General features: G+C 64.6%; 41 protein-coding genes, 1 pseudogene and 1 riboswitch (1 of these 43 running past the window's edge). Of the genes and pseudogenes, 20 read left to right on the forward strand and 22 right to left on the reverse strand.

The window, feature by feature from the left end; all coding sequences use genetic code 11:
- The 4 genes from A5752_RS17705 to A5752_RS17720 all read right to left on the reverse strand — a co-directional run.
- Positions 1-456: transglycosylase family protein (locus A5752_RS17705; RefSeq protein WP_197500662.1), on the reverse strand; the 456-nt coding region annotated here is incomplete at its 3' end.
- A gap of 9 nt (positions 457-465) precedes the next feature.
- A riboswitch (cyclic di-AMP (ydaO/yuaA leader) is annotated at positions 466-643 on the reverse strand.
- Between the two features lie 253 nt (positions 644-896).
- On the reverse strand, positions 897-1,163 hold the full coding sequence (locus tag A5752_RS17710) for a MoaD/ThiS family protein (protein ID WP_067088136.1): 267 nt from the start codon (positions 1,161-1,163) through the stop codon (positions 897-899).
- A gap of 13 nt (positions 1,164-1,176) precedes the next feature.
- Complete coding sequence (gene moaA / locus A5752_RS17715; protein ID WP_067088138.1) at positions 1,177-2,226, reverse strand: GTP 3',8-cyclase MoaA; 1,050 nt, start codon at positions 2,224-2,226, stop codon at positions 1,177-1,179.
- Positions 2,223-2,639, reverse strand: coding sequence for a YccF domain-containing protein (locus A5752_RS17720; RefSeq protein WP_067088140.1), 417 nt, complete (start codon positions 2,637-2,639; stop codon positions 2,223-2,225). Before A5752_RS17720 ends, moaA begins: the two co-directional genes overlap by 4 nt.
- 161 nt (positions 2,640-2,800) lie before the next feature.
- On the opposite strand from A5752_RS17720, the gene A5752_RS17725 reads away from it, so the two are divergent.
- The gene (locus A5752_RS17725; RefSeq protein ID WP_067088142.1) at positions 2,801-3,211 is read left to right on the forward strand and encodes a cold-shock protein; all 411 of its coding nucleotides are present in this window, start codon (positions 2,801-2,803) and stop codon (positions 3,209-3,211) included.
- Between the two features lie 60 nt (positions 3,212-3,271).
- On the opposite strand, the gene A5752_RS17730 is transcribed toward A5752_RS17725, so the two are convergent.
- Positions 3,272-4,144, reverse strand: a complete 873-nt coding sequence (locus A5752_RS17730; RefSeq protein WP_067088144.1) for an endonuclease domain-containing protein — start codon at positions 4,142-4,144, stop codon at positions 3,272-3,274.
- A gap of 124 nt (positions 4,145-4,268) precedes the next feature.
- On the opposite strand from A5752_RS17730, the gene A5752_RS17735 reads away from it, so the two are divergent.
- Positions 4,269-5,285: a glutathione S-transferase family protein gene (locus A5752_RS17735; protein ID WP_067088146.1), complete on the forward strand. Its 1,017-nt coding sequence runs from the start codon at positions 4,269-4,271 to the stop codon at positions 5,283-5,285.
- 4 nt (positions 5,286-5,289) lie between these two features.
- Here the strand turns inward: A5752_RS17735 and A5752_RS17740 are convergent, their stop codons facing one another.
- Both A5752_RS17740 and A5752_RS17745 read right to left on the reverse strand, forming a co-directional pair.
- Positions 5,290-5,769, reverse strand: coding sequence for a DUF2771 domain-containing protein (locus tag A5752_RS17740; protein WP_067088148.1), 480 nt, complete (start codon positions 5,767-5,769; stop codon positions 5,290-5,292).
- The gene (locus A5752_RS17745; protein WP_197500664.1) at positions 5,766-7,352 is read right to left on the reverse strand and encodes an MFS transporter; all 1,587 of its coding nucleotides are present in this window, start codon (positions 7,350-7,352) and stop codon (positions 5,766-5,768) included. Before A5752_RS17745 ends, A5752_RS17740 begins: the two co-directional genes overlap by 4 nt.
- Before the next feature lie 196 nt (positions 7,353-7,548).
- Between A5752_RS17745 and A5752_RS17750 the strand changes: the two genes are divergently transcribed.
- On the forward strand, positions 7,549-8,310 hold the full coding sequence (locus A5752_RS17750) for a DUF3027 domain-containing protein (RefSeq protein ID WP_067088152.1): 762 nt from the start codon (positions 7,549-7,551) through the stop codon (positions 8,308-8,310).
- Here A5752_RS17750 and A5752_RS17755 read toward each other — a convergent pair.
- Positions 8,307-8,759, reverse strand: a complete 453-nt coding sequence (locus tag A5752_RS17755; protein ID WP_067088154.1) for an SRPBCC family protein — start codon at positions 8,757-8,759, stop codon at positions 8,307-8,309. The genes A5752_RS17750 and A5752_RS17755 overlap by 4 nt on opposite strands.
- Positions 8,760-8,779: 20 nt before the next feature.
- The gene (locus A5752_RS17760) at positions 8,780-9,019 is read right to left on the reverse strand and encodes a DUF2530 domain-containing protein (RefSeq protein ID WP_067088156.1); all 240 of its coding nucleotides are present in this window, start codon (positions 9,017-9,019) and stop codon (positions 8,780-8,782) included.
- Between the two features lie 42 nt (positions 9,020-9,061).
- On the opposite strand from A5752_RS17760, the gene A5752_RS17765 reads away from it, so the two are divergent.
- The gene (locus A5752_RS17765) at positions 9,062-9,937 is read left to right on the forward strand and encodes a TrmH family RNA methyltransferase (RefSeq protein WP_231983447.1); all 876 of its coding nucleotides are present in this window, start codon (positions 9,062-9,064) and stop codon (positions 9,935-9,937) included.
- A 5-nt stretch (positions 9,938-9,942) separates the two neighbouring features.
- Complete coding sequence (locus A5752_RS17770) at positions 9,943-10,215, forward strand: DUF2537 domain-containing protein (protein WP_067088210.1); 273 nt, start codon at positions 9,943-9,945, stop codon at positions 10,213-10,215.
- A 113-nt stretch (positions 10,216-10,328) separates the two neighbouring features.
- On the opposite strand, the gene sepH is transcribed toward A5752_RS17770, so the two are convergent.
- Positions 10,329-11,144 carry a septation protein SepH gene (sepH, locus tag A5752_RS17775; RefSeq protein WP_067088158.1) on the reverse strand — a complete coding sequence of 272 codons (816 nt, stop codon included), beginning with the start codon at positions 11,142-11,144 and terminating at the stop codon, positions 10,329-10,331.
- A gap of 83 nt (positions 11,145-11,227) precedes the next feature.
- Positions 11,228-12,373 carry a phosphoserine transaminase gene (serC, locus tag A5752_RS17780; RefSeq protein ID WP_067088160.1) on the reverse strand — a complete coding sequence of 382 codons (1,146 nt, stop codon included), beginning with the start codon at positions 12,371-12,373 and terminating at the stop codon, positions 11,228-11,230.
- Positions 12,374-12,523: 150 nt separating this feature from the next.
- On the opposite strand from serC, the gene A5752_RS17785 reads away from it, so the two are divergent.
- The 3 genes from A5752_RS17785 (at position 12,524) to A5752_RS17795 (ending at position 15,888) form a co-directional block, all read left to right on the forward strand.
- Positions 12,524-13,012 (forward strand): CAP domain-containing protein, encoded by a 489-nt coding sequence (locus tag A5752_RS17785; RefSeq protein ID WP_082963948.1) that lies wholly within the window; start codon positions 12,524-12,526, stop codon positions 13,010-13,012.
- A 175-nt stretch (positions 13,013-13,187) separates the two neighbouring features.
- Positions 13,188-14,201, forward strand: coding sequence for an AurF N-oxygenase family protein (locus A5752_RS17790; protein WP_067088162.1), 1,014 nt, complete (start codon positions 13,188-13,190; stop codon positions 14,199-14,201).
- Between the two features lie 10 nt (positions 14,202-14,211).
- Positions 14,212-15,888, forward strand: coding sequence for an FAD-dependent oxidoreductase (locus tag A5752_RS17795; protein ID WP_067088164.1), 1,677 nt, complete (start codon positions 14,212-14,214; stop codon positions 15,886-15,888).
- Between the two features lie 2 nt (positions 15,889-15,890).
- On the opposite strand, the gene A5752_RS17800 is transcribed toward A5752_RS17795, so the two are convergent.
- From A5752_RS17800 to A5752_RS17810, 3 genes are all read right to left on the reverse strand, one after another.
- Positions 15,891-16,346 (reverse strand): VOC family protein, encoded by a 456-nt coding sequence (locus A5752_RS17800; RefSeq protein WP_067088166.1) that lies wholly within the window; start codon positions 16,344-16,346, stop codon positions 15,891-15,893.
- 117 nt (positions 16,347-16,463) lie between these two features.
- On the reverse strand, positions 16,464-17,066 hold the full coding sequence (locus A5752_RS17805) for a maleylpyruvate isomerase family mycothiol-dependent enzyme (protein WP_156613968.1): 603 nt from the start codon (positions 17,064-17,066) through the stop codon (positions 16,464-16,466).
- Complete coding sequence (locus A5752_RS17810) at positions 17,063-18,181, reverse strand: citrate synthase 2 (protein ID WP_067088168.1); 1,119 nt, start codon at positions 18,179-18,181, stop codon at positions 17,063-17,065. The genes A5752_RS17805 and A5752_RS17810 overlap by 4 nt, the downstream gene beginning before the upstream one ends.
- Before the next feature lie 116 nt (positions 18,182-18,297).
- Here A5752_RS17810 and pdxH point away from each other — a divergent pair, with 116 nt between their 5' ends.
- The 5 genes from pdxH to A5752_RS17835 all read left to right on the forward strand — a co-directional run bounded on the left by pdxH (position 18,298) and on the right by A5752_RS17835 (position 23,092).
- Positions 18,298-18,927: a pyridoxamine 5'-phosphate oxidase gene (gene pdxH / locus A5752_RS17815; protein WP_082963949.1), complete on the forward strand. Its 630-nt coding sequence runs from the start codon at positions 18,298-18,300 to the stop codon at positions 18,925-18,927.
- A gap of 112 nt (positions 18,928-19,039) precedes the next feature.
- Complete coding sequence (locus tag A5752_RS17820) at positions 19,040-19,690, forward strand: TetR family transcriptional regulator (protein WP_067088172.1); 651 nt, start codon at positions 19,040-19,042, stop codon at positions 19,688-19,690.
- Positions 19,691-19,786: 96 nt separating this feature from the next.
- Entirely contained in the window at positions 19,787-21,094 is a 1,308-nt protein-coding gene (locus A5752_RS17825; RefSeq protein ID WP_082963950.1) for a citrate synthase, read from the forward strand.
- 131 nt (positions 21,095-21,225) lie between these two features.
- Positions 21,226-22,683: an MFS transporter gene (locus A5752_RS17830; protein ID WP_067088174.1), complete on the forward strand. Its 1,458-nt coding sequence runs from the start codon at positions 21,226-21,228 to the stop codon at positions 22,681-22,683.
- Entirely contained in the window at positions 22,673-23,092 is a 420-nt protein-coding gene (locus A5752_RS17835) for a MarR family winged helix-turn-helix transcriptional regulator (protein WP_067088176.1), read from the forward strand. Before A5752_RS17830 ends, A5752_RS17835 begins: the two co-directional genes overlap by 11 nt.
- Here the strand turns inward: A5752_RS17835 and A5752_RS17840 are convergent.
- Positions 23,089-24,615 (reverse strand): annotated as a pseudogene (locus A5752_RS17840) (phytoene desaturase family protein); the annotation flags it as partial. The gene A5752_RS17835 and the pseudogene A5752_RS17840 overlap by 4 nt on opposite strands.
- Before the next feature lie 98 nt (positions 24,616-24,713).
- Positions 24,714-24,962: a DUF2630 family protein gene (locus A5752_RS17845; RefSeq protein ID WP_067088181.1), complete on the reverse strand. Its 249-nt coding sequence runs from the start codon at positions 24,960-24,962 to the stop codon at positions 24,714-24,716.
- 30 nt (positions 24,963-24,992) lie between these two features.
- Between A5752_RS17845 and A5752_RS17850 the strand changes: the two genes are divergently transcribed.
- Positions 24,993-25,367, forward strand: coding sequence for an FKBP-type peptidyl-prolyl cis-trans isomerase (locus A5752_RS17850; RefSeq protein WP_067088183.1), 375 nt, complete (start codon positions 24,993-24,995; stop codon positions 25,365-25,367).
- A 1-nt stretch (position 25,368) separates the two neighbouring features.
- Here A5752_RS17850 and A5752_RS17855 read toward each other — a convergent pair whose 3' ends face one another.
- The 6 genes from A5752_RS17855 to A5752_RS17880 all read right to left on the reverse strand — a co-directional run bounded on the left by A5752_RS17855 (position 25,369) and on the right by A5752_RS17880 (position 30,981).
- A complete protein-coding gene (locus A5752_RS17855; protein ID WP_067088184.1) occupies positions 25,369-26,712 on the reverse strand; it encodes a HAMP domain-containing sensor histidine kinase in 1,344 nt (447 codons plus the stop codon).
- A gap of 4 nt (positions 26,713-26,716) precedes the next feature.
- Positions 26,717-27,430, reverse strand: coding sequence for a two-component system response regulator PrrA (gene prrA / locus A5752_RS17860; RefSeq protein WP_067088186.1), 714 nt, complete (start codon positions 27,428-27,430; stop codon positions 26,717-26,719).
- Between the two features lie 202 nt (positions 27,431-27,632).
- Positions 27,633-28,424 (reverse strand): hypothetical protein, encoded by a 792-nt coding sequence (locus A5752_RS17865; protein WP_067088188.1) that lies wholly within the window; start codon positions 28,422-28,424, stop codon positions 27,633-27,635.
- Positions 28,425-28,537: 113 nt separating this feature from the next.
- Positions 28,538-29,023, reverse strand: a complete 486-nt coding sequence (locus tag A5752_RS17870) for a DUF6197 family protein (protein WP_067088190.1) — start codon at positions 29,021-29,023, stop codon at positions 28,538-28,540.
- A gap of 21 nt (positions 29,024-29,044) precedes the next feature.
- Positions 29,045-29,689 (reverse strand): response regulator transcription factor, encoded by a 645-nt coding sequence (locus tag A5752_RS17875; RefSeq protein WP_067088192.1) that lies wholly within the window; start codon positions 29,687-29,689, stop codon positions 29,045-29,047.
- Positions 29,677-30,981: a sensor histidine kinase gene (locus tag A5752_RS17880; RefSeq protein WP_067088194.1), complete on the reverse strand. Its 1,305-nt coding sequence runs from the start codon at positions 30,979-30,981 to the stop codon at positions 29,677-29,679. The genes A5752_RS17875 and A5752_RS17880 overlap by 13 nt, the downstream gene beginning before the upstream one ends.
- 859 nt (positions 30,982-31,840) lie before the next feature.
- On the opposite strand from A5752_RS17880, the gene A5752_RS17885 reads away from it, so the two are divergent.
- From A5752_RS17885 to A5752_RS27785, 6 genes are all read left to right on the forward strand, one after another.
- Complete coding sequence (locus A5752_RS17885) at positions 31,841-32,230, forward strand: MmpS family transport accessory protein (protein WP_231983450.1); 390 nt, start codon at positions 31,841-31,843, stop codon at positions 32,228-32,230.
- Positions 32,227-35,106, forward strand: a complete 2,880-nt coding sequence (locus A5752_RS17890) for an MMPL/RND family transporter (protein ID WP_067088196.1) — start codon at positions 32,227-32,229, stop codon at positions 35,104-35,106. Before A5752_RS17885 ends, A5752_RS17890 begins: the two co-directional genes overlap by 4 nt.
- 96 nt (positions 35,107-35,202) lie before the next feature.
- Positions 35,203-38,100, forward strand: a complete 2,898-nt coding sequence (locus A5752_RS17895; RefSeq protein WP_067088197.1) for an MMPL/RND family transporter — start codon at positions 35,203-35,205, stop codon at positions 38,098-38,100.
- Between the two features lie 145 nt (positions 38,101-38,245).
- Positions 38,246-38,470 carry an MbtH family protein gene (locus A5752_RS17900; protein ID WP_067088199.1) on the forward strand — a complete coding sequence of 75 codons (225 nt, stop codon included), beginning with the start codon at positions 38,246-38,248 and terminating at the stop codon, positions 38,468-38,470.
- 932 nt (positions 38,471-39,402) lie between these two features.
- On the forward strand, positions 39,403-39,633 hold the full coding sequence (locus tag A5752_RS17905; RefSeq protein ID WP_067088220.1) for an MbtH family protein: 231 nt from the start codon (positions 39,403-39,405) through the stop codon (positions 39,631-39,633).
- A gap of 41 nt (positions 39,634-39,674) precedes the next feature.
- Positions 39,675-57,671, forward strand: partial view of an amino acid adenylation domain-containing protein gene (locus tag A5752_RS27785; RefSeq protein ID WP_502686747.1) — the 5' portion only. The gene runs 1,530 nt beyond the window's last position; only the first 17,997 of its 19,527 coding nucleotides appear in the window; it begins with the start codon at positions 39,675-39,677; the stop codon falls past the right edge of the window.

Raw genomic sequence — 57,671 nt, forward strand, 5'->3', positions numbered from 1 at the left:
GATGTGTATAAGCGACGGATCGAACGGCGGGGGCGGCGGAGGCAGCAGGTTGTTCACCGCGTCGATCGCGTCGTCGACGACGTTGCGCGGCGTCGCACCGGACAGGCCGCGACCGCACGTGGGCCACGCGCCCTTGCCCTGGCTGGCGAGCACGCGTTCGGCGACCGCGATCTGCTCTTCCTTGGAGGCCAGGTGCGCGGCGGGTGCGTACTCACCGCCGCCGTGACCGGACCAGGTGCTCGGCGAGAACTGCAGCCCGCCCTGATAGCCGTTGCCGGTGTTGATCGACCAGTTGCCGCCGGACTCGCAGCTGGCGACCTGATCCCATTCGCTATCCGAGGCGGCGTTGGCCTGGCTGGCCAGAGCGATGCTTCCGGTTCCGAGCACAGCGCCCGTGAAGGCGACTTTCGCAACGTTGACAGCCGACGAAGTCGGCTTGCGGTGCCGTCCACTCATAGGTGCGTTCGGTCCTCTCTTCGGCGCCCGCGAGGTCAGCTGTCGGGTTCGGGCTGGAGAGGTATGCCCGGCCGTGTCGCACAACGCGATTCGGCTTCACCCCAAGGAACCGTCGGTTCCTGGTCCGTCTTTGACTCGGCGGACCGGTGGGTCCCCCGCCTCCATCCAAGTTGTTCGTTGGTATCCCGTGCGCCAACGGATGGAGCTCGGCGCGGTTGGGCACGGCGGGCCAATCGGTTTGGGGTCGACCGGCTTGGGACTGAACCGTATCGGCTCGTTTTGGCCGCGTCATCTTTTGCCGATTACGGCGTTTTCCGCCTCGGCAAATCTTAAAAATCCTCTAAATGCCCAGCAGTTTCGGGCGTTTCCGCAGGACTATCGCGGGCTCCACCGCGTCGTAGCCAGGTTGTGATCATTCCGTTATGTGACGGAAATCACCGTTATCCGCCAGCGAATGGGGGAAGAACATCGATCGTTTGAGCGTCGCGCAACGCGACCGACTCATCGCGCACTGCGACGCCGTCGCACAGAAAACTGCAGCGTTTCAAGACTTTCGCGAGATTCTCGTCGCGTTCGGCCAGGCCGGCGACGAGCACCGCGAGCGTCGTTCCGGGCCGAAGCCGAATCGTCTCCTCATCGTTACCGGCGGCGGCCCGTGCAGCCGCGAAGTAGCGGACGTTCACCGCGAATGTCGTTGCCGTCGTCATTGCTTCCTTCGACTCATCCGCCGATCGCGCTCATCGGGCGGTCGGGTTGCACGAAGTCCGGATCGTTGATGCCGTGGCCCGCGGCCTTGGCCCACATCGCCGCGCGCCACGCGGCCTCGACGGCGGCGTCGTCGGCACCGTCGCGCATCAGGCGGCGCAGGTCGGTCTCCTGCCGGGCGAACAGACAGTTGCGGACCTGACCGTCGGCGGTCAGCCGGGTGCGGTCGCAAGCGGAGCAGAACGCGTGCGAGACCGAGGCGATGATGCCGACCTTGCCCACCCCGCCGTCCACCCGCCACAACTCGGCGGGCGCCGATCCGCGCGGCGCGGAATCGGGGGTGAGGTCGAAGTGCTGCTGAAGCGCGGCCAGCACGTCGTCCGCGGCGATCGCCTTGCCCCGCTGCCACGCGTGGCCGGCGTCCAACGGCATCTGCTCGATGATGCGCAGCTGATAGCCGTGGTCGAGGCAGTACCGCAGCAGCGCCACCGCGTCGTCGAGCCCGGTGACCGGGTCGAGCACGGCGTTGACCTTCACCGGATCGAGCCCCGCGGCCTTGGCCGCCCGCAGACCGGCCAGCACATCGGCGAGTCGGTCCCTGCGGGTGATCGCGGCGAACCGCGCGGAGTCCACGGTGTCCAGCGATACGTTGATCCGGTTCAGCCCGGCGCTCTTGAGCCGCTCGGCCCGCTTGTCGAGGCCGATGCCGTTGGTTGTCAACGTGATCTCCGGGCGCGGTCGCAGCGCGGCCGTGGCGGCGACGACGTCCTCGAGGTGCCGGGCGACCAGCGGCTCGCCCCCGGTGAAGCGCACGCTTCGGATGCCCAGCTTCTCCACGGCGATGCGCAGCAGGCGGGTCAGCTCCTCGGGCCGCAGCAGCTGTTCCGACGGCAGCCAGTCCAGTCCCTCGGCGGGCATGCAGTAGGTGCAGCGCAGATTGCAGCGGTCGGTCAGCGACACCCGCAGATCGGTGGCGACCCGGCCGAAGGTGTCGATCAGCGGCCCGCCGGCGGGGGCGGGCGAGGGCGGTGCGGCCGAGGGCACACCGAGGTCGATGACGGTCATGCGGCGGCTCGCCGAGGATCGGCGGCGGGCTGGCCCAGGCTGTCGACGGGGACGATGTCCTTGCCGAGCGGCATCAGCGACACCGGGATGAGCTTGAGGTTGGCCAGCGCGAGGGGGATGCCGACGATCGTGATCGCCATCGCCACGGCGGTGATGACGTGGCCGATCGCCAGCCAGACGCCGAACAGGATGACCCAGATGACGTTGCCGATCAGCGCTCCGGGACGGGGTCCCGGTTTGTCGACGATCGTTTGGCCGAACGGCCACAGCGCGTACACCGCGATGCGCAGGGCGGCGAACCCGAACGGGATGGTGATGATCAGCACGAAGCAGATCAGCGCCGCGAGCAGGTAGCCCAGCGCCAGCCATAAACCGCCGAAGACCAACCAGATGATGTTGAGTATCAATCGCATATGGGCGCTTCTTCTCCTCCAGCGGTGGCTTTCAGCCTACCGATAAGGGGGTGCTGGCGAGGTAGAGGTCAGAGTAGGATCGGGCAACACGCGTCCCGGCGCAATCGGGGCGCTTTCCTTATGTTCGCTATGTAGGTACACAAGACGAGCGGGTGAGACCAGTGCCGACCGGCAAGGTTAAGTGGTACGACGCCGAAAAGGGCTTCGGGTTTTTGTCGCAGGAGGACGGCGAGGACGTCTACGTCCGATCCTCGGCGCTGCCATCCGGTGTCGAGACCCTCAAGGCCGGTCAGCGCGTCGAGTTCGGGATCGCCGCGGGCAGGCGCGGTCCCCAGGCGTTGACGTTGAAGGTCATCGATCCGCCGCCTAGCCTCACGCGGATGCGCCGCGAGGCGGCCGCCGCCGAGCGCAAGCACTCGCCCGACGAGCTGCACGGGATGATCGAGGACATGATCACGCTGCTGGAGAGCACCGTGCAGCCCGAGCTGCGTAAGGGCCGCTATCCCGACCGCAAGGTCGCTCGCCGGGTGTCCGAAGTGGTGCGTGCGGTCGCCCGCGAGCTCGAGCACTAGGTTTTATCGGCTCGAAACTGAGCTTGTGTTCGAGTATTCGGGCCTGGAACGCGCATAAGTTCAGATTCGGCGGCTCGGCCCGGGCCAGCCCGCGTCGCGCAGAGCGGAGGTTGTGCGCTCGATGATTGTGTTCGGTCGATAGCGCAGCATCTCGGCGCTCACGCGGATGATCCGCCAGCCGAGCGCTTCCAACCTCGCCTGTCTATCGATGTCGGCTGCGCGAATCCGCGGGTTCGTCCAGTGCTGTTCCCCGTCGTACTCGACGCCCACCTTCCACTCAGGCCATCCCATGTCGATGCGACCGACGTGCACGCCGCAAGCGTCATAGACGTTGATCTGCGTGCGCGAAGGTCGTAGACCGGCGTCCGTCAGCACGAGCCGGGTGCGTGTTTCCTGCGGCGATTCGGCGCCTGGGTCGGCGAGTATCAGGACTTCGCGCAGTTGTCTCAGACCCCGTGCGCCGCGGTGACGTTCGATCAGGGCGTTGACGTCGGACAGCTGCAGCGCGGTGGCACGAAGCAACGCATCCACGCGAATGACGGCGAGGGTCCGCCCATATCGGCGGCCGACGTCGAACGCCGTCCGCGCCGGGGTCGTCACCGGTAGTCCACGCACGGTGCAGATTTCCTCGGGCGCCAGCGTGTCGTTGTGCAGGACGATTCCTCTTGTCTTGTGCTGGCTGCGCTGGTTGAGTTCGGCCGGAAGTCGGGTGTCGATCCACTTCGCTCCGTGCACCGCCGCAGCCGAGACAGCGACGACCGTCGCCGTGCGTCTCGACCACAGCCACGCAGCACGCGCGTTGTCCATTGGCGTGAGCACCTGACCGCGCGGGACGTACACATTGCGAAAGACAGCCTCGTATCGGGTGGACAGTTGATAGCGGTTGACCCTGCCCGCTGCCAGCGCCTCGCTACCCAAGAACGGCCAGTCCACAGTGGTATGACGGCGGTGTCGCCCAGCCGGTTCCACTGGGCGACTCACTCGAAACTGAGCTTGTGCGCGGAAACCTGGCGCCAGAACGCGCATAAGTTCAGATTCGGGGGGAAGAATCGACGTCATGGCATATGTCGCCGACAAGTCCGACTCGGGTGGCGAGTTCAACCGCGACACCAAGTACATCGGCACTCGTATCACCGCCGATGGCCGCGACGGCTACCCCGTCGAACCCGGCCGCTACCGGCTGGTCGTCGCGCGCGCCTGCCCGTGGGCCAACCGCGCGATCATCGTTCGACGGCTGCTGGGCCTCGAGGACGTGTTGTCCATCGGCTTCTGCGGTCCGACCCACGACGAGGACAGCTGGACGTTCGACCTCGATCCGGGCGGCGTCGACCCGGTGCTGAAGATCCCGCGGCTCAAGGACGCCTACCTCAAACGGTTCCCCGACTACGACAAGGGCATCACGGTCCCGGCCATCGTCGACGTGCCGACCGGTGAGGTCGTCACCAACGACTTCCCCCAGATCACGCTCGACTTCTCCACCGAGTGGACCCAGTACCACCGCGACGGCGCGCCGGACCTGTACCCGGAGCCGCTGCGCGACGAGATCGACGAGGTGGCGCAACGCATCTACACCGAGATCAACAACGGTGTGTACCGGTGCGGGTTCGCCGGCTCCCAGGAGGCCTACGAGAAGGCCTACGACCGGCTGTTCTTCGCGCTCGACTTGCTCTCCGAGCGCCTGGACGGCCAGCGATACCTGGTGGGCGACACCATCACCGAGGCCGACGTCCGGCTGTTCACCACGCTTGCGCGGTTCGACCCCGTCTATCACGGGCACTTCAAGTGCAACCGCCAGAAACTCGCCGAGCTACCCGTGTTGTGGGCTTACGCCCGAGACCTGTTCCAGACGCCGGGCTTCGGCGACACCATCGACTTCGTCCAGATCAAGCAGCACTACTACATCGTGCACACCGACATCAACCCGACGCAGGTCGTTCCGAAGGGGCCCGACCTGTCCAACTGGTTGACACCCCACGGCCGGGAAGCGTTGGGCGGCAGACCCTTCGGCGATGGAAGCCCGCCGGGCCCGCCGCGCGACGGCGAACGCGTACCGCACGGGCACGGAGCAGGCTGACCCGTCAGGACCACACCGTGCGCACCGACCACTCGGCGTGCGGCGCAGGCACCTCTTCCTCGTCGATGCGGACCAGCGTGGGCAGCCATATGACGAACCCGGTGAGCTTGCCGCGGTGCGGGTCGACGGTCGGGATCGTCACCGCCAAGCGGGTGTTGGGCCGGAATTCCTCGATCACGTCGGAGTCCTCGTATTGGCGCAACAGCACCCACGGCGCCCGACCGATCGCCGGCGGCACCGACACCTGCACTGTGTGACGTTCGTTGACCGGCAGCTCGCCCTGATCCTCGAACACCTCGCACTTGGTCGGGTTTTTCACGTCGCAGTACCGATAGGGGCCGACACGCACGAGGTGGCCACTCGAATATGCACTGATCTCAGGGTATTTCGGGGCGGGTTCGGCGCTGAGCCGCCAGATGAGCACGCCGGTGCCCACGCTCGCGAGAATCACCACCGCGACCAGCGCGGCGATCATGCGCTTCACTCGTGCGCCACCGCCGCGGCGTCGGAAAGCCCGCCCTCTTGTTCGGCCAGCACGGGTCGGTTTCCGCCGAGGCCGGGAATCAGCGAGTCACCGCGGTAGCTCACGACGGTTTGCGCGAGGCCGAGGATCAGCACTGAGGTGATCGCCGTGAAGCCGACCCACAGTTCGGTGTATACGAGCACGCCGACCGCGCCGCCCGCGACCCAGGCAAGCTGCAGCACCGACTCCGAACGGCCGAACGCCGACGCCCGCGACTCCTCGGGCAGATCGTCCTGCAGCGACGCGTCCAGCGAGGCCTTGCCGATCGCACTGGCCCCCGAGGTCACCAGTGTCGCGATCGCCGCCACCAGAAGGTTGCCGGTCAACGCGGCGGCCAGCGCGACGAGGGTGACGACGACCGTGCAGCGCACGACCACCTTCGCCGGATAGCCGAGCTTGAGTCGCGCGCTGGTGAAGTTGCCCGCGAAGTTGCCGATGGCCGCGGCCGCGCCGATCACCCCGAGGATGCGCAACTGCTCCCACCCGCTGGCGTCATGCGACTTGGCGACGAACGCCGGATACAGGAACAGAAAGCCGACCATCACCTTGATGGTGCAGTTGCCCCACAGCGCGGCGATGGTGTTGCGCCCCAACGGCTGGCGCGCCGACTTCGGCGGCGACAACGGTTCGGCGCCGCGCCGCAGTTCGCCCGTGCGACCGTGATAGCTCAGCGTCGCCGGCACCTCGCCCTCGGTGACCTCCACCCATCTCGGGATCCGCATCGACAGTGCGGCACCGGCCACCGACACCGCGACGATCACGTAGAGCGCGCCCGGCATCTCGAACAGCTTGAACAGGTACTCCGCCCCGGCGGCAACCGCGCCGCCGACCATCGTGCCGCCGAGTAGTCCGAACGTGGTCAGCCGCGAGTTCACCCGAACCAAGTCAATGGTCGGCGGCAGCACACGCGGCGTCACCGCGCTGCGCAGCACGCTGAATGACTTGGACAGCACCATCATTCCCAGTGCGCACGGGTAGAGCACCCACGACGGGAAGCTTCCGGTGGCGCCGTCGTAGTTGGCGATCAACACCACGGCGAGCGCGGTGCGCAACGCGAAGGACGTGGCCAGCGCGACCCGGCGGCCGTGCTGCAGGCGGTCGAGCGCCGGCCCGATCAGCGGCGCGATGACGGCGAACGGCGCGATGGTGATCAACAGGTACAGCGCGACCTTGCCCTTGCTCTCCCCGGAGGCCGCCGCGAAGAACAGGGTGTTGGCCAGCGCCACCGCCATCGCGGCGTCCACGGCGAAGTTCGCGACCACCGGCCACGTCAGCGCCGTCAGACCGGACTTGTCGGCGCCGTCGGCGGTCGCGGCCCGGTGCACCAGGCCGTACATCTTGGAGCCCATCTCGCGGCTGCGCTGCGCGGCCACCCTTGTGACGGTGATCTTTTCGCCCGCGGCGCTGCCCATCCGGTGCGGAGGGGGCGTGGCGCCGAATTCGCGGGTGGGCTCGTCGAGCGGCGGCAGCCAGCGGTTGGCGCTCGGGGTCGGGCCGTTGCGGCGGGGGCGACGGTAACTCGGGTCGCTCGGATAGTTCGCCATTCCCGGGTGCTCGTCGCTCCACCGGTCGTCGGCGGGCGGTCGCGGCGGGTAGTAGCGGGGGTCGCGCCGACCCGTGAAGTCTCGGGGGTCACGACGCGGTCCGGTCACGATGTCGATTCTCCACCATCGAAGCGGTGGCGGGCGTGCAGCCAACCGGTGTGGCTGCCGGTTAGCCGGTCAGGCAGTATTGAGGGCGATGGACAGCGTGACCGAATCCGCCGAACGGCCGGATCTGGAGGCGGTGCTTCTCGGCGCCGTCGACGACGCCCGCGCGGCGATCGTCGAGTTCAGCGGCGAGAACACCGTCGGTGAATACCTCGGTGCGAGCTTCGAGGACCCGACCGCGGCTACGCACCGCTTCCTCGCCGACCTGCCTGGCTACCGCGGCTGGCAGTGGGCTGTCGTCGTCGCGGCATGGCCCGGCGCCGACCACGCAACCATCAGCGAGGTGGTGCTGGTGCCGGGGCCGACGGCGTTGCTGGCGCCGAAGTGGGTGCCGTGGGAAGAACGTGTCCGCCCCGGCGATCTGGGCCCGGGAGACCTCCTCGCGCCGCCAGCCGACGACCCGCGGCTGGTTCCCGGATACATGGCGACCGGCGATCCGCAGATCGATGACGTCGCGCTCGAGGTCGGTCTGGGCCGACGCCAGGTGCTCAGCCAGTGGGGTCGCCTGGACGCCGCGCAACGTTGGCACGACGGCGACTACGGACCGGGTTCGGCGATGGCGCGTTCGACGCGGCGGGTATGCCGAGACTGCGGCTTCTACCTTCCGCTGTCCGGAGCGCTCGGGACGATGTTCGGCGTCTGCGCCAACGAGTTCTCCGCCGACGGTCACGTCGTCGACGCCGAATACGGTTGCGGTGCACACTCGGACACCCCGCAACCCGCCGGTGGCGGATCACCGTTGTATGACCCGTACGACGACGGCGTGCTCGATCTGGCCGAGCCCGCCGATTAGCTCTCGGCCGCGGCCTTGATCCTCGCGAGCGACTCGTTCATGCCTTCGACGAGTTCGCGTTCGAAACTGGGCACCCCGCCCATGACCGCGTTGACCGCCATATTCGAAACCGGCTTCACGCCGTTCTCCGCGTGACGGGTCTCCACCAGTCGGGTGCCGGTCTCCGTGGGTTCGAGCTCGTAGCTCCACACCGTGCCGTTCTCGTTGACCCGGAACGCAAGCTTCTTCTCCGGAACCAGCTCGGTGATCTGACTCGTGGTGGGCCAGAACAGGAACTTGCGTCGATTCAAGTTGATCGTCTTCGCCCCCGGCCGTAGCGGGCCGAACGTCTTCATGAGTCGGCACTGCGGGCTCCATCGCGGCATGTTCTTGAGGTCGGAGATCAGCTCCCACACCTTCGACACCGGGGCGTTGATCGTCGTCTCGGCTTGCAACAGCGGCGCTGCCATTGCGTCCTCCTGTCTCTTGTTTACGTGAGTCCGCTCTGAGCCCCGCGCGATCCGCGACGCACGGCGCGACGTTGCCACAACCAGATGCCCGTGCCAAGGGCGCCGACACCCAGCCCGGCCAGCGTGTACGGCCGCCACTCGTGTAAACCGGTCACCGTGAAAGCCAGGATCGCAGCGACAACCCACCCGGCCGCGATCGCGACGACGACCGGCCCGGGCCTGAGCAGGACGGCGGGCAGCGGAGGTGGTTGCGGGGTCATTGCTATGAAAGGTAGCCCACGGCGCGGCGGTGCCGGTCGGGCGTGACCGTGGCAGCCACCGTGATCGACGTCGCCGATCCGTCCGATCCGCGTCTCGACGACTTCCGCGACCTCAACAGCGTCGACCGCCGACCCGATCTGCCCACCGGCAAGGGGCTGGTGATCGCCGAGGGCGTGCTGGTGGTGCAGCGGATGCTGGCGTCGCGGTTCGTCCCCCGCGCGATGATGGGCACCGACCGCCGCCTACAGGAGCTCGCGGCCGACCTCGGCGGTGTCTCGGCTCCCTACTACCGCGTGGCTGCCGATGTGATGGCGGACGTGGTGGGCTTTCACCTCAACCGCGGCGTGCTGGCTTCGGCGTCGCGGCCGCGGGAGTTGACGGTCGCGGAGGTGTTGGACGGCGCCCGCACCGTCGCGGTGCTCGAAGGCGTAAACGACCACGAGAACCTCGGCTCGATCTTTCGAAATGCCGCCGGCCTCGGTGTGGACGCGGTCGTCTTCGGCACCGGCTGCGCCGACCCGCTGTACCGGCGTGCGGTCCGGGTGTCGATGGGCCACGCGCTGCTCGTGCCGTACGCGTGGGCGCAGTCGTGGCCCGCGGATTTGGAGTTGTTGCGCGACAACGGCTTTCGCATGTTAGCCATGACGCCGGGCCCCACCGCGCGTTCCCTGGCCGACGCGATGTCGGACGTCGTCGACGACAAGGTGGCGATCCTGGTCGGGGCGGAAGGACCGGGGCTGACCGAGCGGACGATGCGCGCGGCGGATCTTCGGGTGCGGATACCGATGTCGCGGGGAACCGACTCGCTCAACGTCGCGACCGCTGCCGCACTGGCGTTCTATGAGCGGGTTAGATTGGGGACCGGCGAGCTGGGGCCACACCCGAAGGGTAGGGGAGAGCGGAGCGAATCGGAGTGACGGAGATGACCGACGACTCGACGCCCTGGGCGATGGGGTTGACGGTGGCGGCGTTCGTCGCGGCGGTGATCGCGGCCGCGATCGTGGTGCTCAGCCTCGGCCTGCTGCGGCTGCATCCGCTGCTGGCGATCGGGCTCAACCTGGTCGCGGTCGGCGGCCTGGCCCCGACGGTGTGGGGCTGGCGCAATCGGCCGGTGTGGCGGTGGTTCGTGCTGGGCTCCGGCGTCGGCGTGGCCGCCGCGTGGCTGGTCGTGCTCGCCGTCGCGCTCAGCAGCTGACCTGAGCCGAACTCGGAGGTCGCCCGGTCCTGCCGACCAGACGCAAAACTGCCCAATTTCGCGCGTTTTCGGGCAGTTTTGCGACTGCTCGCGGGAAGAAGTGCGGGAGGACCTCAGCGCTGGCCGCTGGAGCGCACGCCCAGCAGGACGTCCTCCCAGGCCGGAACGGCGGGCTTGGCCTTACCCCTGCGGGCCTTGGCCGGCTTCGGCGCGACGGGCTCCGGGGCTTCTTCGGGCTGGGGCTCGGGTGGAGTCGCCTGCACCGGCGGGTCGATCGGAAGCGTCGGCTCCTCGACCTCGACCTGCGGCTCGGGCAGCGCAGCCACGGGGCGCAGCGGTCGACTGAAGTTCGGGTCGATCAGTTCGGACGCCGCATCGTCGAAGGCGGTGACCGTCCCACCATGGGCGCCGGGAGAAAAGCGGAAATGCGCCGCGAGGTCCGACCTACCTGCTTTCCATGCCAGCCGCACCGTCCAGCGGCCGTCCTCGTTGCGCCACGCGTCCCAGGTCGGCGCGTCCGGGTCGAGTCCGCGCGCGATCAGCGCCGTCGTGACCGTCTCCAGCAGGGTCAGGACCGACGGCCCGTCGGCGAGCACCGGATGCGCGGCGGTTGCCAGCTCGGCGGCGCGGGCACGCTCGAGCAATACCGGATGTGCGAACCGCTCGACACGGGACACGTCGACGCCCGAAGCCTCCGCGACCTGTTCTACGGATGCACCGGCCCTGATTCGGGACTGAATCTCCTTGGGTCGCAGCACGGTTTGAACCTCGGCCTCGTCTCGTGGCTGACTCGAACCCACCTGGTCACCACGGACGGCGGCCCGCAGCCGATCGTCGCGCAGCAACGTGAACTTCTCGCCGGAGCCGTCGGCCTCGCAGATGATTCGTTTGCCGTCCACATCGAGTCCGACGACTTTGAGTTCCCGCATGGCGACCTCCTCCGGGCTAACGCGAAGCCCGATCAACCGGACACTACTGCGTTATCCGCCCGTTACCTGGTATGACACGCGGGCTAAAGACGCGACACCACCCAGTCGATGCATGCAGTCAGCGCGCTGACGTCCTCCGGATCGACGGCCGGGAACATGCCCACCCGCAGCTGGTTGCGGCCGAGCTTGCGGTAGGGCTCGGTGTCGACGATGCCGTTGGCCCGCAGCGTCTTGGCCACCGCGGCCGCGTCGACGTCCTCGTTGAAGTCCACTGTGCCCACCACCTGCGAGCGCAACGCCGGGTCGGTGACGAACGGCGTGGCGAACTGCGCCGCGTCGGCCCAGCCGTAAAGCCGCTGCGACGAATCCGCCGTGCGCTTGACCGCCCAGTCCAGGCCACCGTTGCCCAGCAGCCAGTCCAGCTGCTCGGCGAACAGGATCAAGGTGCCGATCGCCGGGGTGTTGTACGTCTGATTCTTGAGGCTGTTCTCGATCGCGATCGGCAGCGACAAGAACTCTGGCACCCAGCGACCCGCGGCCGCGATCGCCTCGACGCGGGCGAGCGCGGCCGGCGACATGATTGCCACCCACAGCCCGCCGTCGCCGGCGAAGTTCTTCTGCGGAGCGAAGTAGTAGACGTCGGATTCGGTGATGTCGACCGGCAGCCCGCCCGCCGCGGACGTTGCGTCGATCGCGATCAACGCATCGCCCGAACCGTCTGGACGCTGCACGGGGACCGCGACCCCCGTTGAAGTCTCGTTGTGCGCCCAGCCGATCAGGTCGACCGACGTATCCGACGTCGGCTCCGGTGCGCTGCCCGGATCCGCCTTGACGACGACGGGGTCGCCCACGAACGGGTTCTTGGCCACCGCTGAGGCGAACTTCGCGCTGAACTCGCCGTAGGTCAGGTGCAGCGAACGCTTCTCGATCAGGCCGAACGCCGCCGCATCCCAGAACGCGGTGGTGCCGCCGTTGCCGAGAATCACCTCGTACCCGTCGGGCACCGAGAACAGCTCACGCAGTCCGTCGCGTACCCGGCCGACCAGATTCTTCACCGGCGCCTGGCGATGCGAGGTTCCGAACAGGTCACCCGCCGCGGCGAGCGCGGCCAGCTGTTCGGGGCGGACCTTCGAGGGTCCGCAGCCGAAACGGCCGTCGCGCGGTTTGAGGTCGGCGGGGATCGCGAGGGCCGATGAGCCGCTCGGGCGAAGAGCATCTGGCTGCGACATGCGATCAACAGTAATGACCGGTCCTGTGCGGTCCGCGCGGGGATGGGCGGCAGAGATATGTCACAAAAGTGGGTAAACGACCTACATAGAGACCTCGTTGTGTCCATACTGTGACCTGTCGGGGACTGAAGCTCGAGCCCAGGGGGGCACGTGAACAGTCGTAGAAAAAGCTCGGTCCTGTTTTCCATCTGCACGGGTGCTCTGGCGGTCTGCGCACCGCTGGTCGCGGGCCCGGCCCAGGCCGATGGCGCCGACGACGGCGCACTTTTGAACGAGATCAATGCCGCACGCGCGGGGAACGGCTGCGGCCCGGTTGCGGGAAACCCGCAGCTGAGCTCCGCCGCGGCCCGGCAGGCTAACGACATGCTCGCCAACAACGTTCGCAGCCACACCGGTTCGGACGGGTCATCCGTTGGCCAGCGCATCACCGCCGCCGGCTACACGCAGTTCTCCAACGCCGGCGAAATCATCTTCTGGAGCACGGGGGTCGGGGCGGTGCCCGCCGAAGCGGTCAATTGGTGGATGAACAGCCCCGGGCACCGCGCGATTATCACCGACTGCAGCATGACCGAAGTCGGTGTCGCCGTGGTGCGCAACGGCCCCAGGGCCGCCGCCGTGGGTGAGTTCGGCAGCAGATAGCGCCCGGCGCTCACCTCTCCTCGCGGGCACTCACAGCTGTGACCGCGATCACATCTCGATGTCTTTGACCCCGTGTGACACATCGCGCTCGGGGGTATGTTCAGTAGGCGATACCTCCGGTACCGTTGTTGGACATCAGAGGCGCAGATGTAAACCTCATAGGGGAGGTCCGAGAATGGCGCGAACCCGATTGGTCAGGCGATGGCGTCGCAACATGGAAGTCACCGAGGACGCCGAATACGTCGACACGCTCACCACGCTGTCCGAAGGGTCGGTGCGGCGGAACTTCAATCCGTACACCGATATCGACTGGGACTCCCCGGAGTTCGCGGTCACTGAGAACGACCCGCGCTGGGTGCTGCCCGCGACCGACCCGCTCGGTGGACATCCCTGGTATCAGGCGCAACCGCTCGAACGACAGATCGAGATCGGAATGTGGCGGCAGGCCAACGTCGCGAAGGTCGGTCTGCAGTTCGAGATCATCCTCATCCGCGGGCTGACGAACTACGCGTTCTGGGTGCCCAACGGGTCACCCGAGTACCGGTACTGCCTGCACGAGTCGGTCGAAGAGTGCAACCACACGATGATGTTCCAGGAGATGGTCAACCGCATCGGCGCCGACGTGCCTGGCATGCCCCGCATGCTGCGGTGGCTGTCGCCGTTCATCCCGCTCGTGGCCGGACCGCTGCCGATCCCGTTCTTCTTCGGCGTGCTCGCCGGCGAGGAGCCGATCGACCACACACAGAAGAACGTGTTGCGCGAGGGCAAGGAACTGCACCCGATCATGGAGCGGGTGATGGCCATCCACGTCGCGGAGGAGGCCCGTCACATCTCGTTCGCGCACGAGTATCTGCGCAAGCGCCTGCCGCGGCTCAACCGCCGTCAGCGGTTCTGGCTGTCGTTGAACGTGCCGATCATCATGCGGGTGTTGTGCCAGGCGATCATCGTGCCGCCGAAGGCTTTCTGGCGTGAGTTCGACATCCCGCGCTCGGTGCGCAAGGAGCTGTTCTTCCGCGCGCCGAAGTCCCGCCAGTTCCTGCGCGACATGTTCGGCGATGTTCGGATGCTGTGCCATGAAACCGGATTGATGAACCCGTTCGCGAGGTTGATGTGGCGGCTCTGCAAGATCGACGGCAAGCCGAGCCGTTACCGCAGCGAACCGGCCCGTCAGCACGTGATCGCCGCCTAGGACGCACGACGTGCCCCACGTGATCACCCAGTCGTGTTGCAGCGACGGGTCCTGTGTCTACGCGTGCCCGGTCAACTGCATTCACCCGACACCCGACGAGCCCGGTTTCGCGACCGCCGAGATGCTCTACATCGATCCCGTGGCGTGCGTCGACTGCGGAGCCTGCGTGTCGGCGTGCCCGGTCGGGGCGATATCGCACGATTCGAAGTTGACGCCGGAGCAACTTCCGTTCGTCGAGTTGAACGCGGCGTTCTATCCCGAACCGGACGGCAAGCTGCCGCCGACGTCGAAGTTGGCGCCGGTCATCGAGGCGCCGGTGGTTTATCCGCGCGCCGGCGGACCGCTGACCGTCGCGATCGTCGGTTCCGGGCCCGCCGCGATGTACGCCGCCGACGAATTGCTCACCCAGAAGGGCGTGTGCGTCAACGTTTTCGAGCGGCTGCCCACGCCGTACGGGTTGGTGCGCGCGGGTGTCGCGCCCGACCATCAGAGCACCAAGCGGGTGACCAAACTGTTCGACAAGGTAGCGGCGCAGCCGGGGTTCACCGTCTACCTCAACGTCGAGGTGGGCACGGACGTCACACACGACGAGCTGCTCGAACATCACCATGCCGTGCTCTACGCGGTGGGGGCGCCCAACGATCGGCGGCTCGACATCGCAGGGATGGGGCTGCCGGGCACGGGCACCGCCACCGAGTTCGTGGCCTGGTACAACGGCCACCCCGAATTCGACTCGCTGCCAGTCGATCTGGCTCATGAGCGGGTGGTCATCGTCGGCAACGGTAACGTCGCCCTCGACGTCGCACGGATCCTCACCACACGTCCGGATGTGCTTGCGCGAACCGACATCTCCGATCACGCGCTCGCCGTGCTTCGCGAATCCAAGGTGACCGAGGTCGTGATCGCGGCTCGGCGCGGGCCGAAGGACTCGGCATTCACGCTGCCCGAGCTGTTGGGGTTGACGTCGACGTGCGACGTGGTGTTGTCGCCCGCCGACCACGAGTTGGTGGACCGGGACCTGGCCGCTGCCGAAGATCCGTTGACGCGCAACAAGTTGGAAGTCCTGAGCAAGGTCGGGGATACCTCGGCGCCGGCGACACGGCCGCGGATCCGCCTGGCGTACCGGATGACGCCAAAGCGGGTGGTCGGCGAGGGCCGGACTGACGCGATCGAGTTCACCGTCACCGGAACCGACGAGGTCTGTCGGCTCGACGCGGGGCTGGTGCTGACCTCGATCGGCTACCGCGGCAGACCGATTCGCGGCCTGCCCTTCGACGAGTCTGTGGCGGTCGTTCCCAACGACGGCGGACGCGTCGTCGACCCCCGCTCGGGTGAGCCGGTTCCCGGCAGCTACGTCGCCGGGTGGATCAAACGCGGACCGACGGGATTCATCGGCACCAACAAGTCGTGCGCGGCACAGAGCGTGCACAACCTGGTCGCCGACTACAACGACGGCAGGCTGCGCGACCCGCTATACAAGCCGGGCGCACTCGACAAGCTTGTCCGCAGCCGACGTCCAGACATGGTCGACTCGGCCGGGTGGAAGGCGATCGACGCCGCCGAGATCGCCCGCGGCGGCGACGAGCGCCCGCGCGTGAAGTTCACCTCGGTCGCCGACATGCTGACAGCTGCGAAAGCGGACGCGCCGCGGTTCGGCCGGCGCCTACTCGCCGGCCTGCGCCGCTGACGTCACTGGGGCTGCTGCACCGCCTTCTCGATCTCCTCGGGGCTGACCTCGCGCATCGGCTGCCCCATCGACCACATGTGTCCGAACGGGTCGCGTAGCACGCCGTAGCGGTCGCCCCAGAACATGTCATCGAGCGGCATCACGACGGTCGCACCGGCGTCGACCGCCTTCTGAAACTTGGCATCGACATCGCTGACGGTCAGGTGAATAGTCACAGGCGAACCGCCGAACGCCTCCGGCGTCTCCGACCTGCCGTCGTTCATCTCCGGAAAATCGTCGTTGAGCATCACCAGCGAACCATTGATGCGCAGCGCCGCGTGGAACAACTTCTTCCCGTCCGGTCCGGGCACCCGGCCGAGTTCCTCGGCGTCGAACGCCTTGACGTAGAAATCGATGGCCGCAGCGCCGTCGCTGACCGTGAGCATGGGGGACACTTCTGGCTTTACCTCGATGGCCATGTGCAGGGCTCCTTTCGATTCGGGTTTGCGCCCGCGGAGGGGGTCACCAGTACCGACCTGCGCCGAGCGCCGAATTCATCGGTACGTGGCCCATGCAACCACCGACCACCGACAGGATCAGACGATCGAAAAGGACGGCGGCAGCCCGTCGCGTCCGGTCAGCGCCATCAGCACCGTCTCACCGTGCGCCTGGGCCGCGATCCGAGCCGCCAACACCAACGCCTCCTCGAGCACCGATGGCGGCAGCGTGAACGAAATCCCAATTGCGCGTGCGATATCCAGGCTGTGCACGGCCAGCTCGAACGTCCGCGTCGGCAGGTAGTCCCGCAGCCGGATACCCAGCCCGCCGATCACCTGGATCAGCGGATCGTCCACCGTCTCCACGCGCGCCAAGGCCTGTGTGACGAGGTCGGCGACCGTCGCTGCCGGATCGTCACCCAGGTCGCGGCCAGCCTGCCTGCCCCGCTCGGCGACGGCAGCGGGATCCATGCCCAGTGCGGTGGGGTTCACCCGTGCGTAGTACTCCTGCGGGGAGGTGATGTCCGCGCGGTCGGCGGTGGTCTCGAGGTAGGTGAGCACCGTGATGAGTGACCGTGACGTGTGCCCGACCAGCGAACGCAGATCCCAGTCGCCCAGCCCCGGCTTCGACCACGCGTCGGCGGGAATCCGGCCGACGAGGTCCGCGAAACTGTGTGCCGCCGCGGCGAACGTCGGGGTCACGACCGGACGATCTGGTCCCAGCCCGCGACCGACTCCGGGCTGCGCGGCGCCGGACCGACGTAGATCGCCGACGGACGCACCAGCTTGCCGAGCCGCTTCTGCTCGAGGATGTGCGCACACCAGCCCGCGGTGCGGCCGCAGGTGAACATCGCGGGCATCATCTTGGTCGGCACCTGCGCGAAGTCCAGGATCACCGCCGCCCAGAACTCGACGTTGGTCTCGATGGCGCGGTCCGGCCGCCGCTCGCGCAGCTCGGTCAGGGCGGCCTGTTCGAGCGCGGCGGCCACCTCATAGCGCGGGGCCTCGAGCCGCTTGGCCGTCGCGCGCAGCACCCGGGCCCGCGGATCCTCGGCACGGTAGACCCGATGCCCGAAGCCCATCAGCTTCTCCTTGCGGTCCAGGATGCCTTTGACCACCGCGCGGGCGTCGCCGGTCTTCTCGGCCTCCTCGATCATCGGGATCACGCGGGCTGGGGCGCCGCCGTGCAGCGGCCCGCTCATCGCGCCGATCGCGCCGGACAGGGCGGCAGCGACGTCGGCCCCGGTCGACGCGATCACGCGGGCGGTGAACGTCGAGGCGTTCATGCCGTGTTCGGCTGCGCTGACCCAGTAGGCGTCGATGGCCTCCACATGGCGGGGATCGGGATCGCCCTGCCAGCGGGTCATGAATCGCTCGGTCACCGTTGAGCATTCGTCGATGGTGCGCTGGGGTACCGCGGGTTGGTAGATACCGCGTGCCGATTGCGCGACGTAGGACAACGCCATCACCGAAGCCCGGGCGAGGTGGTCGCGGGCGGTGGCGTCGTCGATGTCGAGTAGCGGGGGATAACCCCAGATCGGCGCCAGCATCGCGAGCCCCGCCTGGACGTCCACGCGCACATCGCCGCTGTGAATGGGCAGCGGGAAGGGCTCGGCGGGCGGCAGTCCGTTGCCGAACTTGCCGTCGACCAGCAGCGCCCACACGTCACCGAAGGTCACCCGCTGGTTGACCAAGTCTTCGATGTCGACGCCGCGGTACCGCAGCGCGCCGCCGTCCTTATCGGGTTCGGCGATCTCGGAGGTGAAGGCGACGACGCCCTCGAGGCCGGGTACGAAATCTTCAGGCACCGTGCTCATGGCCAGATTCTTGCACCCGCGCAACCGCGGTCATCTCGCGGTTGCTGACACCGCGGTGCGCGGTCTGGGCGTAGCGTTGTCGCGTGGCGGAGGTAGGCCCAGAACGCTTGGCGAGGATGCGGGTGGAATACGGTTCGGCGGAAAAAGACGGCAGTCCCGATCTCGATGTGGATTGGCTGGCCGACGGCTGGGTTACGTTGCTGCGCAAATGGTTAGCCGACGCCGAGCGCGCCGGTGTCGCTGAGCCCAACGCGATGGTGGTGGGCACGGTGGACGGTAACGGACGGCCCGTGACCCGATCGGTGTTGTGCAAGAGCGTCGACGACGCCGGCATCACGTTCTATACCAACTACGACTCCGACAAAGGCGAGCAGTTGGCGGCGACGCCGTACGCGTCGGCCACGTTTCCGTGGTACCCGATCGGGCGCCAGGTCCACGTGCGCGGACCGGTCCTAAAGGTGTCCGCGGAGGAGACGGCCGAGTACTGGTCCAAGCGCCCGCGGGGGTCGCAGCTCGGCGCGTGGGCGTCGTACCAGTCGAAGCCGATCGCGTCCCGCGCCGCGCTGCTGGACCAACTGACGGAGGTGACGCAGCGATTCGCTGACCACGAAACCGTTCCCGTGCCGCCGAATTGGGGCGGCTATCTGATCGCGGCCGAGGTCGTGGAGTTCTGGCAGGGCCGGGAGAACCGGGTGCACAACAGGATTCGCATTCAGGATGGGCGGGTCGAGCGGCTGCAGCCGTAGGAGCCGGTGTTAGCTGCGGCGAGGCAACGGTCCAAAATGCAGACGTCGATCATGTATTCGACGTCAACGGATTCTTAGCTCTCTCATAGATTCGGCGATTAGTATCGCCTTCGTGCCTGACGGAAGGGGGGCGCAGACTCTCGGGCTGCGCGAGCGCAAGAAGCTGCGCACGCGAGCGACTCTCATCGACGCCGCCGTGGAGCTGTGCAACAGCCAGGGGTTCGACAACACCACGGTGGACCAGATCGCCGCGGTGGCCGACGTCTCGTCCCGCACCTTCAGCCGGTACTTCCCGACCAAAGAGGCGATTGCGCTGGCGTTGGTCGACGAGATTCTCGACCGAACCGCCGTGGAGCTCGCCCGCCAGGGCGACGAGGTCAACCACTACGAGGCGCTGCTGCGAGCCAACGTCGCGATGGCCGAGTCGGCCAAGCGGGCGGGGCCCGGCGGGCTGACTGCCGAGCGGCTGCTGTGCATCACCCGGATCATCGTGACGTCGTCGATCCTGCGCCAGGCCAGCGTGGAGTTTCGCGGCAACGCGATCGAGCGCGCGTTGGCCGCCCGACTGAGCGTCCCGCTCCACGACCAGAAGGTCAGGCTTACGGCCGCGGTGTGGGGTGCGGTGATCATGACGGCGCTGGGCAGTGTCGCGCAGGACAATCGAGACTGGTCGCAGGTCTCCGTCGACGACCTCATCGATCGGCTGAGAGCGGTATTCGATCAGTTCACCGACTTAGCGGGTAATCTGCATCAGCCCGTCTGAGCAACTGACGCCCCCGCTGGGGCGCGGCTGCCGGAATGGGACTACCTTTTGTAGGAGCAATGTTCGAATACTCCCAGCAGCGACGAAGGGAACCTCGTGGCCGATAACGCGAAGAGTGGGGAAGGGCAAGCCACCCTCTCCTACCCCGGTGGCACGCTCGACCTTGACATCGTTTCCGCCACTGAGGGCTCGGATGGCATCGCGCTGGGTTCACTGCTGGCCAAGTCGGGCTACACGACGTACGACGAGGGCTTCGTCAACACCGCGTCGACCAAGAGTGCGATCACCTACATCGACGGCGACGCCGGCATCCTGCGCTACCGCGGGTATCCGATCGAGCAGCTCGCGGAGAAGTCGAACTTCATCGAGGTGAGCTACCTGCTCATCTACGGTGAGCTGCCCACCAAGGAGCAGCTGGCGGAGTTCACCACCCGGATCCAGCGTCACACGCTGCTGCACGAGGACCTCAAGCGGTTCTTCGACGGCTTTCCGGCCAACGCGCATCCGATGCCGGTGCTGTCGAGCGCGGTCAATGCGCTGTCGACGTACTACGAGGATTCGCTCGACCCCTTCGACGACAACCAGGTCGAGCTGTCGACGATCCGTCTGCTGGCCAAGCTGCCGACCATCGCGGCCTACGCCTACAAGAAGTCGGCGGGCCAGCCGTTCCTGTATCCGGACAACTCGCTGACACTGGTCGAGAACTTCCTGCGCATGACGTTCGGTTTCCCGGCCGAGCCCTACGAGGTGGACCCGGAGATCGTCCGGGCGCTGGACATGCTGTTCATCCTGCACGCCGACCACGAGCAGAACTGCTCGACGTCGACCGTGCGTCTGGTCGGCTCGTCGCAGGCGAACCTGTTCACGTCGATCTCCGGCGGCATCAACGCGCTGTGGGGCCCGCTGCACGGCGGCGCCAACCAGGCGGTGCTGGAGATGCTCGAGAAGATCCGCCAGGCCGACTTCGACGTCCACGAGTTCATCAAGAAGGTGAAGAACCGCGAGGACGGCGTCAAGCTGATGGGCTTCGGCCACCGGGTTTACAAGAACTACGACCCGCGCGCCCGCATCGTCAAGGAGCAGGCCGACAAGATTCTCGGCAAGCTCGGCGGCGACGACGAGATGCTCGACATCGCACGGACTCTCGAGGAAGCCGCTTTGACCGACGACTTCTTCATCGAGCGCAAGCTCTACCCGAACGTCGACTTCTACACCGGCGTGATCTACCGGGCGATGGGCTTCCCGACGCGCATGTTCACCGTCTTGTTCGCGCTCGGCCGGTTGCCCGGCTGGATCGCGCACTGGCGGGAGATGCACGACGAGGGCAGCGGCAAGATCGGCCGTCCGCGCCAGATCTACACCGGTTACACCGAGCGGGACTACAAGGACGTCGGCAGCCGCTAGGCCCGTCGGCGAACGTGCGTTACCCGCACGTTCTCGGCTTCCAAAGCGTCCCGTAAACCCACACTCGGCGTCGCGTATCTCACTGCTGACCGCCCTTGCCACCCAAACAGTTGTAGTTTCACAATTGTTGAGTGAATGAATCCGTCGTCCGGTCGTCCCCAGCTTCGCGTGGGCCCAGAGCCGCTCGGCGCAAGGCCATCATCTTGGTGACCTGCTGCCTGAGCCTGCTGATCGTGTCGATGGACGCGACGATCGTCAACGTCGCGATTCCGAACATCCGCGCCGACCTGCACGCCACCGGGTCGCAGCTGCAGTGGGTGATCGATATCTACACCCTGGTCTTGGCCTCGCTGCTGCTGTTGTCGGGTGCGACGGCCGACCGCTTCGGCCGCCGCGGCACATTTCAGATCGGGCTGACGGTGTTCGCCACCGCGTCCCTGCTGTGCAGCTTGGCGCCGAACATCGAGACGCTGATCGCCGCCCGCTTCCTACAGGCGATCGGCGGGTCGATGATGAACCCCGTCGCGATGTCGATCATCACGCAGGTGTTCACCGGTCGGGTGGAACGAGCGCGGGCCATCGGTATCTGGGGCGGGGTCGTAGGAATCTCGATGGCGGCCGGCCCGATCGTCGGTGGTGCACTCATCGAGTGGATGAACTGGCGGGCAGTGTTCTGGATCAATCTGCCGATCTGCGCGCTGGCCATTCTGCTGACGGTCATCTTCGTTCCGGCGTCGAAGTCGGCGACGATGCGCGACCTCGATCCGGTCGGGCAGGCGTTGGGGATGGCGTTCCTGTTCGGCCTCGTCTTCGTCCTCATCGAGGGCCCCGGATTGGGCTGGGGTGACGTTCGAACCGTCGCAGTCGCGGTGGCCGCGGTGGTGGCGTTCGTAAGCTTCTTGGGTTTCGAGGCACGCAGGCGAGACCCGTTCATCGATCTGAGGTTCTTCCGGAGCATCCCGTTCGCGTCGGCGACGATGATCGCGGTGTGCGCGTTCGCGTCATGGGGTGCGTTCCTGTTCATGATGTCGCTGTACCTACAGGACGAGCGTGGCTTCTCGGCGTTCCACACGGGGTTGATCTATCTGCCGATAGCGGTTGGGGCGCTGGTGTTCTCGCCGTTGTCGGGCCGGATGGTCGGGCGGTTCGGGGCGAGGCCGTCGCTGTTGATTGCGGGCACACTCATCACCGCGGCGACGGTGATGCTCGCCCAGCTGTCGTCGACGACGCCGGTCTGGGAACTGCTGGTGATCTTCGCGGTCTTCGGTATCGGATTCTCGATGGTCAATGCGCCGGTGACCAATGCGGCGGTCAGCGGTATGCCGACCGATCGTGCGGGGGCGGCCTCGGCGATCGCGTCGACCAGCAGACAGGTCGGCGTGAGTATTGGTGTGGCGCTGTGTGGTTCGGTTGCGGGCGGTGCGCTGGTGGCGATGGGGCCGGACTTTGCTACGGCTACCCGGCCGCTGTGGCTGATCTGCGCGGTGCTGGGTGTGGCGATCATCGTTCTCGGCTGGTATTCGACGTCGAGCAGGGCGTTGCGGTCGGCCGATCGCCTGGAACCGCTGGTGGCGGCCGATGTCCGGTAAGCAAGTGGCCGACGGGGCTTGGCGCGCGATGGCGGCGTTCGTCATCGAGAACCACGACAGTTGGAAGAGGGCGGTCGTCGAACAGTCCGGGTTGCCGTTCAGCAGGGTGCGAATCCTGCGACGGTTGAGCCGACGACCGATGACGGTCAAGGAGTTGGCGCACGCGGCGACCATCGACGCGCCGGCGGCGACCGTCGCGGTCAACGACCTGGAAGCGCGCGGGTTGGTGGTGCGCAAGGTCGATCCGGAAAACCGTCGATGCAAACGGGTTTCGCTCACCGACGCGGGGCGTGCCATGGTCAGTAAGATCGACGCGATCGACGACCCGGCGCCTGAGGTCATGACTGCGTTGGATGAGCACGACCTCGAGACGCTACGGCGCATCCTCGCCAAGCTGACGTCGTCTTAACCCTCCAGCACCGCCATCGCCGCGTTGTGGCCGCCGATCCCGGAGACGCCGCCGCCTCGACGCGAACCGGAGCCGCACAGCAGGATTCGTTCGTGCGCAGTGGCCACACCCCAGCGTTGAGCGGGAGTATCGAGTGGCTCGTCGTCCTCGGCGAACGGCCACGCCAGCCCACCGTGGAAGATGTGCCCGCCCGACATGCCCAATGAGTTTTCGAGATCGACGGTCGTCTTCGTCTCGATGCACAGCCGTCCCGCCGAATCTTCCATCACCACGTCGTGAATGGGTTCGGCCAGAACGGAGTTCAGCGAGTTGAGCACCGCTGAGGTCAACGAGTCGCGCATCCGGTCGGGGTCACCCGTCGATACCAGTTGGTGGGGAGTGTGCAGGCCGAAGACCGTCAACGTCTGCGCCCCGGCGGCGCGGAGTTCGTCCGAGAGGATCGACGGGTCGGTGAGCGAGTGGCAGTAGATCTCGCACGGCAGCGGGTCCGGCATCACTCCGTGATCCGCTCGTGCGTACGCCTCGTCCAGCTGGCTGTACGTCTCGTTGATGTGAAACGTACCGCCGAATGCCTGCTCGGGTGTCACGGCGTCGTCGCGCAAGCGTGGTAGCCGCCGCAGCATCAGGTTCACCTTGACCTGTGCTCCCGGCGTCGACTCCGGCGGTTGCTCACCCATCAAGCCCGCCAGCACAGTCGGTGTGACATTGGCCAGGACGACGTCGCCGTGGACGGTCTGCTCGGCGCCGTCGCAGTTGAACCGCACCTCGCCCGTCGGGTCGATCGCGTAAACATCGGCACCGCACGTGATTTCGGTACCGAAGCCGGTCGCGGCCGCCGCCAGGGCACCGCTGACGGCGCCCATTCCTCCGATCGGCACGTCCCAGTCGCCGGTCCCGTTGCCCAGCAGGTGGTAGAGAAAACAGACGTTCTGAATCAGCGACGGGTCGTCGAGACGGGCGAACGTCCCGATCAAGGCGTCAGTAGCCATCACACCACGCACGACATCGCTGTCGACGGCCGAGGTGATCGCGCGCCCTATCGGTTCGTCGATCATCATTCGCCACGCGGCCTCATCGCCGACGAGACGACGAGACTGCGTACGCGTCTGAAGCGGCTCCAGCAGCGTCGGCCACAACTTCTCGACGAGGCCACCACATCGTTGGTAGAAGCCGGCGAACCGCGCCTCGTCGTCAGCCGCGCCGATGGCGTCGAACGTCGACGTCGGCCCGATCAGCAATCCCGTGCGGCCGCCGGTCGCGGGGTCGGGCGTGTACGACGAGTAGCGGCGCCGAAGCAACCGCACCCGCGCGCCGAGGTCGTCGACGATGCGCCGCGGAAGCAGGCTGACGAGATAGGAGTAGCGAGAGAGCCGCGCGTCGACTCCCTCGAAGGCGTGCGCAGATACGGCCGCCCCGCCCACGTGGTCCAGGCGCTCCAGCACCCGCACTCGGCGACCAGCCTTGGCGAGATAGGCCGCCGCGACGAGGCCGTTGTGCCCACCGCCGACGACGACGGCGTCGTATGTCGCCGCCGAAGCGGCTCCGGCGTCGTATGTCGCCGCCGAAGCGGCTCCGGCGTCGTATGTCGCCGCCGAAGCGGCTCCGGTGTCGTAACCGGAACTCAGTTGAGGTAGCCCTCGACCTCGTCGGGCGGACGCACCTCTGCTTCTCGCGGATCACCGCCCGTCTCCCGCTTGGCCCGGCGCTGCCGCAGCAGATCCCAGCACTGATCGAGCTGCACCTCGACGGCTTTGAGCCGTTTGTGCTCCTCGGACTCGTCGATCTCGCGGTTCTGAAGCTTCGCCCGGAGTTCCTGCTCCTCGGCGACCAGCTTGTTGACCTGGTTGAGAATGTCTTGGTCTTTGGTCACCGCACCAGTCTGCCCGACTACCGTGAGTGCGTGACTTCAAGTTCAGGGCAGAAACCCGAAATCGAATTCCCCGACGGCCCTCCGCCCAGCGAGTTGGTGATCACCGATCTGGTCGTCGGTGACGGCGCCGAGGCGGTGCCCGGCGCCAACGTCGAGGTGCACTACGTCGGTGTGGAGTACGACACCGGCGAGGAGTTCGACAGTTCTTGGAACCGGGGCGAGTCGATCGAGTTTCCGCTGCGCGGCCTCATCCAGGGCTGGCAGGACGGCATCCCGGGGATGAAGGTCGGCGGGCGGCGACAGCTCGTCATCCCGCCGGAGCAGGCCTACGGACCTGCGGGTGGCGGACACCGGCTGTCGGGCAAGACGCTGATATTTGTCATCGACCTGTTGGCCACGCGCTAGCTCACTGATGGCCGGGTAGCCGCAGCAGCAGGCGGGCGCCGCCGAGCGGACTCTCCTCCAAAGAGGCTGTGCCGCCGTGTAATTCGGCCTGCTGCGCGACCAACGCGAGGCCAAGGCCCGAACCCGACACCGACGCCGTCGATCCGCGGGAGAACCGCTCGAACACGATCGAGCGCTCCTCTTCGGGGATGCCGACACCGTCGTCGTCAATCGCGATCTCCACGCCCTCCCGTGAACTGACCGCCGATAGCTGCACCCGGGTCGCACCGCCGTGTTTCACGGCGTTGGCGATGGCATTATCGACCGCCAACCGCAACCCTGCGGGCAGGCCCACGATGATGATCGTCGGCGCGGGAACCAGCGACACCTCGAGATCCGGGTAGACCCGCATCGCATCGTGGGCGGCGCGGTCGAGCAGTTCGGTGATGTCGACGGGCACATGGTCGTCGGCGGTCGACAGCTCGCCCTGCGCGAGGCGCTCCAGCGCACCGAGCGTGGCCTCGATGCGCGATTGCGTCCGGATCACGTCGTTGACCACCTCTTTGCGCTGGTCCTCGGGTAGGTCGAGGGTAGACAGGACCTCGAGGTTGGTCCGCATCGCGGTCAGTGGCGTGCGCAGTTCGTGGGCGGACACCGACGCGAAGTCGCGCGCCGACGCCAGCGCGGCCTTGGTCCGGTCCTGTTCTTTCCAGACGCGTTCGACTAGGCCCTTGACCGCCTCGGCGATCTCGACGGCCTCGGTCGCGCCGCGCACCTCGACGTCGGGGTCCTCGTCGCCGGCGTCGATCTGACGGGTCTGCCGCGCGAGGCTTTTCAGCGGGCGCACCGCGAATGCGGCCAGCACCCAGCCGAACACCGACGCCGCGCCGACGGCAAAAACGCAGATGATGATCACCCGGCGGTGCAAGTTGTTGGTGTCGGCGACGGTGGCGTCGTAGGTGGCGCCGACGGCGACAGACATCGGGCCGGGGTAGTAGGGGATGTCGACGGTGCGGACGCGGTAGCGCACGCCGTCGACGTAGGTGTCGGCGTAGCCGGGGGGCAGCTGCGGGAGAACGACGTCGGAGTTGGACGTCACCTCGGTCCCGCGGTGGACGGTGATGACGGCGTCCTGATTGGTGGGGGATTTCGGGATCTCGTCCAGCCCGCGGGGGAGGAACGGGATCGCGAAGCCGGCGGCCTCGTCGAGTCGTCGGTCGAGGCGCTCCTTGCGGTCGTTGGTGATGCCGACCCAGACCACCGTTCCCACAATGACGACGACGATCGCGGCGCCGATCGCGGTGGCCAGTGCGACGCGGGTGCGCAGCGAGGGAGTTCGGCGGAAGATCCGCGACAGCAAGTTCATCGGCTCATTGGGTTCGGAGCACGAACCCGACCCCGCGGACGGTATGCAGGAGTCGGGGGGCGCCGCCGGCTTCGAGCTTGCGGCGCAGGTAGCCGATGAAGACGTCGACGACGTTGGTGTCGGCGGCGAAGTCGTAGCCCCAGACGAGTTCGAGCAGCTGTGCGCGGGAGAGCACGGCCGTCTTGTGCTCGGCCAGCACCGCGAGCAGGTCGAATTCGCGTTTGGTCAGGTCGACGTCGACGCCGTTGACGCGGGCGCGACGGCCGGGGATGTCCACTTCGAGCGGGCCGACCTGGATGGTCTCGGAGGAGAAGGTTGCGGTCGAGCCGCGCCGACGCAGCAGGGCCTTCACGCGGGCCACCAGTTCGGCGAGCACGAAGGGTTTGACCAGGTAGTCGTCGGCGCCGGCCTCGAGTCCGGCGACGCGGTCGTCGACGGAACTGCGTGCGGACAGCACGCAGACCGGCACGTCGTTGTCCATCGCGCGTAGAGCGGTGACCACGCTGACGCCGTCGAGGACGGGCATGTTGATGTCGAGGACGATCGCGTCCGGTCGGGTCTCGGTAGCGCTGCGCAGCGCCTCGGCCCCGTCCACCGCGGTGGCCACGTCGAACCCGGAAAGCCGCAGGCCGCGCTCGAGCGAGGCCAGCACGTCGGGGTCGTCGTCGACCACGAGAACCCGGGGTGAGGCTCCGCCACTATCTGTACCACTGGCCATATAGCCAATCTTGCCTGATTGATGGTCTCGATTGCGGGAGGCCGTGCCCCTGCGCGCAGGGGCCGCACTGTGCTCCCCGAATGACGGGACGTAGGTTGCCGCGGGCTCGTTGATCGATACCGTTTGCTGGGTTCGAGCAGATCTTTGCCGGCGCTCGTATCCTCGCTTATTGCACGCGCTCACGGCATGTTGAACCGAGCCGTTACCGCGCTTCGGAGACGTCGACGTTTCCGCTTCTCGAGCGAGCAACCACTGTGGGCGCGCTCCGATCGGTGCTCTTCGACACGGTCACCGTCGTTGATCGGGCGGGATCCTCGGATCCGGCGTTCACTCGGTACGCGTCGGATGCGGGCAACCTGACAGTGACATTGCCACCCGCGATCGCTTCGGTGTTGCGAGGCGCCGAGCGGAATTCCACCCAGATGTCGCCGAACTCGCTCGTCGCCTCGAACCCCTCGCTCACTGCGATTCCGGTGCTGGTCCTGATGTATCCATGTCGGTTGGAAACACGGACCGAACGGGCCGAACCCCCGAGCGTCAGGGACGCGTCATCGGACTTCACCACCAGCTCGTCGAGGTCCGCATCAGAGATCAAAGGTCCGGTCCGGTGGTTGACCGTGAGGCGTAGCTTGCGTGCCACATCCGGCGGGAGGACGACACTGACTGAGGTGCCGATGAGCGAAGCGAACCCTGAAGTACTGTCGCCCAGCGTAACTCGGCTAGCGGTACCCTCGGAGTGCACTGCAAGCTGTGTATCGTCAGTCCGCGTCACCAGGCGCAGTGCCACGCGCGGCTGCTTTGCATCGGCGTCGGCGATGATCCGCACCGGTACCGGGACGCCGCCGGTGTCGACGGTCAGCGATCGCATGCCGGCCGGGAGTTCCTGCGTATCGGTGACGACTCGACTCGTCGCCACGGCGAACGAAACCGCACCGAGACCGCCGACCGCGACGAGGACCACCAACGCACCGATGACGATCACGACGGAACGCATCGCGCCTCGGGCGGCGGGAGCGATTGCAGGCGGCGGAGAGGCCGGCCAGGGGGTGGGTGGCCGTTCCGTCTCGCGTAGATGGTGCTCTGGCTCAGGACTGACGCCGAATCCGCTCACAACTGCGGCTGCTCCTCCGCTTCGAGGTGGGCGGCGGCCCGCTTGAGGGCCAGGACCGCGTCGGCCCTCGTGGTGTGCGGATCGTCGTTGTAAGCCTGCAGGCTCGGCCATGCCACCACGGCCGCCGAGTTGGCCGAACGCAAGACGAGATTCTCCAACCGCTCAACCTGGTCAAGTGCGGCGTACGGGTTTGCGACGTCCCAGTAGCCGGCCGCAGCGCGTAAAGCGCCTCCGAGGCAGTAGCTACACGGGGTCGCCCCCGATTCCGTGCGTACGGTATAGCCGCCCCCGCCGACGTGCGGGGTATGCACCCGAACCCATTCGCCCGGCATATCGGCGCTGGGGTGCACCTCCCGGCCGTCTGCATCGCGGCAGTAGGTGCCCTGGGTCCATCCGCCTTCCATCTCGATGAGCGTAAGCGCGTGCTGAATCACCTGAAGGTCGTGCCTATTCCTGTGAGCGAGGCGGGAGTTTGTGGTCATGATGTATGTCCCTTCTTCTCATTACGACTCGAGGTAGCGCAGAACGGCGAGGACACGACGGTTTTCGGTGTCATCGGGCGCCAGCCCCAACTTCGTGAAGATCGATGCGACGTGCTTCTCGGCGGATCCGGTGGATATGTGCAGCGAGGCCGCGATCGCCGAATTGGTCTTTCCTTCGGCCATCAACTGCAATACGTCACCTTCGCGGGGTGTGAGCTGATCCAGCGCGCTGCGACGATGCGAACGCGCGAGTATTTGCGACACGACCTCAGGGTCGAGCACAGTCCCACCGCCTCCGACGACCGAGACGGCGTCCAGGAATGCCGGCACGTCGGCGACGCGGTCCTTGAGCAGGTAGCCGAAGCCGCGGGTGTCAGAACTGATCAGGTCGGAGGCATATCGCTCTTCGACGTAGTGCGAAAGCACCAGCACCGGAGATTCGGGATTCTCGCTTCGAAGCGCGGCGGCGGCACGAATTCCCTCATCGGTGAAGGAGGGGGGCATCCTCACGTCGACGATCACGAGATCAGGTTTGGTCTCAACGACCAGGGCTACCAGGTTCGAGGCGTCTGGCACGCCGGCGACCACCTCGTGACCGGCGTCGATGAGGATGCGTTCGATACCCGCCCGTAGCAGCGCGGAGTCCTCCGCGATCACGATGCGCATGGCAGCACCGCCGTAATCGTCGTGGGTCCGCCGGCCGGACTGGAAACCGTGAACGTTCCGCGGGCGGCGCGAACCCGGTCAGCCAGCCCCCGGAGGCCGGTGGCGTGCGTGCTGTCGGTGATCTGCGCACCGCCGCGGCCGTCGTCGAATACTGAGACGTGGAGTGTGTTTTGCGCCTGGTCCAACCGCACCGTCACGACGGCACTCTTCGCCGAAGCGTGTTTGGCCACATTGGTCAATGCCTCGGTGACAACGAAGTACGCGACGGATTCGGTCTCGGCGGGGATACGCCCGGGGAGGTCGACGTCCAGAGTCGTGGAAACCCCGGTGTTCTGGGCGCGTTGCACGACCGATGAGAGCGCGGCATCCAGGCCGCGGTCCGAGAGAATGGACGGGGCGATACCCCGCACCACGTTCCGCAGTTCGACAAGAGCGGTTTTCGCGTCCTGATGTGCCTCCGCGATCAGAGCCTTCGCGGCAGACGGGTCGGTGTCGAACTTGGTCTGAGCCAGACCGATGGTCATCGCCAACGAGACAAGGCGAGACTGAACACTATCGTGCAGGTCGCGTTCGATGCGGCTGCGCTCGGAGTGCGCCGACGACACCGCTCCCATCCTGGCGTCAGCCAGCGCGTTCAGTTCGTGTTGATACATCGCAGCCGGCGAGGGGGAGAGCAGCCAGAGGTCGATTTTGGCGTCGAGAATCGGCGCGAACACCACGACTCCCACGGAAGCGAGCAACGCTACGACGGCCAACGGCCACGCCAGGGCCGGCGGAATGAACGACAGGCCGGCGTCGCCATCGCTACGGCTCACCGCGATCGCGGCAGCAGGCGCGAGAAACGCGAAGGCCAGCAGGAACAACGCGAGACCCACCGCCAGAAGGTCGTAGACCAACCGCAGGGAATGGTGCGCGCAACCCTTCCAGAAACGGGCACTGCTGATGTCCAACCCAATTTGGTTGAACCACCCCTGAAAGCCACTATGAAGAGACATCTTTCGAGGTGGGACCGGGATTTCCATCCCAAAAACGAGTTCACTGCGCCGCCGCTCGAGCCATTCTGCACCACGAGTCAGGTAGACAAACATGAGGAGAGCGACCGCGAATCCGACCACCGACGGCACAAGCCAAATCCCGACGATCACGATCATGACGTACAGCCACAGCCAGACCGCGGCGGCGACGGCGCCGACGACCATCGACGCACTGGGCAGGACCCCGATGCGGCGAATGGCCGGCGTGGTGGCGTCAGCCATGACCGACTCAACGTCTCGACTCGTGACTGCGACCATACCTCGAACGTACGGACACTGCGGTCGCGACAACACGGCGTTTACCGGACGAAATAGGGGGGGTTATCCCCCCTAAACCGCCCGCCGCGACCAATGCGACGTTCGGGTAGGTCCGATTCGAGTGGTCTTACGCCGAGGATGCAAGTCAAGCACCGGCCGACGAACACCGAAGCGACGGGTGCATCCAGTCAATTGCTGGGCAAGTATCTTCGACTTTCGCGTCGAGTCTTGCATGCCTCTGGTGACGGTACGACGCCGCCCTCGAACCGTCTAAGGGGACTTCGCCAGCACAGATATCCGCCGTCGATGTCTGCAGTGCTGTTGCGCCGTCCGGTGCGATCTGCAGGACTTGCGGCGCAGTTGTAGTAACTGATTAAGTTCGCTGGACGATGGCATCAGTTGACTGGGTAACAATCCTAAGGTCTTTGAGACGGAAAGGACCTTGTGTGGGCAGCTGGAACGAATACGCACCTCAGGGTCCTGACGTAGGTACCGAAAAGGTCTCGCGGGACGGCGCGATCTTGGGATTCGACCGCGTCTGCAGTCCGGTGACGACACGCGCGAACCTTGCATTACGATCCCGTATCACGATAGGAACGGATCGCTGCGAAGGCCGACGCCGTGGTTTACTCGTCAGCACCGGGTTGCGCTCCCCGAGGTATCGCGCGTTTGCGGTGACCGCGCTCGGACTTGTCTCGGATGCTTACCGCTCGCTCGGTGCAACCGGCCGCTCGAGCTCAGAGCGCTGTTGCTACGTTCGAGCGGCCGCCACGGCGCCGGGGTTGGTAACGGATGGAGGGGATCGTCGATTTTCAGGATTCTGAAGCGGCTCTGGATTCCGCTACTCGTATTAGCCGTGATGGTTGCTGGGGGCTTCACCGTGTCGCGGTTGCACGGCATGTTCGGGTCCGAAGTGCGGCCCTCATATGCCGATACCGATACCGAGGTTGCTACTAAACAGAACTTCGATCCGAAGTATCTGATCTATGAGGTGTTCGGTCCGCCGGGAACGGTCGCCGACATCAGCTATTTCGACAAAGACGCCGAACCGCAGTTCGTAAAGGGAGCCAGTCTGCCATGGTCATCCAAATTCGAGATCACCGAAGCGGCGGGCATTGGAAATCTCATGGCGCAGGCCAGCAATAGCGACAGTATCGGTTGCCGCATCATCGTGGACGGTGAAGTAAAGGCGGAGAAGGTTCGCCAGGGCGTAAGCGCGTTCACTTCCTGCATCCTGAAGGCAGCATGAGCACCCACAATGTGCACGGAAAGCCGCCTCTCATAGCGCGGTGGATCCGCCGATTGGCACTGCCGATCATCCTTGGGTGGGTGGTAATCGCAGTGATACTCAATACCGCGGTTCCCCAACTGGAGCAGGTCGAAAGAGAGCGGGCCGTATCGCAGACTCCCATTGATGCACCGTCCATTCGGGCGCAGGAGCGTATGGGCGCGATTTTCGGGGAATCTACTTCAGACGCGTTGGCGATGATCGTCATAGAAGGTCAGGACCGGCTCGGCGACGACGCCCATGCTTTCTATTCGGAATTGATTCGGAAACTCGAGGCTGACACAAAACACGTCAAGTTCATACGGGATTTCTGGGGGGATCCGCTTACGGCTGCAGCTGCCGAAAGTGCTGATGGTAAGGCTGCATATGTTCAATTAACGCTAAACGGCAACATCGGTCAGGCGCTGGCGAACGAATCCGTCGAAGCTGTCCGCGACATCGTCGACCGCACGCCGCCGCCCCCGGGTATCAAGGCTTTCCTCACCGGACCGGCTCCGTTTATCGCTGAGATGGGCGAATCCGGCAACGAGACCGTCACCTTGATCACGTTGGTGAGCTTGGCGGTGATCTTGGTTATGCTGCTCATCTTCTTCCGTTCTATTACTACCGTAATCGTCTTGATGGTGACGGTCGGCGTCCAGTTGCAGGTGGCGAGAGGCTTCGTCGCATTTCTCGGAGATATCGGCGCTTTTGGACTGTCGACATTCGTCGTCAATCTATTGGTAGCTCTGTTGATCGCGGCAGGTACGGATTATGGGATCTTTTTCTTCGGCCGCTACCATGAGGCGCTTGAGGCAGGCGAGGATCAGGAAACCGCCTTCTACTCCACGTTCAGCGGTACTGCGAAGGTGGTGTTGGGTTCCGGTCTGACTATTGCCGGCGCACTTCTCTGCCTGAGTTTCACACGATTGCCGTCGTTCAAAGTCCTTGGTATTCCCTCCGCCGTCGGCGTGGTCACTGCAGTCGCGGTGGCCCTCACGCTTGTTCCGGCCATCATCGCGCTCGGAGGGCGCTTCAAGTGGTTCGAGCCCAAGCGCAAGATCAAGGTTCGTCACTGGCGGCGGGTGGGCACGGCGATCGTGCGGTGGCCGGCGCCCATCCTTGCCGCGTCATGCGCAGTTGCGATGATTGGCTTGCTGGCATTGCCCGGATATCAACCCAGCTACAACGATCAGGAGTCGCTTCCCAAAGATATTCCTGCGGCTCTCGGGTTACAGGCCGCAGAGCGACATTTCCCCGTATCGCAAATGTCCGCCCCCGATGTCTTACTTGTCGAGTCCGATCATGATATGCGGAACCCAACAGACTTCCTGATCCTGAACAAATTGGAGAAAGGCGTCCTGTCCGTTCCGGGCGTTTCTATGGTGCAGGGTCCAACGCGGCCGGCGGGATCCCCGCTTCAACACACGTCGATTCCATACATGATCAGTATGGGCCAAGCCAGTCAAATGCAGATGCTGCCTTTCCAACGAGCGCGCATGGACGACATGCTGGTTCAGGCTGAGGACATGACCAAGACGATCGCGCTCATGAACCGCATGTATGGCTTGATGCAAGAGCTAGCGTCGACAACGCACCGCATGGTCGAGAAAACTCACGAGCTCGAGGAGACCACGTACGAGTTGCGCGACCAGATATCGAATTTCGACGATTTCTTCCGACCAATTCGGAACTATTTTTACTGGGAGCCACACTGCTTCAACATTCCTATCTGCTGGTCCTTGCGATCCATATTCGACGCGCTCGACGGGATCGATAGCATTAGCGCGCAGATGGACGATCTCATGAAGGATCTCGACGCCCTAGACGCGTTGCTTCCGCAAATGATCGCCCAGTTTCCGCCGATGATTCAGACGATGGAAAGCACGCGGACAATGATGCTGACAATGCACAGCACCATGGCCGGGATGATCGGTCAGATGGATGAAAACTCCAGCAACGCCACCGCAATGGGCAAAGCGTTCGATGCCGCACAGAACGACGATTCGTTTTATATTCCCGAGGAGATCTTCAAAAACAAAGACTTCAAGCGGGTAATGGATGTCTTCCTGTCACCGGACGGCAAGGCGGCCCGCCTTCTCATTTCACAACGAGGCGAACCCGCCTCCCCGGAGACGATGGCGCTCGTCGAACCCATCCATACCGCGGCCGAGGAAGCGCTAAAAGGAACTCCTCTGGAAAATGCCAGGGTGTCCCTCACCGGCAGTTCAGCGATGACGAAGGACATCATCGACGGTTCCACCTACGACCTGTTGATTGCGGCGATCTCAGCGCTCTGCCTCATATTCACGATCATGCTGATCATGACCCGAAGCTTGTTCGCCGCCCTAGTCATCGTCGGCACGGTGGCACTTTCATTGGGCGCGGCATTCGGACTTTCGGTGCTCGTTTGGCAACACATCCTCGGTATCCAAATCCATTGGGCTGTTCTCGTCATGGCTGTCATCTGCCTCCTGGCGGTGGGCTCTGACTACAACCTGCTCTTGGTATCCCGGATGAAAGAGGAGGTGGGTGCCGGGATCAACACCGGCATCATCCGGGCGATGGCTGGAACCGGACGAGTGGTGACGGCCGCTGGTCTCGTGTTCAGTTTCACGATGCTCTCAATGGTGGTCAGTGACCTTCGAACCGTCGGTCAATTGGGCTCGACGATCGGGCTCGGCCTGTTGTTCGACACATTGGTGGTGCGTGCTTTCATGACGCCTTCGATCGCCGCCCTCCTGGGCCGGTGGTTCTGGTGGCCGCAACGAGTGCGTCCCCGTCCAGCCAGCTCGATGTTGAGGCCGACAGGACCCCGTCCGCTGGTTCGCTCCCTCTTGCTGAACCCAGAGCGGTAATTCCGTGAAAGACCTTGTCTTGCAGAGCAACTGCGTCCGCATCCGACTTCGCAGCAGTATGGGTGGTCGATTTCATTCGGGCCTGCTGAAGGCGCTATGAGTGACCACCGACTAAACAGCCGCCCGGGCTTCATTGCGCGGGCAGTTTATCGGCTGTCGATGTTCATCGTCATCGGTTGGGTGGCGGTCGCCGCTGTGACCTTCTTCGCGCTTCCCTCACTCGAACAGGTGGGCAGAGAGCAGTCGGTCTCGCAGGTGCCTGAGGACGCGCCGTCGTTACAGTCGATGAAGCGCATGGGACAGGTCTTCCAAGAATCGGATTCCGACAGTTTCGCGATGATCGTCCTGGAGGGGGAGCAACCGCTCGGCCTCGACGCACACACTTACTACGACGAGTTGGTCCGTCAGCTGAAAGCTGACACCGACCACGTCCACCATGTACAGGATTTCTGGGGGGATCCGCTGACCGCCCCCGGCGCGGAAAGCGCCGACGGCAAAGCCGCGTATGTCCAAGTGAACCTGGTAGGTGACCAGGGAGAGGCGAAAGCGAATAGGTCCGTCGAGGCGGTCCGCGACATCGTTGAACGAACGCCCCCGCCGCCGGGAGTGACCGCCTACGTGACAGGTCCGGCGCCGTTAGTCACCGATATGAACAGCGCCGGTGACGACTCCATCCTGAAGATCACTATTGTCACCGTCGCGGTGATCTTGATCATGTTGCTGTTCGTCTACCGCTCGATCATCACTGTGCTCGGCGTAGCGATAATGGTGGGGGTTCAGGTTCAGGTAGCCCGGGGCTTCGTGGCGTACCTCGGTGATCACCAGGTTTTTGAACTCTCGATTTTTGCTGTCAACCTGCTGGTATCGCTGGGTATAGCCGCGGGCACGGATTACGCGATCTTCTTCTTCGGTCGTTACCACGAGGCGCGTCAGGCCGGTGAAGACCCGGAAACTGCGTTCCACACCACGTTCCGTAGCGTCGCGAAGGTTGTCATGGCTTCCGGCGCGACAATCGCCGCTGCGATCTTCTGCCTCAGCTTTGCCAGGCTTCCCTACTTCCAGACCATTGGTGTCCCGGGGGCGCTGGGCATGATGGTCGTGGTGGCCGTCGCCGTCACGCTCATCCCGGCGAGTATCGCCGTGGGAAGCCGGCTCGGCTTGTTTGAACCCAAGCGGATGGTTGCGGTCCGTCGATGGCGGCGGCTGGGGACCGCGATCGTCCGGTGGCCCGCCCCCATCCTCGCTGGGGCGAGCGTGGTCGCGCTCGTCGGCTTGCTGGCCCTCCCAGCCTACGAATCCAGCTACAACGACCGGGCGTACATGCCGCAGGACATTCCGGCCAATGTCGGGTTCACGGCGGCCGAACGACATTTCCCCCAGGCACGCGTGATGCCGGACATCCTCTGGATCGAGGCCGATCACGATATGCGCAATCCATCAGATTTTCTGATTCTGCACAAATTGGCCAAAAAGGTGTTCGCTGTTCCGGGCATTTCTAGGGTTCAGGGTATAACGCGTCCGGAGGGGACGCCTCTTGAACGGACTTCTATCCCTTTCATGATCAGCCTACAATCCGCCGGCATGGTGCAGATGTTACCCTTCCTGCAAAGAACGACGGATCTCATGTTGAAGCAGGCCGACGCCATCGGTGATATGCAAGCGCAGATGCAAAGCATGTACGAGTTGATGAAAAAAACCAACGCGATAACTCACAGTATGACCGGTAAGATGCACGGCTTACAGGACAGCGTGAATGGCGTACGCGATAGGCTCGCTGATTTCGATGACTTCTTCAGGCCGATCCGCAATTACTTCTATTGGGAGCCGCATTGCTTCAATATCCCCCTTTGCCTATCGATTAGATCAATATTCGAGACAATGGACGGCACCGACAAGATCACCGCTCAGCTGTCCATTCTTGTCGAACTCGTCGATAAGCTAGACGAGCTCATGCCGCAGATGATCGCCGATTTCCCGCAGATGATCGCGACAATCGCACGGATGCGAACCTCGATACTCACTATGCAAAGCACTATGTCGGGGATGATCGAACAGATGGAGGAGGGGTCGGCGAACGCCACCGCCATAGGTAGGGTGTTCGACGCCGCCCACAACGACGACTCTTTCTATCTCCCGCCCGAAGTTTTCGAGAATGAAGACTTCAAGCGGGCAATGAGTTTGTTCTTTTCGCCAGACGGTAAAGCGATGCGGTTGATCATCTCGCACAGAGATGATCCGGGGTCACCGCAATCCCTGGCGCGGGTAGACGCGATAAAGACTGCAGCCGAAGAAGCGCTCAAGGTCGGCCCGCTGGAGCATGCGAAGATACATGTCGCGGGCACCGCCGCAACGTACAAAGACATGCGAGACGGCTCGACATACGACCTCCTGATCGCGGGCGTTGCGGCTCTCTGCCTTGTCTTCATCATCATGTTGATCATTACGCGGAGTTTCATCGCCGCCTTGGTCATCGTCGGCACGGTGGCATTGTCTTTGGGTGCGGCATTCGGTCTTTCAGTACTCGTTTGGCAGCATATTTTGGGCATTCATCTGCACTGGCTAGTGCTTGCGATGTCTGTGATCATCCTTTTGGGTGTTGGGTCTGACTACAATCTGCTGCTGGTATCCCGAATGAAAGAGGAGTTGGGCGCCGGCTTGAATACGGGCATCATTCGGGCGATGGGCGGAACCGGCAAGGTAGTAACGGCCGCGGGATTAGTGTTCGCGTTCACCATGTTGTCCATGGTGGTCAGCGATCTGCGGATCATCGGTCAAGTCGGTTCGACGATCGGCTTGGGTTTGTTGTTCGACACGCTGGTAGTTCGTGCTTTCCTGACCCCTTCCATCGCGGCACTGCTGGGACGTTGGTTCTGGTGGCCGCAGATAGTGCGTCCCCGCCCCGCCAGCGGATTACTCCGTTCGTCGGGCCCTCGGCCGCTGGTGAGGTCCACGCTGCTCGGAGAAGACCCGCAATCTCCGACATCGTCTCGCTGATGCGTCGGGCCGGTAGTCGGAGTTCACGCGTTCGAGCGAACTCCTCTTCACCACCCCCACCGGGCGTGACCCTTCAGTGGCCTCCTTTATCTTTAAGAGGATCAAGTTGTCGGCGCAGCATGTCGACGAGACGGCGAGGAGTGGTATGAGCATCAATCCGTTCGATGACGACAATGGAACCTTCGTCGTTCTAGTCAACGATGAGGAGCAACACAGCCTTTGGCCGACCTTCGCCGATATTCCAGACGGTTGGCGGGTGGTGTACGGCGAAGCAGACCGTGCTGCCTGTCTCGACTACATCGAACAGAACTGGCCTGACATCCGGCCGAAGAGCTTGCGCGACAGGTTGGCAAAAGATCGCGGGCAGTAGAAAGAACTCGGCGGCGGAAACGTCGTCGCCAGATTCCATCGTCCAACCCGGACTTTCGAGTCCCGCTCGTTTCGACCTCGGGTTTTCTGCGCTCGGGCTTTGATGAGCGATAGAAGAGGGCCGTTATCCGTCGTGCCTTCCTCCGGAAGAAAGCTGCCGCGCGGGCGGCAGCCAAGCAACCGGCCACACCGCGAGATCGTGGCGTATTTCGGGTAAGTGTGGGCAACGGCCCCGCCGCAACACCGGTGGGCGAAGTGGGAAGATAACTGTCTGACCGTGGCCGACGTCGTCAGAAACTATGGGCTCCTGCGCTGAATCGCGATCAAGGTCCACTGCGCTCAATCTTTCCCGCCGAACCCAAGCCGACGTCGCGGCCATCTTGGCTGAACCGGGGCCCGAGTAAGTGTCTGACTCCGTCAGCGCCTACCATTCAAGTTTGCTCTTTGCAGCCTTTACCAGCTCACAGCAACCCCTAAAGGCGACCGCGTTCAGGGATCCTCGAAGCGGAACATTGCCGTCGTCACCGGATGATCATTACGGATGACCGCGGTATGGCGACGTGTAGGGAGCCAGATTCCTATCGTTTCGTCTGAAATTTACGGCTGATGCCAACCTTTGCTGACTGACGGACCGCCGCTCTCCTTAGGTTCGCTCACGGCTGGCAAGGGTCGGAGTCGGCATTGCCCAGGTGGATTTCCGTCGGATATGAGCATGCGTTCCAGGACAAGATCAAATCCTATTGCAGCAGGTCAACCGGCCTGCTTCACTACAGGCCGGTCCCGGCTGCGCGGCTATTTGCTACACCGTCAATTTATTAAATTCAGAAGTTCGCTGAGAAACTTCGAAAACCCCACCCGTAACTGGCCGCCTCATCTATCGTTGGGAGAAACGGGCTATTGACGCACCAGTTCGATCTGACGGTGGAGAGTGGGATGAGCATCAATCCTTTCGACGACGATAATGGAACATTCGTCGTTCTAGTTAACGACGAGGAGCAGCACAGCCTGTGGCCCACGTTTGCCGAGATCCCAGACGGTTGGCGGGTGGTTTATGGCGAAGCGGAGCGCGCGGCGTGCCTCGACTACATCGAGCAGAACTGGCCTGACATACGGCCAAAGAGTCTGCGCGACAGGCTGGCGAGAGACCGCGCTCATTCGAATTAGCTCGGGAGCGGGAACTTCGTCGAGCGGTCTCTTGGGGGTCCATTTTGCTTCATGACCGGTCGCTGGAAGCTACCCGCCAGCAGTTAGACATATGGCTCGCGCAGGAGACGGGCCAAGCCGGCACGGAGTGGCAACTCGGGCTCTTCGTGCGGATCGACGGACTGGTAGACCGCGATGCCCTTGAGTGGGCAATCGACCGCGTAGTGCGGGAGTCCGAACCTCTGAGGGCCGCTTTCTCTGAAGTAGACGGCAAGGTCGTCCAAGCTGCGATCGATTTTTCAGACGTTGATGTGGCGTTCCATGACCTCAGTGGCTCGCTCCATCCCGTTGAGGAAGCGCGTCGGTTAGCCGATTCGATCCAGCGGATACCGATGTCGCTCGCAGGCCCGTTGTTCAGGTTCGCGCTGTTCAAGACGCGTCTTGATGAGTTCTACCTGTTCGGGTGCTGCCACCACATAGTCATCGACGGGTTCGGCATTGCGTTGGTCGGACAACGGATTGCATCGCTCTACTCCTCTGCGGTTTCCGGAACCGCCGTTACTCCCGCACTCTTCGGCTCATTGGAGGATTTGGTCGCTTGGGAGTCCGAATACGAATCCTCGAACGATTACCTCGAAGACAAGGCATTCTGGACGGAACACCTTCCGCAAGAACCTTCGCTAAGCAGCCACGGATGCGACGCAGCGGAGAAGTGCGATTCGGGGCCTTCGGACCCAGTGCCTCTAGACCGTCGTGTTCTTGACCGCCTCGAAAAGTTCGCCGACCTGTGGCAGGTACCGCGAAATGTGGTCATCACCGCGGCGTGTGCGCTCGTGATTCGAGGCTTGTGTGCGGACGGCCCGGAGGTCGTGCTCGACTTTCCGGTCAGTAGGAGAGTACGCCCGGAGTCCAAGACCCTCCCCGGGATGCTGGCCGGAGTCGTCCCGCTGGTACTGGCGCTATCGCCGCAGTCCACTGTCGCCGACTTCTGCAGGCTGGTTGATGCACGAATGCGGGAAGTGTTGCAGCATCAACGCTTCCCGGTACATGTCCTTGAGCGCAACGCCCACGCTCGTGTGAACGGCCCTTCGGCGAACAGGGTGAGTGTCAACTTCCTTCCGGCGTCGTTCACACTGGATTTCGGTGGCGTTCGGGCATCGGCGTCCCTGACCAATGCCGGCCGTATGGGCGGCTTTGGGTTGATCTTCTCCGACGCGGGCGGCGACCTTGCACTAAGCGCGACAGGTGCTGGCCATCCGCTTTCCAGTGTCGATGTCGCCGATCTAGCAGAGCAGTTGGAGCGCGTCCTATCGGCAATGTTTGACGACCCTTCACAGTCACTGCGTTCGCTCGCTGTGCTCGATGCGCACGACCGGGCACGACTGGATGAGATGGGTAATCGAGCAGTGCTGGCGGCTCCGACGCCATCGAGGATTTCGATCGCAGAGTTGTTCGACCGTCAGGTGGCCCGCGCTCCGCAGGCAGTGGCGTTGGTTTGTGGGGAGCGGTCATGGACCTACCGCGAGGTCGATGAGGCCGCGAATCAGCTTGCGCACCTGTTCGCTCAGCACGGTGCTGGGCCGGGAGAGGTTGTCGCCCTACTGTTTCCGCGATCTGCCGAGGCGATCCTGGCGATACTGGGCGTCCTCAAGACCGGAGCGGCTTACCTGCCGATTGACATAGGGCACCCTGAGGTGCGGATCAGGTTCATGCTCGGAGATGCCGAGCCGGTGGTAGCGGTCACCAACGCGACGTTGGTGGAGCGGTTGAGCGGCTTCCATGTGCCGGTGATCGACGTCGACAGTCTTCGGATCGAATCTCATTTTTCCAGCTCGCAGCCGGCTCCTACGGCGGATGATATCGCCTACCTCATCTACACCTCGGGCACTACCGGCGTGCCGAAAGGGGTGGCCGTTACTCACGGCAACGTCGTCCAGTTGCTGCAGTCAGCGGATCAGACGCTGATCGCGCCAGGACAGGTGTGGACGCAGTGGCATTCGTATGCCTTCGACGTGTCGTGCTGGGAGATTTGGGGCGCACTGCTGGGTGGTGGGTGCCTGGTGGTGGTGCCCGAGGCCGTGGCGAGTTCACCGGACGATTTCCACACGTTGTTGGTGACCGAGAAGGTCAGTGTGCTGTGCCAGACGCCGTCGGCCGCTGGGATGTTGCCGTCGCGGGGGCTGGAGTCCTTGACCCTTGTGGTGGCAGGCGAGGCTTGCGCACCCGACTTGGTCAGTCGCTGGGCGTCCGGGCGCGTGATGATCAATGCGTATGGTCCAACGGAAGCCACGGTGTACTCGGCGATGAGTGCGCCGTTGGCGCCGGGATCGGGGGCGGTGCCCATCGGGGGGCCGGTGCCCGGAGCTGCGTTGTTTGTGCTCGATGCGTGGTTGCGTCCGGTGCCCGTGGGGGTGGTTGGCGAACTGTACATAGCCGGCGCTGGGGTAGCCGTCGGATATGTGCGGCGTCCCGGGTTGACTGGTTCGCGGTTTGTGGCGTGCCCGTTCGCAGGAGCGGAAGCGACCGGTCTAAGAATGTATCGCACCGGTGATCTCGTGCGTTGGGACGAAAGCGGCCAACTGCACTACTTGGGACGCACCGATGAACAGGTGAAGATTCGCGGATACCGGATTGAGCCGGGTGAGATCCAGGCGGTGTTGGGTGGACTCGACGGGGTGGCCCTGGCGGCGGTCATCGTCCGCGAGGATCGTCCTGGCTATAAGCGTCTGGTTGGATACGTCACTGAATCTTCAGATGGCGCAGTCGATCCCGATCAACTGCAGGTTGCGTTGGCCGAACGGCTGCCTTCGTACATGGTGCCCGCAGCCATCGTGCTGCTCGACGCGTTTCCGTTGACTGTTAACGGAAAACTCGACAGAGCTGCCCTTCCGGCGCCGGAGTACAGTGCGGGAACGTACCGCGCCCCAGCCACTCCGACCGAAGAAATACTGGCCGGCATCTACACCCAAGTGCTCGGGCTCGAGCGCGTCGGGGTTGATGAGTCGTTCTTCGATCTGGGCGGGGACAGCATTCTTGCAATGCGCCTAGTTGCCACGATCAACGCCGGCCTGGGCGTACAGCTCGCGGTGCGCGCGGTGTTCGACGCCCCTACGGTGGCACAGCTAGCTCTCCGCGTGACCGAAGGCGGCGACCGGCGGGAGCCGTTGGTGGCAGTCGAGCGGCCGTCAGTGGTGCCGTTGTCCTACGCGCAGAGCCGGTTGTGGTTTCTCAACCGGTTTGAGAGCGGTGCGGCGACATACAACATGCCCACGGCGTTGCGACTCAGCGGTGCGCTCGATCTCCATGCGCTTGACATGGCGCTGGACGACGTGATCGCACGCCATGAATCGTTGCGCACTGTCTTCCCCGACGTTGACGGCGAGCCGTATCAGCGGGTGCTGCCTGCGGAGGCTGGGATGTGGCGGCGCGGCGGCAAGACGATCGAGCACCTCGCCGAAGAGGATCTCCCCGTCGAGCTGGCGGCGTTGGCGAAATATCGCTTCGATCTGGCCAACGAAATACCGATACGCGCACAGATCTATGCGACGGGGTCGGATCAATATGTGCTCGGAATTGTGGTGCATCACATCGCTTTTGACGGTTGGTCGTTCGCACCGATGGTGCGGGATGTGGCTGAGGCATATCGCACGCGACGAGCCGGGCAGGAGCCGAGCTGGTCACCGTTACCGGTGCAGTATGCCGATTACACGCTGTGGCAACAAGATTGGCTGGGTGACGAGGCAGATCCAGACAGCGTGATCGCAGCGCAGCTGGGCTATTGGCGAGCGGAGTTGGCGGACTTGCCGGAGGTGGTGTCGCTGCCGGCAGATCGCCCGCGCCCGGCGGTGCCCAGCTATCGCGGTGACGGGGTGGAGTTGCGCATCGAGGCGCCGCTGTGGGCGCAGGTCAAGGCGGTGGCCGCGGCGCACAAGACGACGGCGTCGATGGTGATGCAGGCTGTCCTGGCGGTAGTGCTGAATCGCGCCGGTGCCGGTGAGGATATCGTGATGGGCTCACCAATCGCCGGGCGGTCAGACGCCGCGCTCGACGATCTGGTCGGTTTCTTCGTCAACACCTGGGTGCTGCGTGTTCCGGTGGGCTCCCAGGACTCGTTCAGCGAGGTGCTCGAGCGGGTACGCCAGAAGGCGTTGGATGCCTACTCCAATCAGGATGTGCCGTTCGAGTTGCTGGTGGAGCAACTCAACCCGGTGCGCTCCGCGTCGCATCACCCACTGTTTCAGGTGGCCTTGGCGTTTCAGAACAATCTGCGCCCGGATATGACGCTCGAGGAAGTCAGCCTCGAGACAATCGAAATGGACACGCGCACCGCAAAGTTCGACCTGGATATCCAACTCAGTGAGTCGCCAGGTTCCGATGCGCCGATGACCACCGGTACGGTCACCTACGCCACAGACCTCTACGACCGGTCGACCATCGAGCGGATGGTCGCCTGGTTCGGCCGCGTGCTCGAGGCGGTCGTCACGGACACCTCAGTGGCTGTCGGTGATGTCGCATTGCTCGCCGAGGGGGAGCGCAGCCTGGTGCTGTCGGAATGGGCGGGTGCCCAGGTGCACACGCCGGTGGGGCTGGCTCCTGAACTGCTGGCGGCGGCGGCGGCCGACAGTCCCGACACCTTGGCCGTCATCGACGGCGACCGGCAGTACTCCTACCGCGTGCTCGATGAATGGTCGACGCGGCTGGCGCGGGTGCTCATCGAAGCGGGGGTAGGGCCGGAATGCACCGTGGCGGTGGCGATGGATCGCCGGGTGGAGCTGGTGGTGTCCTGGTGGGCGGTACTCAAGGCCGGCGGTGCATATGTGCCTGTGGATCCCGCACATCCAATCGAGCGCATCGCGGGGCTACTGGATGCGGTCGCCGCGCGCTGCGTATTGACCTACGGCACCGACACGTTGGCGGGAGCGGGATCGCGCCCGGTCTTGCGCGTTGATCGTCGGGATCTGTCGCGGCACAGTGCGGATCCGATCACCGACAGCGATCGGTTGGCTCCACTTTCTGCCGACAACGCCGCATATGTGCTCTTCACGTCGGGCTCCACCGGCGTGCCCAAAGGGGTCGTCGTCAGTCACGCCGGTCTATTGGGTGTGGCGGCAGCCCACCGTGGACAGTTCGCGCTTCGCGCGGGATCACGTGTGTTGATGGTCGCCGCACCGACTTTCGATGCTTCCATCTTCGAATGGATGTGGGCGGTGGGCTCATTCGCGACGTTGGTGGTAGCCGCACATGACGCCTACGGCGGGGAGGCATTGACCGATGTCTTGAGCACTCACCCGGTCGACGCCGCGTTACTGACCCCGACAGTGCTGTCCACGCTCGATCGCGCCCGGGTAACTGGGCTCGAGACCCTGGTGACCGGAGGGGAGGCCTGCCCCGCGGAACTGGTTGCCGCCTGGGCGCCGGGCCGTCGCATGTTCAACGCCTATGGGCCGACCGAGGCGACCATCTGGGCGACGTGTGATGCGTTGACCGTCGGAGAACCGGTGCGCATCGGAACCCCGATCGCCGGGGTTACCGCGTTGGTGTTGGACGCTCGCCTCGAGCCCGCCCCCATAGGAGTGGTGGGTGAGCTGTATTTGGCTGGGCCCGCGGTGGCGCGCGGCTATGTCGGCCGACCGGGCCTGACCGCCGAGCGGTTCGTCGCCGCCCCCCATGGTGCGGCAGGGATGCGGATGTACCGCACCGGTGATGTGGTGCGCTGGACCAAGGACGGCACGCTGGATTATCTAGGTCGCGCAGACGCCCAGGTGAAGCTGCGCGGGCAACGCCTGGAACTCGGCGAGGTGGAAAACACGCTGTTGGCCTGTCCGCAGGTCACTCGGGCCGCTGCCAGCCTGCACACGAGTGATAACGGTGATCATCTGGTGGCCTACGTGGACTTGGAACACACCACAGCCGTCGAACACGAGAGCCAAACCGTCGAGCACTGGCAAAACATCTACGACGAGCTATACGAGGCTGACATCGAGGCGCCGGAGTTCGGCAGCGACTTCCGGGGCTGGAACAGCAGCTACACCAACGATCCGATACCCGTGACCGAAATGCAGCAGTGGCGATCGGCCACTGTGAACCGCATCATGGCGTTGCAACCAAGACATGTCTTGGAGATCGGCGTTGGCTCAGGCCTGGTGTTGTCCGAAATCGCACCTCTATGTGAGAACTACTGGGGGACAGATTTTTCCGCTCCTACCGTTCGAAAGTTGCAGTCAGCGGTGGCCTCACAGCCTTGGGGCGGTCGGGTCCGGCTGCTGACTCAGCCCGCGCACGTTTCGGGAGCACTTCCACGAGATTTGTTCGACACCATCATTATCAACTCGGTCATCCAGTACTTCCCCAGCCCACATTATCTGGCCCAGGTGATTGGGACCGCTCTCGATCTGCTCGCGCCGGGTGGAGCTTTGTTCATCGGCGACGTGCGCAACTACAGCCTGCAAAGTGCGTTCCAGACGGGTGTTGTGCTGGCCCACACCTCCGAAGGCGACGCTGCCGATATCCGGCACCGGGTTCAACGAGCAATGATGGGCGAGCCCGAATTGCTGCTTGCACCAGAGTTTTTCACCACATTGGCCGCCGAGAACACATCGGTGGCCGGCCTGGACATCCAGCTGAAACGCGGAACCGCCGACAACGAGCTGACCCGTTACCGCTATGAGGTCGTCATTTACAAGACGCCCGCTGCCTTGCGCTCGCTGGTCGATGTTCCGGCATGGGAATGGAGCTCCTGTGATGGACTTGAAGGGTTGCATGCCCTCCTGACGTCTCAACACCCGGAAACGGTACGTATCACCGGGATTCCGCACGCCGGCGTCATCAGCGACGTCCGGGCCGAACAGGGCCTAGCTGAAGGGCTTTCTCTGAGCGAGGCGTTGGCTTTCGCTGCCGGAGCGCCTGAGGCAATCACTCCCGAGCAATTGCATCGTCTCGGTGAAACCAGCGGATACCGGGCGGCGGTCACGTGGGGCCGCCAGCCTGGCGATCTGGATGCGGTCTTCACGCGTCCCGCCGACTTCGGCCATTCGTCGGCGTTGTGCGATCTGTACCTCCCTGCCGCCCACCCTGGGGCCAGCGCATACGCAAACGATCCGCACGCCAACACCAAGATAAGCGCGGTGCGCCAGTGGATGAGCTCTCGGCTGCCTGACTACATGGTGCCGACTCACTTCGTGGTGCTCGACGAGTTCCCTATGACTTCCTCGGGCAAAATCGACCGAAAAGCTCTGCCCGAACCAGTGACTGCGGCAACAACATTCCGGGAGCCGCGGACTCAGACCGAAAGAGTCGTCGCCGACGTTTTCGCCGAGGTGCTGGGCGTCGACCGGGTGGGGCTCGATGACGACTTCTTCGCCCTGGGCGGAGATTCGCTGATCGCGATCCGCGTCAGTGCTCGGCTGCAGACTGCCTTGGAGCGGGAAGTCCCCGTGCGATATCTGTTCGACGCCCCCAGGGTCGGAGAACTCGCCGATCACCTGGGCCAGCCTAGTGATGGTGCGGCCCATTCCGCCCTGCGGCCGATGCCGCGTCCGGAGCGGGTGCCATTGTCTTTCGCCCAGAGTCGGTTGTGGTTCTTGGATCAGCTGCAAGGGCCGTCCGCCATCTACAACATGGCGGTGGCCTTGCGGCTGTGCGGGAAGCTGGATGCGGGCGCACTCGGCGCGGCCCTGGGCGATGTGGTGGACCGGCATGAGAGCCTGCGCACCTTGTTCGTGACAGATGGAGGCATTCCCCACCAGGTGGTGACACCGTCCGTTGAGGCCGACTTCGGTTGGGAGGTCATCGATGCCGGCCACTGGCCGAAGGCGCAGCTTGTCGAGGCAATAGACACGGCGGTGCGTCACAACTTTGATCTCGCTGTCGAGATTCCAATGCGCGCGACGCTGTTTCGTACTGCTGATGACGAGCATCTACTGGTGGCAGTGGTGCATCATATCGCCGCGGACGGTTGGTCAATCGCCCCGTTGGTGCGTGATCTAGGGCTTGCATACGACAGCCGGTGTGCGGGACGGAGTCCGGACTGGTCGCCTTTGGCGGTGCAGTACATCGACTACACGCTGTGGCAGCGCGCGCACCTGGGTGACGTCGACGACGAAAGCAGTCCCATCAGCGCTCAGATCGCCTATTGGGAGCAGGCTCTTGCCGGCCTACCCGAACGGCTGATGTTGCCCACCGACAGGCCCTATCCGCCGGTGGCTGATTACCGCGGGGCCAGCGTGGCGGTGGACTGGTCGGCCCAGCTGCAGCGACAGGTGGCTCGGCTGGCCCGGGACAGCAACGCCACCAGTTTCATGGTGATTCAGTCTGCAATGGCGGTGCTGCTATCCGAAATCAGCGGCAGCAGCGATGTGGCGGTGGGCATCGCCATCGCCGGACGCGGTGACCCGGCACTCGATGACTTGGTCGGCTTTCTTGTCAACACCTTGGTGCTACGAGTCGACCTGAGCAAGGAACGCGATATCGCTGGAGTATTGGCCCAGGTACGCAGGCGTGGTTTGGCCGCCTACGAGCACCGGGATGTGCCTTTCGAGGTACTGGTGGACCGGCTCAACCCGATCCGATCGCTGTCTCATCACCCATTGGTACAGGTGATGATCACGTGGCAGAACCTCCCATGGCACAGCAACGGCCCAGCGGCCGGCCTCCAATTGGGCGACGTTCAGGTTGAGCCGCTGCCCGCGGACACCTGCACCGCCCGCATGGATCTGGTGTTCTCTTTGGCTGAGCGGTGGACGGAAGCCGGTGAGCCGGCCGGGATTTCGGGAATGGTGGAGTTCCGAACCGACGTGTTCGACGCCGACACAATCGAAACCCTGGTCAGGCGCTTGGAACGGGTGCTCCTAGCGATCACCGCGGATCCGGCTCAGGCATTGTCGTCGCTGGATGTGCTCGATGCCGCCGAACACGCTCTGCTTGACGAGATCGGCCACCGGGAGGTCTTGAATCAGCCGTTGACCGGGGAGTCGATTCCTGCGGTGTTCGCACAACAGGTAGCACGCGCGCCGAGGGCGACGGCATTGACTTTTGCGGGTCAGTCGATGTCCTACCGTGAGCTCGATGAGGCATCAAACCGTCTGGCGCACTTGCTGATCAGTGAAGGTGCAGGTCCGGGGCGGTGCGTGGCGACGTTGTTCGATCGTTCGTCCGAGGCGATCATCGCCATCGTTGCGGTCCTCAAGACGGGGTCGGCCTACCTGCCGATCGATCCATCTGTGCCGGCGGCGCGGATCGCTTTCATGGTGGCAGATTCCACGCCGATCGCAGCGGTCACCTCTGCAGGGTTGACTGACCGATTGCAAGGCCTCGATCTGAGGGTCATCGATGTCGCCGATCCGCGCGTTGACACCTACCCGTTGACCGCACTGGCTGCCCCGGCAGCACAGGACATCGCCCATATCATCTACACCTCGGGTACAACTGGGACGCCGAAGGGAGTGGCGGTCACGCACCACAACGTGACCCGACTCTTCGACGGTCTTGACGTCGGTCTGAGTACGGGACCGAATTCGGTCTGGTCCCAGTGCCATTCATATGCCTTCGATTATTCGGTATGGGAGATCTGGGGGGCATTGCTGTCCGGCGGGCGGCTGGTGGTGGTACCGGACGCGGTGACTCGGTCCCCCCGGGACCTGCATGCGTTGCTGGTTGCCGAAGGCGTCACCGTGCTCAGTCAGACTCCGTCGGCGGTGGGGATGCTGTCATCTCAGGGTTTGGATCAGACGGCGCTGATGATCGCGGCCGAACCGTGCCCGCCTGACGTAGTGGATCGGTGGGCGCCGGGACGCGTGATGATCAACGGTTATGGACCGACGGAGACGACGGTGTATGCCACCATCAGCGCACCACTTGTTGCGGGCTCGGCGGACGTGCCGATCGGTGTGCCAGTCCCGGGAGCAGCGTTGTTTGTTCTCGACGCCCGGTTGCGGGCGGTACCGGCCGGGGTCGTCGGGGAATTGTATGTGGCCGGTTCCGGGGTAGGGCTGGGTTACGTGGGCCGGCCGGGATTGAGCGCGTCTCGGTTTGTGGCCTGTCCCTTCGGGGCGCCGGGTCAGCGGATGTATCGGACCGGAGATCTGGTGTCGTGGGGCGCTGACGGACAGCTGCGCTATTTCGGTCGGGCTGACGAGCAGGTCAAGATCCGGGGCTATCGCATCGAATTGGGCGAGATCCAGGCCGCGCTGACGGCGTTGGAGGGTGTGGATCAAGCCGCCGTGATCGCCCGTGAGGACCGCGTCGGCGACAAGCGCCTGGTCGGATACATAACGGGAGATGCCGATCCGACACAGGTCCGCGCCCAACTATCTGACCGGCTGCCGGCGTACATGGTGCCAACGGCGGTGGTCCTCCTCGATGCCCTGCCGCTGACGGTCAACGGCAAGCTCGACAAGCGCGCGTTGCCGGCACCGGAGTACGCCGAATGCGACACGTATCGCTCCCCGCGCACTGCGGTTGAGGAAATCCTGGCTGGGATCTTCGCTCAGATACTGGGACGTGAGCGGGTGGGGGTCGACGACTCATTCTTCGACCTCGGCGGGGACTCATTGTCCGCAATGCGGGTGACTGCCGAGATCAACACCGCGCTGGGCGTCGACGTCGCGGTGCGAACGCTCTTCGATGCCTCCACAGTCGCCCAACTCGCGCCGCGTATCGGAGAAGGTTCACCTGGGCTGCCGCCATTGGTGGTCGTCGAGAGACCGGCGGCGATACCGCTGTCCTTCGCGCAGCAACGGTTGTGGTTCCTCGAACAGTTGCAGGGATCGTCAGCTGTCTACAACATGCCAATAGCGTTACGGCTCAGCGGTCAGCTTGACGCCGGGGCATTGGGTGCGGCACTGGCGGACGTGGTCGGACGCCAGGAGACCCTGCGCACAATATTCACGACGGTCGACGGCGCACCCCGTCAGTTGTTGGTGCCCACGGAGCGGACCGACTTCGGCTGGGGGGTCCTCGACGCCCGGGAGTGGTCGCCCACCAGGCTGAATGAGGCCATCCAGGAGGTGGCGTCTTACACGTTTGATCTGAACACCGAGATACCGCTGCGCGCAAGGCTTTTCCGTATCGCCGATGACGAGCATGTACTGGCTGCAGTGGTGCATCACGTCGCAGCGGACGGATGGTCGGTACGTGCCTTGGTAGCCGACCTGGGAACCGCATACGCCAGCCGGAGTTCAGGTCGAGATCCGGATTGGGCGCCGCTGCCGGTGCAGTACGTCGACTACACGCTGTGGCAGCGTCGGCACCTGGGTGATCTTGAGGACAGTGAAAGCCCCATCGCCGTGCAGCTCGCTTATTGGGAACGGGCGCTGGCGGGGCTCCCCGAGCGGCTGGCAATTCCCACCGATCGGCCCTACCCAGAGCTGGCTGATTATCGCGGAACCACCGTGACGGTGGACTGGCCGGCTGAGCTGCAGCAGCGGCTGACCGAGGTGGCTCGTAAGCACAATGCGACCAGCTTCATGGTGGTGCAGGCGGCGCTCGCGGTGCTCCTCTCGGAGCTGAGCGCGAGTTCCGATGTGGCGGTGGGTTTTCCGATAGCTGGTCGGCGTGATCCGGCGCTCGATGAGCTGGTGGGATTTTTCGTAAACACTTTGGTGTTGCGCGTCGATCTGACCGGTGATCCGACGGTTGCCGAGATCTTTGGTCAGGTCCAACAGCGCTCGCTCGCGGCCTACGAGCACCAGGACGTGCCTTTCGAGGTGCTGGTCGAACGGCTCAACCCGACCCGCAGCCTGACCCATCATCCGCTGGTGCAGGTAATTCTGGCGTGGCAGAACGTCGTCGGGGACCCGGTCGCCGATCTTGTTTTGGGCGATGTGCAGGTCACCCAGCTGCCTGTGGACACCCGTACGGCCCGGATGGATATCGCGTTCTCGTTGGCGGAACACTGGACTGAAACGGGCGAACCGGCTGGGATCAGCGGCACGGTCGAATTCCGTACCGATGTCTTCGACGCCGCCAGCCTCGAGACACTGATTGAGCGGCTGCGGCGGGTCCTCGTGGCGATGATCGCCGATCCGCAATGCCGTCTGTCGTCCATAGATGTGCTGGATGCCCACGAGCGCGCACAGCTGGATCGCTGGGGCAACCGTGCCGTGTTGGCCCAGACCGCTGCGCCCGCGTCGATTTCGCAGTTGTTCGCCGCCCAGGCGGCGCGTACTCCTGAGGCGACAGCGCTTACGTGCGAAGGCTGTTCGTGGACTTACCGCGCACTCGATGAGGCGTCGAACCGGTTGGCTCATCTGCTGGTCGCGCAGGGGGCGGGCCCCGGTCAATCCGTGGCATTGCTGTTCGCCCGCTCGGCCGAGGCGATCGTGGCAATCCTTGGCGTGCTCAAGACGGGAGCGGCGTATCTGCCGATGGATCCTGCGGTGCCGTTGGCTCGAATCCAATTCATGATCGAGGATGCCGCGCCGATGGCGCTGGTCACCACCGCTCAATGGGTTGGACGGCTGAACGGATTCGATGGCCTGGAAATCATCGAGCTCGGTGATCCCCGCGTAGAAGGCTATCCCTCTACTGCATTGTCCTTACCGCTGCCAGATGACGTGGCCCACATCATCTACACGTCGGGGACAACGGGCATTCCCAAGGGAGTGGCCGTGACTCAGCACAACGTCACCCAGCTGTTCGAGTCGCTCGACATCGGTTTCGAGCTGGCGCCGCAGAAGGTCTGGACGCAGTTCCATTCGTATGCCTTTGACTTCTCGGTGTGGGAGATCTGGGGTGCGCTGCTGTTTGGCGGGCGGCTCGTCGTGGTGCCCGATTCTGTCGCGCGATCACCGGAAGAATTCCACACTCTGCTTGTCGCCGAAAAAGTCAGCGTGCTCACCCAGACACCCTCGGCTGCAGGGTTGCTCTCGCCTGACGGTTTGAAATCCGCGGCCTTGGTGATCGGCGCGGAACCCTGCCCGCCTGAACTGGTGGATCGATGGGCGCCCGGGCGTGTGATGGTCAACGTCTATGGTCCGACAGAAACGACCATGTGGGCGGCGAAGAGCACGCCGCTTGTGGAAGGCACTGGTGCGCCGCCGATCGGTTCGCCGATAGCTGGCGCCGCTTTCTTCGTGCTCGACAGATGGTTGCGCCAAGTGCCGGCCGGTGTGGTCGGCGAGCTTTATGTCGCCGGCCGCGGTGTGGGGGTCGGATACTGGCGCCGGCCGGGGTTGACCGCCTCGCGCTTCGTGGCATGCCCGTTTGCCGGCGGGCAAGCGTCGGGACAACGGATGTATCGCACCGGCGACCTGGTGTGCTGGGGCCCCGACGGGCAGCTGCGGTATCTCGGCCGTGCAGACGAGCAGGTCAAGATCCGCGGGTATCGCATCGAGCTCGGTGAGATTCAGTCAGCCTTGGCCGGACTCGCCGGTGTGGAGCAGGCCGTCGTGGTCGCACGCGAGGACCGTCCCGGAGACAAGCGACTGGTCGGCTACATCACCGGCACTGCCGATCCCGCGGGCGCACGCGCCAAACTGGCCGAGCGGCTGCCCGGTTACATGGTGCCGGCTGCCGTCGTCGTGATCGACGCACTGCCGGTGACCGTCAACGGCAAACTCGACAAGCGGGCGCTACCGGCACCCGACTACGGCGACGTCGACAGCTACCGCGCTCCGACAACCTCGGTCGAGGAGATGCTGGCCGGCATCTACGCCCAGGTCCTTGGGTTGGATCGTGTCGGGGTCGACGAGTCATTCTTCGACTTGGGTGGGGACTCCGTGTCGGCGATGCGGCTGATCGCTGCGATCAACACCAGCCTGGACGTCGACTTGGGCGTCCGGACATTGTTCGACACGCCCACGGTGTCCCAACTGGCGCCACAACTGGATTCGGCCTCACGTCGGCGTGCGCCGCTGGTGCCCGTAGATCGACCTGCTGTGGTGCCTTTGTCGTACGCCCAGAGCCGCTTGTGGTTCCTCAATCGGTTCGAGGGCGGAGCGGCGACATACAACATGCCGATCGCGTTCAGGATCAACGGGCTTCTCGACATCGAGGCGCTCGCTGCGGCACTGGACGACGTGATCGCACGCCACGAATCGCTACGCACCGTCTTCCCGGAGACCGGCGGTGTGCCGTCTCAGAAGGTCCTGCCGGCGGAGCCGGGAATGTGGCGGCGCGATAGCACGACAATCGTGTCGTTGCCCGCATCGGAAGTCGAAGGCGCATTGGCGACACTTGCAAGTCATCGGTTCGATCTGGCCACCGAGATCCCGATTCGCGCGCGAATCTTTGCCGCGGGGCCGGATCGGTATGTCGTGGGAATCGTGCTGCACCACATCGCTTTTGACGGATGGTCCATGGCACCGATGGTTCGCGATGTCGCGGAGGCGTACCGGGCAAGGCGCCAAGGCCTGTCCCCGAGCTGGGCGCCGCTGCCCGTGCAATACGTGGATTACACGCTTTGGCAACAGGATTGGCTGGGTGTCGAGTCCGATACCGATAGCGTGATCGCCGCCCAGTTGGACTACTGGCAGAAGGAGTTGGCCGATCTGCCCGAAGTAGTGTCACTGGTTTCGGATCGGCCCCGGCCTCCCGTGCCCAGTTACCGCGGCGATGTTGTGGAGCTGCGCATCGAGCCCGAGCTCTGGGCCGGCATCAAGGCGGTGGCTGCGGCTCACAACGCCACGGCTTCGATGGTCACGCAAGCAGTCTTGGCCGTCGTGCTGCACCGCGCGGGAATGGGGGAGGACATCGCGCTGGGCACCCCGATAGCCGGACGGTCGGATCAGGCTCTGAACGAATTGGTCGGGTTCTTCGTCAACACGTGGGTGCTGCGCGTGGGAGTGACCCCGGGGCAGCGGTTCAACGAGGTACTTCACCAGGTGCGCCAGAAGGCGCTGGACGCCTACAGCAATCAGGATGTGCCGTTCGAGCGACTGGTCGACCAACTCAACCCGGTTCGTTCCACATCGCATCACCCGCTGTTCCAGGTGGCCTTGGCTTTCCAGAACAATGTGCGTCCCGAGGTGGCGCTCGACGGAGTCGACGTAGAGCCCGTCGAAGTGGTCACGCGCACCGCCAAGTTCGATCTCGATTTCGATCTGAGAGAGGTGGCGACTGAGGACCCCGCCAAGCCGATGGCTGCCGGCGTCGTGACGTACGCGACTGATTTGTTCGACCGGTCCTCCATCGAGCGGTTGGTGCGCTGGTTTGACCGGATCGTCGAGGCGGTCGTAGTCGATTCTTCGGTGGTTATCGGTGAGGTGGGGCTCCTGGGCCACGATGAACGCGATCTAGTGCTGTCGGAGTGGTCTGGCGCGGCGGTGACAGCGCCGGCCGGTATCGCGCTGCAGTTGCTTGCAGCAGCGGTAGCCGCGGATCCGGACGCGGTGGCGGTTGTCGACGGTGAGCGCCAATTGTCGTACCAGGTGCTCGATGATTGGTCGACCCGGCTGGCGCGGGCGCTCATCGAGACGGGGGTAGGCCCTGAATGCGCTGTGGGTGTGGCCACGGGCCGTTGCGCGGAGTTGGTGGTGGCCTGGTGGGCGGTCCTCAAGGCGGGTGGGGCCTATGTGCCGCTGGATACTGCGCATCCGGTTGAGCGCGTCGCCGGGGTGTTGGACACCGTGGATGCGAAGTGTGTACTTACCTGTGGTGTCGACGCTTTCGCGGGGACGGGCTCGCGCCCGGTGCTGCGCATGGATGACCGGGCTGTGTGTGGTGTCTCCGCGGATCCCATCACAGATGCCGATCGTCTGGCACCGCTGTCTGTGGACACCGCCGCTTATGTGATCTTCACGTCGGGATCGACCGGCGTTCCCAAGGGCGTCGTGGTGAGCCACGCGGGTCTGCTCGGACTGGCTGCGGCGCAGCGCCATACGTTCGGCTTGGCCCCCTCGTCTCGGGTGTTGATGGTCGCCGCACCGACTTTCGATGCATCGGTCTTCGAGATGTTGTTGGCGGCGGAGGCGGGTGCGACGCTGGTGGTGGCCGAACGCGATGCCTACGCCGGGGAAGCGCTGACCGATCTCCTGCAAGATCAACGGGTCAGTGCGGCCGTGGTGACGCCCTCTGTAGTGGCTTCGCTGGACCGGGCTCGGCTCGATCGGCTTGACACCCTCATCACGGCCGGGGAGCCATGTCCGGACGAACTCGCGGCCGTGTGGTCACCGGGGCGGCGGATGTACAACGCGTACGGTCCCACGGAGACGACGATCTGGGCGAGCTGCACAGCACCGCTGTCTGTGGGGCAGCCCGTCGACATCGGCGTGCCGATCCCAGGCGTGTCTGCGCTGGTTCTGGATTCACGGTTGAACCCGAGCCCGCCCGGGATGGTCGGCGAACTGTATGTGTCCGGATCTGCGCTAGCGCGTGGGTACGTCGGCAGGCTGGCACTGACGGCGGAGCGGTTCGTGGCCAACCCGTATGGGAGGGCCGGAGAACGGATGTATCGTACTGGGGATCTGGTGCGCTGGTTACCGGCGGGCACGCTCCAGTATCTGGGGCGCGCCGACGCACAGATAAAACTGCGCGGACAGCGCATCGAGTTGGGTGAGATCGAGAACACGCTGCTGGGTTGCCCGCTTGTCACGCAGGCCGCGGCGACCGTGCACCATAGCGATACCGGTGCGGATCATCTGGTCGCTTATGTCGCGCTGGAGCATGTCAGCACCGTCCATCACGACGTTGAGATCGTCGACCAGTGGCAGCACATGTACGACGAGTTGTACGGCTCTGAGCTCGAAACATTGGAATTCGGAATGGATTTCCGTGGCTGGAACAGCAGCTACACCGGTGATCCGATTCCTCAACCGCAGATGGAGGAGTGGCGGCGCGCCACTGTGAACCGGATTCTGGAGTTGCAGCCAAGGCGTGTTTTGGAGATCGGCGCGGGCTCGGGTCTGATTCTGTCTCAAGTCGCTCCGAACTGTGAACGCTATGTCGGCACTGATATGTCCGGAGCGGCTGTCGATAACCTCTTGGACGCGCTCGAGCGATTGCAGATTCCGTGGCGAGACCGCGTTGAGTTGTTGACCCGCCCAGCGCACGTGACGGACGGCCTTCCGGTTGGTTACTTCGACACAGTGATCTTCAACTCGGTAATTCAGTATTTCCCGAACGCCGGATACCTGGCCGAAGTCATAGACGCTGCAATGGACCTCCTGGCACCCGGTGGAGCTTTGTTCATCGGCGATGTGCGAAACCACAGTTTGCAGAGGGCCTTCCAGACTGCAGTGGCATTCGCACGCGCGAAGACCGACGACGCCGCCGACATTCGCCAGCGGGTGGAGCGCGCGGTGCTGGGCGAACCCGAGTTGCTGCTCGCGCCGCAATTCTTCACCACATGGGCTGTCGAGCATCCGTCAGTCGCCGGCCTCGACATCGAAGTAAAACGCGGCATAGCCGACAACGAGTTGAACCGGTACCGCTACGACGTCATAGTCCACAAGACTCCCACCCAAGTGAGGTCAATGGCCGAGGTACCCACCTGGGAGTGGAAGACGAGCGGGGGGGTCACCGCCTTGGAAGCCGCGTTGACTGCGCGGCGCATCGACGCGGTGCGAGTTTGCTCAATTCCGCGGGCCGGGGTCATCAGCGACGTTCAGGTCGAACAAGCTCTGGCCGCCGGACTGACGGCCGTCGAGGCGCGCAGTCAGGCCGCAGTGACATCGGAAGGGGTTGTCCCGGAACAGCTGTACCGCCTGGGTGAAGCGGCCGGATACCACGTCGCAGTCACATGGGGCGCTGAACCCGGCACCGTCGATGCGGTGTTCACCGCAGCGATGAACGGTGCGCACGGACCCGCGTGGACAGACCTGTATCGGGCCCCGGCCACAGCCGAACAGCGCAGCATCTACGCCAACGATCCCGACACCAACACGAAGATCAGCGCGGTGCGCCAGTGGATGGGCGAGCGGTTACCCGAGTACATGGTGCCAAGCCAGATCGTGGTCCTCGACGAACTGCCACTGACCTCCTCGGGCAAGGTAGACCGCAAGGCGCTACCCGAACCGGTGTTCGCGGCTACGGCTTTCAGGGCCCCTCAGACACAAACCGAAAGGATCATCGCCGACACCTTCGCCGACGTATTGGGCGTGAGCCGGGTCGGTCTCGACGATGAC

Origin of the sequence: Mycobacterium sp. 852002-51961_SCH5331710 (genome assembly GCF_001665535.1) — a bacterium.
Taxonomy (GTDB): Bacteria; Actinomycetota; Actinomycetes; order Mycobacteriales; family Mycobacteriaceae; genus Mycobacterium.

Bases quoted from the DNA above. Each gene is read 5' to 3' on its own strand.
- A5752_RS17710 (WP_067088136.1), bottom strand. From the start codon at position 1,163: ATGACGACGGCAACGACATTCGCGGTGAACGTCCGCTACTTCGCGGCT.
- moaA (WP_067088138.1), bottom strand. From the start codon at position 2,226: ATGACCGTCATCGACCTCGGTGTGCCCTCGGCCGCACCGCCCTCGCCC.
- A5752_RS17720 (WP_067088140.1), bottom strand. From the start codon at position 2,639: ATGCGATTGATACTCAACATCATCTGGTTGGTCTTCGGCGGTTTATGG.
- A5752_RS17735 (WP_067088146.1), top strand. From the start codon at position 4,269: ATGGCATATGTCGCCGACAAGTCCGACTCGGGTGGCGAGTTCAACCGC.
- A5752_RS17745 (WP_197500664.1), bottom strand. From the start codon at position 7,352: ATGGCGAACTATCCGAGCGACCCGAGTTACCGTCGCCCCCGCCGCAAC.
- A5752_RS17750 (WP_067088152.1), top strand. From the start codon at position 7,549: ATGGACAGCGTGACCGAATCCGCCGAACGGCCGGATCTGGAGGCGGTG.
- A5752_RS17755 (WP_067088154.1), bottom strand. From the start codon at position 8,759: ATGGCAGCGCCGCTGTTGCAAGCCGAGACGACGATCAACGCCCCGGTG.
- A5752_RS17760 (WP_067088156.1), bottom strand. From the start codon at position 9,019: ATGACCCCGCAACCACCTCCGCTGCCCGCCGTCCTGCTCAGGCCCGGG.
- A5752_RS17770 (WP_067088210.1), top strand. From the start codon at position 9,943: ATGACCGACGACTCGACGCCCTGGGCGATGGGGTTGACGGTGGCGGCG.
- sepH (WP_067088158.1), bottom strand. From the start codon at position 11,144: ATGCGGGAACTCAAAGTCGTCGGACTCGATGTGGACGGCAAACGAATC.
- serC (WP_067088160.1), bottom strand. From the start codon at position 12,373: ATGTCGCAGCCAGATGCTCTTCGCCCGAGCGGCTCATCGGCCCTCGCG.
- A5752_RS17790 (WP_067088162.1), top strand. From the start codon at position 13,188: ATGGCGCGAACCCGATTGGTCAGGCGATGGCGTCGCAACATGGAAGTC.
- A5752_RS17800 (WP_067088166.1), bottom strand. From the start codon at position 16,346: ATGGCCATCGAGGTAAAGCCAGAAGTGTCCCCCATGCTCACGGTCAGC.
- A5752_RS17810 (WP_067088168.1), bottom strand. From the start codon at position 18,181: ATGAGCACGGTGCCTGAAGATTTCGTACCCGGCCTCGAGGGCGTCGTC.
- pdxH (WP_082963949.1), top strand. From the start codon at position 18,298: ATGCGGGTGGAATACGGTTCGGCGGAAAAAGACGGCAGTCCCGATCTC.
- A5752_RS17835 (WP_067088176.1), top strand. From the start codon at position 22,673: ATGTCCGGTAAGCAAGTGGCCGACGGGGCTTGGCGCGCGATGGCGGCG.
- A5752_RS17855 (WP_067088184.1), bottom strand. From the start codon at position 26,712: ATGAACTTGCTGTCGCGGATCTTCCGCCGAACTCCCTCGCTGCGCACC.
- prrA (WP_067088186.1), bottom strand. From the start codon at position 27,430: ATGGCCAGTGGTACAGATAGTGGCGGAGCCTCACCCCGGGTTCTCGTG.
- A5752_RS17865 (WP_067088188.1), bottom strand. From the start codon at position 28,424: ATGCGTTCCGTCGTGATCGTCATCGGTGCGTTGGTGGTCCTCGTCGCG.
- A5752_RS17870 (WP_067088190.1), bottom strand. From the start codon at position 29,023: ATGACCACAAACTCCCGCCTCGCTCACAGGAATAGGCACGACCTTCAG.
- A5752_RS17875 (WP_067088192.1), bottom strand. From the start codon at position 29,689: ATGCGCATCGTGATCGCGGAGGACTCCGCGCTGCTACGGGCGGGTATC.
- A5752_RS17880 (WP_067088194.1), bottom strand. From the start codon at position 30,981: ATGGTCGCAGTCACGAGTCGAGACGTTGAGTCGGTCATGGCTGACGCC.
- A5752_RS17885 (WP_231983450.1), top strand. From the start codon at position 31,841: ATGGTTGCTGGGGGCTTCACCGTGTCGCGGTTGCACGGCATGTTCGGG.
- A5752_RS17890 (WP_067088196.1), top strand. From the start codon at position 32,227: ATGAGCACCCACAATGTGCACGGAAAGCCGCCTCTCATAGCGCGGTGG.
- A5752_RS17895 (WP_067088197.1), top strand. From the start codon at position 35,203: ATGAGTGACCACCGACTAAACAGCCGCCCGGGCTTCATTGCGCGGGCA.
- A5752_RS17900 (WP_067088199.1), top strand. From the start codon at position 38,246: ATGAGCATCAATCCGTTCGATGACGACAATGGAACCTTCGTCGTTCTA.
- A5752_RS17905 (WP_067088220.1), top strand. From the start codon at position 39,403: ATGAGCATCAATCCTTTCGACGACGATAATGGAACATTCGTCGTTCTA.